Source organism: Pseudomonas sp. PDM31 (assembly GCF_019218965.1).
Classification (GTDB): Bacteria; Pseudomonadota; Gammaproteobacteria; order Pseudomonadales; family Pseudomonadaceae; genus Aquipseudomonas.
Window position 1 is genome coordinate 110,858 of sequence record NZ_JAHUWS010000014.1, and the last position, 55,178, is coordinate 166,035.

The 55,178-nt window shown below is 59.5% G+C and carries 53 protein-coding genes, 2 tRNA genes, 1 pseudogene and 1 riboswitch (1 of these 57 cut by a window edge); of the genes and pseudogenes, 28 read left to right on the plus strand and 28 right to left on the minus strand.

Features of this window, described 5'->3' with window-relative positions:
- From KW839_RS23980 to KW839_RS27780, 5 genes are all read left to right on the plus strand, one after another.
- Window positions 1-296, plus strand: the end of a protein-coding gene (locus tag KW839_RS23980) for an ABC transporter ATP-binding protein (protein ID WP_060540691.1). 430 nt of this gene lie to the left of the window's left edge; 296 of the gene's 726 nt are visible here — the last part of the coding sequence; its start codon lies beyond the left edge, outside the window; it ends in the stop codon at window positions 294-296.
- A gap of 111 nt (window positions 297-407) precedes the next feature.
- Window positions 408-1,346: a hydroxymethylglutaryl-CoA lyase gene (locus tag KW839_RS23985; RefSeq protein WP_060540690.1), complete on the plus strand. Its 939-nt coding sequence runs from the start codon at window positions 408-410 to the stop codon at window positions 1,344-1,346.
- 88 nt (window positions 1,347-1,434) lie between these two features.
- On the plus strand, window positions 1,435-2,664 hold the full coding sequence (locus KW839_RS23990) for an OprD family porin (protein WP_218425682.1): 1,230 nt from the start codon (window positions 1,435-1,437) through the stop codon (window positions 2,662-2,664).
- A 716-nt stretch (window positions 2,665-3,380) separates the two neighbouring features.
- Window positions 3,381-3,533 carry a hypothetical protein gene (locus KW839_RS23995; protein WP_156465480.1) on the plus strand — a complete coding sequence of 51 codons (153 nt, stop codon included), beginning with the start codon at window positions 3,381-3,383 and terminating at the stop codon, window positions 3,531-3,533.
- 70 nt (window positions 3,534-3,603) lie between these two features.
- The gene (locus KW839_RS27780; RefSeq protein WP_256352810.1) at window positions 3,604-3,753 is read left to right on the plus strand and encodes a hypothetical protein; all 150 of its coding nucleotides are present in this window, start codon (window positions 3,604-3,606) and stop codon (window positions 3,751-3,753) included.
- A 149-nt stretch (window positions 3,754-3,902) separates the two neighbouring features.
- Here the strand turns inward: KW839_RS27780 and KW839_RS24005 are convergent, their stop codons facing one another.
- Together KW839_RS24005 and KW839_RS24010 are read right to left on the minus strand one after the other, a co-directional pair.
- Window positions 3,903-4,130 (minus strand): AbrB/MazE/SpoVT family DNA-binding domain-containing protein, encoded by a 228-nt coding sequence (locus KW839_RS24005; protein ID WP_236707785.1) that lies wholly within the window; start codon window positions 4,128-4,130, stop codon window positions 3,903-3,905.
- 72 nt (window positions 4,131-4,202) lie between these two features.
- Window positions 4,203-5,117, minus strand: coding sequence for a LysR family transcriptional regulator (locus tag KW839_RS24010; protein WP_218425684.1), 915 nt, complete (start codon window positions 5,115-5,117; stop codon window positions 4,203-4,205).
- A gap of 188 nt (window positions 5,118-5,305) precedes the next feature.
- Between KW839_RS24010 and KW839_RS24015 the strand changes: the two genes are divergently transcribed.
- From KW839_RS24015 to KW839_RS24030, 4 genes are all read left to right on the plus strand, one after another.
- A complete protein-coding gene (locus tag KW839_RS24015; protein ID WP_218425685.1) occupies window positions 5,306-6,634 on the plus strand; it encodes a dicarboxylate/amino acid:cation symporter in 1,329 nt (442 codons plus the stop codon).
- A 19-nt stretch (window positions 6,635-6,653) separates the two neighbouring features.
- Window positions 6,654-7,553, plus strand: a complete 900-nt coding sequence (gene ttdA / locus KW839_RS24020; RefSeq protein WP_080956980.1) for a L(+)-tartrate dehydratase subunit alpha — start codon at window positions 6,654-6,656, stop codon at window positions 7,551-7,553.
- The gene (gene ttdB / locus KW839_RS24025) at window positions 7,550-8,158 is read left to right on the plus strand and encodes a L(+)-tartrate dehydratase subunit beta (RefSeq protein WP_218425686.1); all 609 of its coding nucleotides are present in this window, start codon (window positions 7,550-7,552) and stop codon (window positions 8,156-8,158) included. Before ttdA ends, ttdB begins: the two co-directional genes overlap by 4 nt.
- Before the next feature lie 134 nt (window positions 8,159-8,292).
- Window positions 8,293-9,159, plus strand: a complete 867-nt coding sequence (locus tag KW839_RS24030; RefSeq protein WP_218425687.1) for an oxaloacetate decarboxylase — start codon at window positions 8,293-8,295, stop codon at window positions 9,157-9,159.
- A 339-nt stretch (window positions 9,160-9,498) separates the two neighbouring features.
- Here KW839_RS24030 and KW839_RS24035 read toward each other — a convergent pair whose 3' ends face one another.
- The 3 genes from KW839_RS24035 to KW839_RS24045 form a co-directional block, all read right to left on the minus strand.
- Window positions 9,499-10,011: a 3'-5' exonuclease gene (locus tag KW839_RS24035; protein WP_256352811.1), complete on the minus strand. Its 513-nt coding sequence runs from the start codon at window positions 10,009-10,011 to the stop codon at window positions 9,499-9,501.
- 708 nt (window positions 10,012-10,719) lie between these two features.
- Window positions 10,720-10,947 carry an AbrB/MazE/SpoVT family DNA-binding domain-containing protein gene (locus KW839_RS24040; RefSeq protein WP_256352812.1) on the minus strand — a complete coding sequence of 76 codons (228 nt, stop codon included), beginning with the start codon at window positions 10,945-10,947 and terminating at the stop codon, window positions 10,720-10,722.
- Between the two features lie 125 nt (window positions 10,948-11,072).
- On the minus strand, window positions 11,073-12,161 hold the full coding sequence (locus tag KW839_RS24045; protein ID WP_060540686.1) for an asparaginase: 1,089 nt from the start codon (window positions 12,159-12,161) through the stop codon (window positions 11,073-11,075).
- Window positions 12,162-12,428: 267 nt separating this feature from the next.
- Here KW839_RS24045 and KW839_RS28180 point away from each other — a divergent pair.
- Window positions 12,429-12,624 (plus strand): annotated as a pseudogene (locus KW839_RS28180) (hypothetical protein); the annotation flags it as partial.
- A 342-nt stretch (window positions 12,625-12,966) separates the two neighbouring features.
- Here KW839_RS28180 and KW839_RS24050 read toward each other — a convergent pair.
- The 12 genes from KW839_RS24050 to KW839_RS24105 form a co-directional block, all read right to left on the minus strand.
- Window positions 12,967-13,040, minus strand: a tRNA-Gly gene (locus KW839_RS24050).
- A 273-nt stretch (window positions 13,041-13,313) separates the two neighbouring features.
- Window positions 13,314-14,198 carry an alpha/beta fold hydrolase gene (locus tag KW839_RS24055; protein WP_218425689.1) on the minus strand — a complete coding sequence of 295 codons (885 nt, stop codon included), beginning with the start codon at window positions 14,196-14,198 and terminating at the stop codon, window positions 13,314-13,316.
- A gap of 311 nt (window positions 14,199-14,509) precedes the next feature.
- Complete coding sequence (locus tag KW839_RS24060) at window positions 14,510-15,202, minus strand: pseudouridine synthase (protein WP_060540684.1); 693 nt, start codon at window positions 15,200-15,202, stop codon at window positions 14,510-14,512.
- Between the two features lie 33 nt (window positions 15,203-15,235).
- Window positions 15,236-15,454, minus strand: coding sequence for a cysteine-rich CWC family protein (locus KW839_RS24065; RefSeq protein WP_218425690.1), 219 nt, complete (start codon window positions 15,452-15,454; stop codon window positions 15,236-15,238).
- Complete coding sequence (locus tag KW839_RS24070; RefSeq protein ID WP_218425691.1) at window positions 15,441-16,934, minus strand: sensor domain-containing diguanylate cyclase; 1,494 nt, start codon at window positions 16,932-16,934, stop codon at window positions 15,441-15,443. The genes KW839_RS24065 and KW839_RS24070 overlap by 14 nt, the downstream gene beginning before the upstream one ends.
- A 721-nt stretch (window positions 16,935-17,655) precedes the next feature.
- Complete coding sequence (atzF, locus tag KW839_RS24075; protein ID WP_218425692.1) at window positions 17,656-19,434, minus strand: allophanate hydrolase; 1,779 nt, start codon at window positions 19,432-19,434, stop codon at window positions 17,656-17,658.
- A 24-nt stretch (window positions 19,435-19,458) separates the two neighbouring features.
- On the minus strand, window positions 19,459-23,103 hold the full coding sequence (uca, locus tag KW839_RS24080; RefSeq protein ID WP_218425693.1) for an urea carboxylase: 3,645 nt from the start codon (window positions 23,101-23,103) through the stop codon (window positions 19,459-19,461).
- A gap of 280 nt (window positions 23,104-23,383) precedes the next feature.
- Window positions 23,384-24,046, minus strand: coding sequence for an urea amidolyase associated protein UAAP2 (locus tag KW839_RS24085; protein WP_218425694.1), 663 nt, complete (start codon window positions 24,044-24,046; stop codon window positions 23,384-23,386).
- 11 nt (window positions 24,047-24,057) lie between these two features.
- Complete coding sequence (locus tag KW839_RS24090; RefSeq protein ID WP_218425695.1) at window positions 24,058-24,783, minus strand: urea amidolyase associated protein UAAP1; 726 nt, start codon at window positions 24,781-24,783, stop codon at window positions 24,058-24,060.
- A gap of 13 nt (window positions 24,784-24,796) precedes the next feature.
- Window positions 24,797-25,585 (minus strand): ABC transporter ATP-binding protein, encoded by a 789-nt coding sequence (locus KW839_RS24095; protein WP_060540677.1) that lies wholly within the window; start codon window positions 25,583-25,585, stop codon window positions 24,797-24,799.
- Window positions 25,582-26,397, minus strand: a complete 816-nt coding sequence (locus tag KW839_RS24100) for an ABC transporter permease (RefSeq protein WP_218425696.1) — start codon at window positions 26,395-26,397, stop codon at window positions 25,582-25,584. Before KW839_RS24100 ends, KW839_RS24095 begins: the two co-directional genes overlap by 4 nt.
- A gap of 15 nt (window positions 26,398-26,412) precedes the next feature.
- Window positions 26,413-27,480: a putative urea ABC transporter substrate-binding protein gene (locus tag KW839_RS24105; protein ID WP_060540675.1), complete on the minus strand. Its 1,068-nt coding sequence runs from the start codon at window positions 27,478-27,480 to the stop codon at window positions 26,413-26,415.
- 60 nt (window positions 27,481-27,540) lie between these two features.
- Window positions 27,541-27,640, minus strand: a riboswitch (guanidine-I (ykkC/yxkD leader).
- A gap of 348 nt (window positions 27,641-27,988) precedes the next feature.
- Between KW839_RS24105 and KW839_RS24110 the strand changes: the two genes are divergently transcribed.
- Window positions 27,989-28,462: a hypothetical protein gene (locus KW839_RS24110; protein WP_218425697.1), complete on the plus strand. Its 474-nt coding sequence runs from the start codon at window positions 27,989-27,991 to the stop codon at window positions 28,460-28,462.
- 118 nt (window positions 28,463-28,580) lie between these two features.
- Here KW839_RS24110 and KW839_RS24115 read toward each other — a convergent pair whose 3' ends face one another.
- Window positions 28,581-29,696, minus strand: a complete 1,116-nt coding sequence (locus tag KW839_RS24115) for an enoyl-CoA hydratase/isomerase family protein (RefSeq protein WP_218425698.1) — start codon at window positions 29,694-29,696, stop codon at window positions 28,581-28,583.
- A gap of 132 nt (window positions 29,697-29,828) precedes the next feature.
- Between KW839_RS24115 and ung the strand changes: the two genes are divergently transcribed.
- Window positions 29,829-30,521 (plus strand): uracil-DNA glycosylase, encoded by a 693-nt coding sequence (gene ung, locus KW839_RS24120; RefSeq protein ID WP_060541224.1) that lies wholly within the window; start codon window positions 29,829-29,831, stop codon window positions 30,519-30,521.
- 113 nt (window positions 30,522-30,634) lie between these two features.
- Here ung and KW839_RS24125 read toward each other — a convergent pair whose 3' ends face one another.
- Genes KW839_RS24125 through KW839_RS24140 form a run of 4 tightly spaced genes read right to left on the minus strand, consistent with a single transcriptional unit; the run spans window position 30,635 to window position 34,678 of the window.
- Entirely contained in the window at window positions 30,635-31,675 is a 1,041-nt protein-coding gene (locus KW839_RS24125) for an AbrB family transcriptional regulator (protein ID WP_218425699.1), read from the minus strand.
- A complete protein-coding gene (locus KW839_RS24130) occupies window positions 31,668-33,182 on the minus strand; it encodes a tripartite tricarboxylate transporter permease (protein WP_218425700.1) in 1,515 nt (504 codons plus the stop codon). The genes KW839_RS24125 and KW839_RS24130 overlap by 8 nt, the downstream gene beginning before the upstream one ends.
- A gap of 1 nt (window position 33,183) precedes the next feature.
- On the minus strand, window positions 33,184-33,642 hold the full coding sequence (locus KW839_RS24135) for a tripartite tricarboxylate transporter TctB family protein (RefSeq protein ID WP_060541227.1): 459 nt from the start codon (window positions 33,640-33,642) through the stop codon (window positions 33,184-33,186).
- Window positions 33,643-33,700: 58 nt separating this feature from the next.
- Window positions 33,701-34,678, minus strand: a complete 978-nt coding sequence (locus KW839_RS24140) for a tripartite tricarboxylate transporter substrate binding protein (protein WP_218425701.1) — start codon at window positions 34,676-34,678, stop codon at window positions 33,701-33,703.
- 441 nt (window positions 34,679-35,119) lie between these two features.
- Between KW839_RS24140 and KW839_RS24145 the strand changes: the two genes are divergently transcribed.
- Together KW839_RS24145 and KW839_RS24150 are read left to right on the plus strand one after the other, a co-directional pair.
- Window positions 35,120-35,791: a response regulator gene (locus tag KW839_RS24145; protein ID WP_060541229.1), complete on the plus strand. Its 672-nt coding sequence runs from the start codon at window positions 35,120-35,122 to the stop codon at window positions 35,789-35,791.
- Window positions 35,784-37,172, plus strand: coding sequence for a sensor histidine kinase (locus tag KW839_RS24150; RefSeq protein WP_060541230.1), 1,389 nt, complete (start codon window positions 35,784-35,786; stop codon window positions 37,170-37,172). Before KW839_RS24145 ends, KW839_RS24150 begins: the two co-directional genes overlap by 8 nt.
- 589 nt (window positions 37,173-37,761) lie before the next feature.
- Here KW839_RS24150 and KW839_RS24155 read toward each other — a convergent pair.
- Together KW839_RS24155 and KW839_RS24160 are read right to left on the minus strand one after the other, a co-directional pair.
- The gene (locus KW839_RS24155) at window positions 37,762-38,583 is read right to left on the minus strand and encodes an HDOD domain-containing protein (RefSeq protein WP_060541231.1); all 822 of its coding nucleotides are present in this window, start codon (window positions 38,581-38,583) and stop codon (window positions 37,762-37,764) included.
- 27 nt (window positions 38,584-38,610) lie between these two features.
- Window positions 38,611-39,552, minus strand: coding sequence for a folate-binding protein YgfZ (locus KW839_RS24160; RefSeq protein WP_060541232.1), 942 nt, complete (start codon window positions 39,550-39,552; stop codon window positions 38,611-38,613).
- 148 nt (window positions 39,553-39,700) lie between these two features.
- Here KW839_RS24160 and KW839_RS24165 point away from each other — a divergent pair, with 148 nt between their 5' ends.
- Entirely contained in the window at window positions 39,701-39,955 is a 255-nt protein-coding gene (locus KW839_RS24165; protein WP_060541233.1) for a succinate dehydrogenase assembly factor 2, read from the plus strand.
- Window positions 39,939-40,391, plus strand: a complete 453-nt coding sequence (locus KW839_RS24170) for a protein YgfX (RefSeq protein ID WP_060541234.1) — start codon at window positions 39,939-39,941, stop codon at window positions 40,389-40,391. The genes KW839_RS24165 and KW839_RS24170 overlap by 17 nt, the downstream gene beginning before the upstream one ends.
- Here KW839_RS24170 and nadB read toward each other — a convergent pair.
- On the minus strand, window positions 40,360-41,976 hold the full coding sequence (gene nadB / locus KW839_RS24175; protein ID WP_218425702.1) for an L-aspartate oxidase: 1,617 nt from the start codon (window positions 41,974-41,976) through the stop codon (window positions 40,360-40,362). The genes KW839_RS24170 and nadB overlap by 32 nt on opposite strands.
- Window positions 41,977-42,526: 550 nt before the next feature.
- On the opposite strand from nadB, the gene rpoE reads away from it, so the two are divergent.
- The 4 genes from rpoE (at window position 42,527) to KW839_RS24195 (ending at window position 46,298) form a co-directional block, all read left to right on the plus strand.
- Complete coding sequence (rpoE, locus tag KW839_RS24180) at window positions 42,527-43,108, plus strand: RNA polymerase sigma factor RpoE (protein WP_003172477.1); 582 nt, start codon at window positions 42,527-42,529, stop codon at window positions 43,106-43,108.
- A 31-nt stretch (window positions 43,109-43,139) separates the two neighbouring features.
- Window positions 43,140-43,727 carry a sigma-E factor negative regulatory protein gene (locus KW839_RS24185; RefSeq protein ID WP_060541236.1) on the plus strand — a complete coding sequence of 196 codons (588 nt, stop codon included), beginning with the start codon at window positions 43,140-43,142 and terminating at the stop codon, window positions 43,725-43,727.
- An 8-nt stretch (window positions 43,728-43,735) separates the two neighbouring features.
- Window positions 43,736-44,695 carry a MucB/RseB C-terminal domain-containing protein gene (locus KW839_RS24190; protein WP_218425703.1) on the plus strand — a complete coding sequence of 320 codons (960 nt, stop codon included), beginning with the start codon at window positions 43,736-43,738 and terminating at the stop codon, window positions 44,693-44,695.
- Window positions 44,696-44,873: 178 nt separating this feature from the next.
- Complete coding sequence (locus tag KW839_RS24195; RefSeq protein ID WP_218425704.1) at window positions 44,874-46,298, plus strand: DegQ family serine endoprotease; 1,425 nt, start codon at window positions 44,874-44,876, stop codon at window positions 46,296-46,298.
- Window positions 46,299-46,370: 72 nt separating this feature from the next.
- Here KW839_RS24195 and KW839_RS24200 read toward each other — a convergent pair whose 3' ends face one another.
- Window positions 46,371-47,804, minus strand: a complete 1,434-nt coding sequence (locus tag KW839_RS24200; RefSeq protein ID WP_060541239.1) for a M48 family metalloprotease — start codon at window positions 47,802-47,804, stop codon at window positions 46,371-46,373.
- A gap of 98 nt (window positions 47,805-47,902) precedes the next feature.
- On the opposite strand from KW839_RS24200, the gene KW839_RS24205 reads away from it, so the two are divergent.
- Entirely contained in the window at window positions 47,903-48,142 is a 240-nt protein-coding gene (locus KW839_RS24205) for a sulfurtransferase TusA family protein (RefSeq protein ID WP_060541240.1), read from the plus strand.
- Between the two features lie 30 nt (window positions 48,143-48,172).
- Window positions 48,173-49,243, plus strand: a complete 1,071-nt coding sequence (locus tag KW839_RS24210) for an AI-2E family transporter (RefSeq protein ID WP_060541241.1) — start codon at window positions 48,173-48,175, stop codon at window positions 49,241-49,243.
- 145 nt (window positions 49,244-49,388) lie between these two features.
- Here the strand turns inward: KW839_RS24210 and KW839_RS24215 are convergent, their stop codons facing one another.
- Both KW839_RS24215 and KW839_RS24220 read right to left on the minus strand, forming a co-directional pair.
- Window positions 49,389-49,862 (minus strand): peroxiredoxin, encoded by a 474-nt coding sequence (locus KW839_RS24215; RefSeq protein ID WP_060541242.1) that lies wholly within the window; start codon window positions 49,860-49,862, stop codon window positions 49,389-49,391.
- Between the two features lie 10 nt (window positions 49,863-49,872).
- Window positions 49,873-50,433 carry a glycine cleavage system protein R gene (locus KW839_RS24220; protein WP_060541243.1) on the minus strand — a complete coding sequence of 187 codons (561 nt, stop codon included), beginning with the start codon at window positions 50,431-50,433 and terminating at the stop codon, window positions 49,873-49,875.
- A gap of 329 nt (window positions 50,434-50,762) precedes the next feature.
- On the opposite strand from KW839_RS24220, the gene dapA reads away from it, so the two are divergent.
- The 6 genes from dapA (at window position 50,763) to KW839_RS27785 (ending at window position 55,085) form a co-directional block, all read left to right on the plus strand.
- Window positions 50,763-51,641 carry a 4-hydroxy-tetrahydrodipicolinate synthase gene (gene dapA, locus KW839_RS24225; RefSeq protein ID WP_060541244.1) on the plus strand — a complete coding sequence of 293 codons (879 nt, stop codon included), beginning with the start codon at window positions 50,763-50,765 and terminating at the stop codon, window positions 51,639-51,641.
- A 17-nt stretch (window positions 51,642-51,658) separates the two neighbouring features.
- On the plus strand, window positions 51,659-52,774 hold the full coding sequence (gene bamC, locus KW839_RS24230) for an outer membrane protein assembly factor BamC (RefSeq protein ID WP_218425705.1): 1,116 nt from the start codon (window positions 51,659-51,661) through the stop codon (window positions 52,772-52,774).
- Between the two features lie 4 nt (window positions 52,775-52,778).
- Window positions 52,779-53,537 carry an MBL fold metallo-hydrolase gene (locus tag KW839_RS24235; protein ID WP_060541246.1) on the plus strand — a complete coding sequence of 253 codons (759 nt, stop codon included), beginning with the start codon at window positions 52,779-52,781 and terminating at the stop codon, window positions 53,535-53,537.
- Window positions 53,538-53,565: 28 nt separating this feature from the next.
- Complete coding sequence (purC, locus tag KW839_RS24240) at window positions 53,566-54,279, plus strand: phosphoribosylaminoimidazolesuccinocarboxamide synthase (RefSeq protein WP_060541247.1); 714 nt, start codon at window positions 53,566-53,568, stop codon at window positions 54,277-54,279.
- Between the two features lie 84 nt (window positions 54,280-54,363).
- A tRNA-Ser gene (locus tag KW839_RS24245) sits at window positions 54,364-54,453 on the plus strand.
- A gap of 284 nt (window positions 54,454-54,737) precedes the next feature.
- Window positions 54,738-55,085: a hypothetical protein gene (locus KW839_RS27785; protein ID WP_256352813.1), complete on the plus strand. Its 348-nt coding sequence runs from the start codon at window positions 54,738-54,740 to the stop codon at window positions 55,083-55,085.
- Window positions 55,086-55,178 lie beyond the last annotated feature (93 nt).

Below are 55,178 nucleotides of genomic sequence, written 5' to 3' on the forward strand. Positions count from 1 at the left end.
TGGCCATCGGCCGCGCGCTGATGTCGAAACCGCGGCTGCTGTTACTCGACGAACCCTTCCTTGGGATCGCGCCCCGGGTGGTCGAAGAGATTCTGCAGTCGTTGGAGGTGTTGCGCGGCGACGGTCTGACTCTGTTGCTGGTGGAGCAGAAGCTGGACATTGCACTGCCCTTCACGCAACGAGCCGTTGTACTGATCAAGGGCCGCATCGCCCTGGAGCAAACCAGTGCTGAGCTGGCGCGCCGCGACAACCTGGAAAGCCTTTACTTCGAGTTGGCCGACGAGGTCATGGCCTGACGCCGGCGCATCTGACCGCGCTGTCAACCGACTCCGAATGATCCGCTGCCCCCGCCGACGCCGACAGGTGTCGGACGGGCCTTTGCAACCTCCTAATGAGGAGCTGACTTCATGGAACGTCTTTTTATCACCGATGTGTGCATGCGCGACGGGCTGCAGAACCAGTGCGCCCAGGTGTCCACCGAGGCCAAGCTGGCGCTTGCGCAGCACCTCGTGGCAGCCGGCGTTGCCAGCGTGGAGGCGACGAGCTTTGTATCGCCCAAGGCTGTTCCCCAGATGGCCGATGCGGCCGACGTCGTTCTGGGTCTTCAGCAGCGCCTGCCGACACTCCGCACATCGGTCCTGGTGCCGAACCTCAAGGGGCTGCACCGAGCGCTGCAGGCGGGTTGCCGGGAAGTCGCGGTCGTCCTGTCGGCGACGGAGGAAATGAATCGCCGCAACATCAACATGAGCCTGACGCAGGCGCGCGAAGAGTCCGCGTTGGTGCTGCGCGAGGCGCGCGCGAGCGGGATCAAGACACGCGCCTATATCGCCGTGGCTTTCGACTGCCCGTTCGAGGGTGCCACGCCGCTTGACCGCGTGAAGGTACTGGCAGCCGAGATGTATGCGGCCGGTGCCGACGAGGTGGTGATCGCGGACACCATCGGGTCCGCGTTCCCCGCAGAGGTGCGTCGGCGCATGACCGAACTGGCGACCGTCGTACCGCTCGATCGCTTGTCGATTCACCTGCACGATACCCGCGGGATGGGCGTGGCCAATGCGTGGGCGGCAATCGAAGCCGGCGTGCGCCGCTTTGATGCCAGCGCCGGCGGCATCGGTGGCTGCCCGTTTGCGCCCGGCGCTGCCGGCAACCTCGCCACGGAGGACCTCGTCTTGCTGGCCGAGAACTCGGGCTTCGACACCGGCATCAACCCAGTCGCGCTGCTGAGCGCGATCGAGTTTGCCGAGTCCTTGCTCGGCCGAACGTTGGGCGGCCATTCGGCGCGCTGGCTGATCCGGCAGCGCGAGCGGGCCGCTCAAACCTCTACGGAGGGTATCGCGCGGGCTTAACGTACAAAATTCTCCGAATTCTGTGAGCTCCACTTAACCCACACAGGCTTGAAAGCTCTTCAACCACACCTTAGAGAACAATAAAAAAATGAACAGGTATCTATCTCTCGCCACCGCGGGACTGGTTTTGTGCGACCTCAATTTCGCCCAGGCAGGCTTCGTCGAAGACAGCAGCGCGACTTTGGCCACCCGTAACTTTTATTTGAATCGGGACTTTCGCCAAAGTGGCGCTCCCCAGGCCAAGGCCGAGGAATGGGCCCAAGGCTTCATCGCCCAATTTCAGTCTGGCTACACCGACGGCGCTGTGGGGTTCGGCTTCGACGCCTTGGGTACACTGGGCATAAAACTCGACTCCAGCCGAGATCGGCGTGGCACAGGCTTGCTAGCTTTCGGCCCGCAAAGCCACGAGCCAGTGGACGAATACAGCGCACTGGGCCCAACCGCAAAAATGCGCCTGTCCCAGACCCAGCTCAAAGTGGGAACCCTGATACCGACCCATCCGCTGGCGTACTACTCCGATACCCGATTGCTGCCCCAGACGTTCACTGGCGCCTACCTGACGTCGAAGGAAATCGACGACTTGACCTTCACCGCGGCGAGATTGACCGAAAGCAAGGACCGCAACTACTCGCACCGAGACGACATCAGCTTTGCCGGCCAGAGCAGCGATCATATGGACTTGCTCGGTGGTGACTATGCGTTTGGCAAAAACCTGACGCTGACTTACCACCACGGTGATCTACAGGACATCTATCGCCAGCAATACGCCGGGCTGGTTCATGTACTGCCGCTAGCAGAGGGAGTGAGCCTGCGTTCCGACCTGCGTTATTTCGACAGCAATGACATCGGCGCCAGCAAAGCCGGAAAAATTGATAACCGCAACTTCAACGGCATGTTCACCCTGTCGGTCGGGGCGCATCGAATCGGCGCCGCATTCCAGAGTCTGTCAGGCGACAGCGCATTCCCCTACATCGACACCAGCATGCCCTATTTGGTAAACCTGGTTACCTACAACTCCTTCTCCAGGGCCAATGAAAAATCGTGGCAACTACGCCATGATTATGACTTCGCAGCCCTCGGAATCCCGGGCCTGACGCTCATGAACCGTTATGTGAAAGGCGACGACATTCGCACCAGTGCGGTACGCGATGGCACTGAGTGGGAGCGCGATACCGACCTCAGCTATGTCTTCCAGAGTGGAATGCTCGAAGGCGTGAACCTGCGCTGGCGCAACGTCACCTTCCGGTCCGGCAATGGCTTGACTCAGAAGATCGATGAGAATCGCCTGATCGCTGGTTACACCTGGAAATTGTGGTGAGTCCGGTGAGCCAGAATCTGCCGGTTTGTGTCTTGTTGTGGGGAGGGCAACTATGACCCAGTCATGCGCAACTGATGTATGCGCCCTGATAGAGGGACGCAAACTGTCGAGATTCCAATTGCGTGATGGTCTGTGTGTCGGTGTTGGCGTGCTCAAGCAAACAATAGTTGCTGGTTACGTGTAAGACAAAAAAAGGGCTTGTATCACTACAAGCCCTTTTTTATGTGGTCCCGGTGTCGGGAGTTGACCCTGTGCGACTCACCGCCAAGCAGGGAGGGCCGCTAAAGAAAAAGCCATTGCGCAGAAAACCCAAGCGACCCTGGTCGAGACGGGCACTGCGCGGGAATTTTTCGTGCTGCGCGACGCAGAGGCCTGGCATCTGAAACTGCACCTCGGCGCCAAGTGGCTGACCATCACTCGGACACCATTGAGATGTAATATTCCTGGCTCGTCGGTTACTTGAAGAAGTCGCTCATATCTGTGGGTGCTGACGCCGAATTAACCCGTTGGCCGAGATGTCACTGACCCAGTTTTATTCTTCGCGAACCATTGCCTATTGCTGGATTTCTGCCTACCTGGGGTGGGGCAGTCTTACGGCGGCACCTAGGTCAATTCGGCGTCAGCGTCTACATCCGTACCTCCTATGGCGCCGACCTGACCATGGACTGCCTGATGAACCCAGCAAGCGCGCGTTTCAACCTTCGCCGGATTCATCCGTGAATCACAGCGTCCTGACCTACGCGCAAGTGCGGATGTTGGAGCGCAAGGCCGGCTCCGCAGCAGGTGGCGTGTCGATGCATTTTCTTAAAGTCGCTGCTTCGGGCCAGCGGGCCCGGCTGATCTTCGTCGATAAGGAGATACCAGCATGATGAACAACTGCTTGTCGCATCCCATTCAAGTAAATATCCAGCAAGAGCCTGTTGATGCGGGGGATTTGAGATGGAATGTACTTTCACCCTGAAGTACCAACTGCCGTCTGACGACAACGATATGGATGCGATTATGGATCGCTTGGCGGTAGAAGGCTGTGATGATGCATTGGTCGGAGTCGGACAGCCAAGCCGCCTGGCGTTGGAATTTGTCCGTTAAGCACCCTCTGCACATGACGCTATAGCGGGCGCCATAGAAGACGTGCGCCGAGCTGTACCTAACGCCCGCTTGATCGAGGCAGCTCTAGCTCCATCACTTATTACAGGCGGCCTTCCGTGAGTGCGTCAAGGAAGGGCATTGCGACTGTCTCATTTCTCCTGGGCGTTACACAGCTGTCCGCTATCCCAGGCTTGAGAGAGCTCGTCTATTCGATCCGCAATCTGAGGCGTTTTTGATAGGACAAGGCAGCGCGTGTTGCCGACAAATTCTTCTATTAAGTACACAGCGTCGCCGACATCCAGTTCGAGCTCCTGTAATGCCTCATCGGGAATTCGAATCGCACCGTCACCATCCCATTCTTCGATCATGATTTTCATAGGTGGCTTTCTCACGTGTAGTCTCCATTGCTCTGAGTCGCCAATCCACCGCGACCGTTACAAAAGATGGCTCTATGGCCATGCCTCTGAACGGTCAGACTTGCTCCGAAAAAACTCGCGCAGGTGCTCGATAAAGAACGACACTTTAGCCGATAGATTGAGCCGCTCCAGATACACCGCATAGATATCCGCAGACGGTGTTTCGTAATCACTCAGCACCTCTACCAAACGCCCAGAGCGCAAGTGTCCCGCGAGGTTCCACTCAGCGCGCATGAGAATGCCATGCCCCTCAAGCGCCCAGTTGAGTGCGACCTCACCATCGTTGGTGCTGAGGCTGCCCCCGACCTTGACTGATTCGGTCAACTTGCCTCGGTTAAACCGCCAACTCCCAAAAGCCGCATCGTTCTGGCGCAGCACAATGCAAGAGTGCTGCGCCAAGTCTTTGGGTTTTTCGGGATAACCGAAGGCTTCCAGATAAGCCGGCGTCGCGCACAGTCGACGCCGATTCGTTGCAATCTTGCGTGCAATCAAGCGCGAATCGGGTAACTCGCCAAACCGGATGGCTACGTCGATGGCGTCATCCGGCAGATGTATCGGGCGGTCGGTCAGGTGCAGTTGTACCTCGATATCCGAATAGCGCTTAGCGAACGAGGAGATTGCCGGCCCGACGTGCGTGCGGCCAAACCCCAGAGGCGCATTGACCCGCAGCAGCCCTTTGGGTTCGGCACGGCTACTGGAGACTTGGCGCTCCATTTCATCGATCTCGCTGAGGATCCGCTGCGCGTTCACCAAATAGAGCTCGCCCTCCGCTGTGAGGCTGATGCTCCGGGTGGTGCGGTTCAGTAAGCGCACGCCAAGTCGGCGCTCCAGGAGGCTCAGTCGTTTGGAGACCGCCGGTGGTGTCAGATTCATCTCGCGGGCGGTGGCTGCCAAGCTTCCGGTTCTCATCAGAAGGGTAAAAAAAGCCAGCTCCGAAATTGGACTCATAATTAACTCAAAGTAAATAATGAAGTGAATTCCAGTGTATTACACCTTTTTTAAAAAACCATTAATTTATATGGGTGATTACCTAAGACACACCTGCGCTCTCTACTGCCCTAGCTACTACTTAGCTATTGATAGAGCCCGCAGATGCCAACAAAAAAATCCGACTCACAAAAATAATGCGGAGATAAATGGCTATGCGATACCTAGGGAAGCTCTACGTCCAGGTTTTGATCGGCGTCACTGTCGGCATCCTGCTCGGTGTTTTCTGGCCCCATATTGGCATCGACCTCAAACCGCTGGGCGATGCCTTCATCAAACTAATCAAAATGGTTTTCGCACCGATCATTTTTGCCACAGTGGTGCTCGGCATCGCAAGAATGGAGAACATGAAGGAGCTCGGCAGGGTTGGGATGCGAGCGCTGATCTACTTCGAAATCCTGTCTACCTTCGCCCTGGTGCTTGGCCTGATTGTGGTAAACCTTGTAAAACCAGGCGAGGGAATGAACGTCGATGCGGCTACGCTCGACATTGCGAGCATTTCTACCTACACCTCGGCGGCAACAAATTCGGGCGGTTTCATCGACTTCCTGATGAATGTAATTCCAGCCAGCATTACTGATGCCTTCGCCAAGAACCAAATATTGCCGATCCTGCTGTTCTCAACACTCTTCGGCATCGCGCTTTCGCACCTTGGCCCACGCGGTAAACCCGTAGTCGATGTGCTTGAAGCCTTTTCCCATGGCATGTTCCACATCGTCGGCATGATCATGCGAGTCGCTCCGTTGGCTGCATGTGGCGCGATGGCCTTCACCGTCGGCAAGTACGGTCTAGGCTCCATCGTTTCGCTCGGTAAATTGATGGCGACCATGTACATCACCTGCTTCCTGTTCGTGGTGATCATTCTCGGTTTCATCTCGCGCTTGTCCGGCTTTAGTCTTTGGAAGTTTCTCAAGTACATAAAGGAAGAACTGTTCACCGTACTGGGCACCAGTTCCTCAGAGTCGGTGGTACCGCAGTTGATGACCAAGCTTGAGAGAGTTGGTGTATCCAAGCCGGTAGTAGGCCTGGTTATCCCGTCCGGCTTGACCTTCAACCCTGATGGTCAGTGCATCTACTACACCATGGCGGCCATTTTCATTGCTCAGGCTACCAACACGCCATTAACTCTAATGGATCAGTTGATCGTTCTGGGCGTCCTGTTGCTGACTTCCAAGGGGTCGGCGGGTGTTACCGGTTCGGGCTTTATCACCCTGGCGGCGACTCTGGCAACAATGGACAACATTCCGGTAGCAGGCATGGTGCTTCTGCTGGGCGTCGACCGCTTCATGTCCGAAGCACGGGCCGTCACCAACACCATCGGTAACGCAGTCGGCACCATGGCAATCGCCAAGTGGGTTGGTGCTCTCGATAAGAAAAGAGTGGACTTCGTATTAGACGGCGGAATCGTGCCTGAGCAGAACCAGGTACAGGAAGCATCGCCGCTTAATATTTCGAGTCCAGTCAAATCAGCCTTGTGATGCAGTTAGGAGAGTAATCGTGGATAAAGAAGCAGCTGTTGAATCGCTAACCGACGTGATGGCGAAGTTCACCGCGTACATCGGCAAGCGCTTGCCAAAGGACGTAAAAGAGAAGACGGCGAAGTTGCGGGCAGCGGAAACTAATCCGTTGGCCATTGCTGTCTACGACTCGATGGCTGACAACCAGGAGTACGCCGACAAGCTGAATCGTCCCAGCTGCCAGGACACTGGTGTGATTCAGTATTTCATCTCTGCTGGAGCCCAGTTCCCACTACTGAGTGACCTGGAGGGCATCCTGGAGAATGCGACAAAGGAGGCGACTATTAAGGGCCCACTGCGTCATAACGCAGTGGAGACCTTTATCGAGAAAAACACCGGTACCAATACTGGTTCGAAGATTCCATGGCTGGACTGGCAAATCATTCCTGACGCCGACCACGCGATCATTGATGTGTACATGGCTGGCGGCGGTTGCACCTTGCCAGGCTCGGCCAAGGTTCTGATGCCCGGCCAAGGCTATGAAGGCGTGACCGAGTTCGTCTTCGATGTGATCACCTCGCGGGGTATCAATGCTTGCCCACCACTTTTGGTCGGCGTGGGCGTGTCCACCTCGGTGGAAACCGCCGCGCGTCTATCTAAACTGGCGATCCTGCGTCCAGTGGACTCCAGCCATCCGAACGAAAGCGCTGCGATGATGGAAAAGCTGCTGGAGGATGGCCTCAATGAAATCGGTATTGGCCCGCAGGGTCTGACCGGCAACAGTAGCGTAATGGGGGTAAACATCGAGTCTTCGGCGCGCCACCCTTCGACCATCGGTGTGGCCGTATCCACCGGATGCTGGGCCCACCGTCGCGGCAAGATCCGAATCAACGCTGACTTGTCCTACGACATCCTCTCCCATGAAGGAGTAGTTCTGTGAAGAAGATACTGAATACGCCAATCAAGGACGAGGATCTGGCTGGCCTGAACGTTGGTGATGTGGTTTACCTGACCGGCCAGTTGGTGACCTGCCGTGACGTCGCGCACCGCCGCTTGATCGAGCTCAAGCGCGAGTTGCCGGTAGATCTGCGTGGTGGGGCGATCTTCCACGCGGGGCCAATTGTTCGCAAAAAAGACGATGGCAGTTTCGAGATGGTCTCCATCGGCCCGACCACCAGCATGCGGATGGAGAAGTTCGAGAAAGAGTTTATTGAGCAAACCGGCGTAAAGTTGATCGTTGGTAAGGGCGGGATGGGGCCGGAAACGACCACAGGCTGCCTGGAGAACAAAGCGGTGCATGCTGTTTTCCCTGGCGGGTGCGCGGTACTGGCGGCGACTCAGGTCGAGGAAATTGTTCGAGCGGAATGGCAAGACCTTGGCATGCCGGAGACACTATGGGTGAACCGAGTACGTGAATTCGGCCCGCTGATCATCTCCATCGATACCAAGGGCAACAATTTGTTTGAGCAAAACAAACTGCGCTTCAACGAACGTAAAGGCGCGGTGATCGAGAGGATCAACAGTCAGGTGCGCTTCATTAAGTGAATCGGTTGCTAGGCCATAGCGATCACGCTATGGCCTAGCACTCGCCCTACAGTTTGCACCGCCGTCGCAACGACGAGCGCATTGCCCTCCAGGTAGTTGCACGGCGCACCTCAATGTAAACTACAGAGATTGCCATGCATAAAACCAGTCCTCACGAACTGCGTAAAATTTTCCGTGCCCTCCTTGCCGGCCAGAAGTCATTCACTACAGCCTCCGTCTTCGATCCTCTGTCAGCCCGTATCGCTGCCGATCTTGGCTTTGAGGTCGGTATCCTTGGCGGTTCGGTTGCCTCGCTGCATGTGCTCGGTGCCCCCGATATCGCGCTGATCACGTTGAGCGAATTTGTGGAGCAGGCAAGGCGTATCGGTCGGGTCGCCCAGCTGCCAGTGATTGCCGATGCCGATCATGGTTACGGCAACGCCCTTAACGTCATGCGTACTGTAACGGAGCTGGAGCGCGTCGGCATTGCTGCATTGACCTTGGAAGATACTCTCCTGCCAGCTCCATTCGGAGGCCCAGCCTTTTCTCTTATTAGCATCGAGGAAGGCATCGGCAAACTGCGAGCCGCTCAGCGAGCTCGTCAAGATGCTGAATTGGCCTTGATCGCTCGTACCCACGCCAGCGCGCAACCGCTCACCGAAGTCATCAAACGTATTGGGGCCTATCAAGATGCGGGTGCTGATGGAATTTGTCTGGTTGGTGTGCGGGACTTCGAGCATCTTGAAGCGATTGCCGACGGTTTGCGGATACCGCTGATGCTGGTTACCTACGGCAATGCCGCATTGCGCGACCAGCAACGCCTCAGCCAACTTGGCGTGCGCATTGTGGTGGACGGGCATGCTGCTTGTTTTGCTGCGATCAAAGCAACCTACGATAGCTTACGGGCACAGCGTGAGATTGCCGACAAGGACAATCTGACTCCCTCGGAGTTGTCCCACCGATACACTTCTCCGAATGAATACATCACTTGGGCAGGAGAATTTATGAGCGTGACGGGATAACCATTCATTCCGTTTGCGTGAGGCTCGTCAAGCTTGGGAAGTGGGAGGAGTGCCTAGTCTGTCGCGCAAAAATTGAATGAATTGCTGAGTCTACGCTGCGAGCAGTCACGCTTCAGCTACAGCATAGACGGGTACACTTTCGTCCTCCCAAGGAGGGTATCCGCCGACAATCCACGATTTAGCGTGCAACTGTTCGAGCAGATCATGTCCCTAAGTACATGGTAGGTCGTGTTCAAATCCATCTGCGCTCGATTCATTGCGTGCCCATAGCTAAGCTGCGGTATGAAGTGGCGTCAACGGGGTGGTCGATCCTTCGGGCCTTAAGGCCCGGCTCATCAATTAGCCAAGCATTTCCTTCACGATGGAAGCCACATTTCTCGCATCGTCTATCCCTCGGTGGTAGGTGCCCTGCCAGGCCAAGCCCATGGCCTCTACTGTTTGCTTCAGTCCCTTCGGCTGATTGTCGTAGAGCCCTTTATGCCATTTCCTCACATTGAAGTGCTGCAGACCGGAGAGCAGGGAAGGGCACGCAGCTAATCCTGCATCGCGCTCCAGCTGCCTTGCATCGTAGTCACCCCAAGATGCCCAAGCAGCATCTGTATGCCGGGCAATAAACGCTGCTAGCTCTTGGCCAACCTCCTGATAGGTTCGGGCGCCGTCCACGTCTGCTTGTTGGATGGAGGTGAGTTTTTTGCAGAAAGCGGTCAGGGTAGGGGTGATCTGAGGCCGAACGAAACGCTGGAACTCATCGACGATCTCAAGCGATTCCAAATCGATTACTACCAGGCCAATTTCAATCGTTTCACATCTGATCGGGAACGACTGCGAGGGGTCTTGGTGATTCCGACTCATCCACCTCGTCACAGGTTGCCTCAAGGTCTACGCAGTAAAGGTAGCGGTAGGGCGCGAGGAGGTTTTGGATGGATTGAAGGTGAAGAAGCTTTGCTTGAATGCTCATGACATGGATGTCCTAGCTTTGATCTGTCCAAGGTACATCGACACGTGCATACAGCCACGCTCTGACGGAGTTGTTAGAGGGCGTGCTGCTTCAGTTCCGGCGCAGGATAGGTGATTTGTTGGGCTTCGGAGCTAAAGCTTCTTTGGCTATCGCTCCTTCGGGCTTAAGCCCGGCTCGACCTCACGTCTTCACGTTAAAGCCTACCGCACCGCTCGGCTATCATTTAAGTGCCCAATCGCGTAGGTATCCTCATGGCTAGTGCCACTGTGAATTCTAAATCCCTGTCCAGGTACGGGCTGCTCTAGGACTGCAACCAGGGGATGAAATCGAATTCATCGACCTAAGGAATGGTCAGTTCGCCATCGTGGCTGCGACTTGCTCCGTTAAGCGACTGAAAGGCTTGATCCGTAAGCCGAAGGTCATCGTGAGCATCGATGACATGAATGCAGTATTTGCGCTGAAGGAGTAAATGCTCGTCGATTGCGGTTCACAAGGAGAAAGGCTTGCTAGGTTTGTCTCACGCTTCCTTCCAACGCAGCTTCTGAGACCGGTTGTTGCTGTCGCGTATTCGTGCTTTAAGCCCGGAACTTCGAGTGACTGCTTTACTTCACCTCGGCGTTACTAGGCTGTCCGCCAGTCCAGGCATCAGTGAGCTCGTCTATTCGATCCGCAATCTGAGGCGTTTTTGATAGGACAAGGCAGCGCGTGTTGCCGACAAATTCTTCTATTAAGTACACAGCGTCGCCGACATCCAGTTCGAGCTCCTGCAATGCCTCATCGGGAATTCGAATCGCACCGTCACCATCCCATTCTTCGATCATGATTTTCATAGGTGGCTTTGTCACGTGTAGTCTCCATTGTTTCTGAGTCAACGTCAGGTGGGCTTACCGGTCGGCTGGTTATTAGTACTGATGCGCAAAGGGGTGCCCGACCTGATCAGGTCGGGCGAGGTGAATCAGTATTCCCAGAACATCCGTTGCAGTTCTTTGCTGTCCTGAGTCTTGGTCAGAGCAACCATCGCCAGGATGCGGGCTTTTTGCGGGTTCAGGTCATGGGCAACGACCCAGTCGTATTTGTCATCAGGCTGCTCTGCGTTACGCAGTACAAAACCACCGGCATTGACGTGGGAAGAACGAATGATCTGTACGCCGTCCTTACGCAACGCCTGCAAGGATGGGACGACGCGCGAAGAGACCGAGCCATTGCCAGTGCCAGCATGGATGATGGCTTTAGCGCCAGATTGAGCCAGGGCCTTGTAAGCGGTGTCGCTGACATTGCCATAGGAGTAAGCAATTTCGACGTCAGGCAGGCTCTTGATGGTTTTGATGTCGAATTCAGAGTCCATGGTGTGACGCTTGGCTGGCAGGCGGAACCAATAGGATTTGCCTTCGACCACCATACCCAGCGGGCCCCAGGCGCTTTTGAAGGCTTCAGTCTTGATGTTGATCATCTTGCTCACATCACGACCCGACTGAATCTCGTCGTTCATGGTGACCAGTACACCTTTGCCATGCGCATCTTTGCTGCTGGCGACCGCAACGGCGTTGTACAGGTTCAGCATACCGTCGGCAGACATGGCGGTGCCTGGGCGCATCGAGCCAACGACCACGATTGGCTTGTCGGTTTTTTCCACCAGGTTAAGGAAGTATGCGGTCTCTTCCAGGGTGTCGGTACCGTGAGTAATCACGATGCCATCGACGTCTTTGCTGTCGGCCAGTTCCGCGACGCGGCGACCCAGTTGCAGCAGGTTTTCGTTGGTGATGCTTTCCGACGCGATTTGCATGACTTGTTCGCCACGCACATTGGCCAATTGACTCAGCTCGGGCACGCCAGCAATCAACTGATCGATACCCACTTTGGCCGCTTGATAAGTGGCGCTGTTGGCGGCGCTGGCCCCAGCCCCGGCGATAGTCCCGCCGGTAGCGAGGATCACAACGTTAGCCAGTTTTTGTTTGGTTTCGACTTCTTTTGCTTGAAGTGCGGTAGGGAGTAGCAGCAGGAGGGCCAAGGCGCCCGGAACAAAGGTATTGAAAGCAGATTTCATTATTTTTCTCTCTAGTTGTAATGACGATGCTGATGCAGGTTCATCTAGAAACACCCCGGGCAGATCTGAATGCCGTGGGAGCTTGGAGGAGAGCAGGATCTGTACCAGCTGCACTTTGTCTGGATAATTATTGTAACTATTTGATATATAACAATTTATTATAAGATTTTGTTTCGCAATACAGATCGACGTCCGGTTTTCCGACGATGTGGAGGCTTTGTGTTCGGCAGTCCGAAAATGATCACGATAAAAACCGCTTGGCCCTACGAAAGTGGGAGAAGGCTGGCAGGGCTCGCCAATGCGCCGGAAGAGGTGCAGAAGGAGCATCAGGCGGCGCTGAAAGCTTTGGAAAAAACGCGCTGGCGAGCTCGATCAGGAGCTTCAGTTCATCGAACGTTGCCTTGCGAGCGATGCCCAGCGCGTGCAGGCCAGGGAGCAATCCAGTCAGGTGCCGCCCCCGTAGGTACCGTTAACGGCTTAACTTGATTTCGAAATCGGACAGCCGAACCCGTCGAGGATTTCACCCGAGTTCTGACCGACCTCACTCCCTCTCCATCATCCAGTCACTCACATGCATGATCAATGGCTAATCTGACCCTGGCTGGCAAGGTGGCACAACGAGTGTGTAGGTATTTATTGAAGGGCTGCTGAGTGAGGCCGGTCTGCCTAGGCGTCAGAGTGGCCGGCATCGCTAGTGCACCAATTTTTTTGGCTTTTGAGGGAGTTGGGCGTGGGGGGATGCGAGTTGATTTGGCGGCTGGAAAGTGGGGGGGGCGGCTGGAAGGCCCGGAAATACTGGGGGAGGTGGAGCGGGTAGAGGGAATCGAACCCTCAACTAAAGCTTGGGAAGCTTTCGTTTTGCCACTAAACTATACCCGCTTTTTGCGTCAGTCTTTACTCACCAAAACGGGCTGTCCAATAAGAACCCTCATCAGCTTGGGAAGCTGGAGTAATGCCATTATACGACACCCGCTCAGAGCGGTGACTTTGTACCAGATGTGCGCGGGGAAATGAAGTTTTTCTTTACGCCAGATAGCTTTAGCGCAGGCGAAACAAGACACGGACCGCGTGGCGGTCGTTCGCGGGCAAGCTTCGCTCCTGCAGCAATGGGTTCATTACTGTAGAGCGAAGCTTGCTCGCGATGAGTCTGTTTCAGAATGCCAGTGCATGTTGGTCCTGGACGTAGTGGTACCGCGGTCGGCTTTCGTGCAGGGCCGGTTTCAGGAAGCCGATCAGTGCGTTGCGGCTGTCTCGGCAGGCGGCTTTATGTTCCATGTCGAGAAAGTGGCCGGTGGCCTCAAGGGTGGTGAAGGTGGCTTGCTGTACGTGGTTGGCGAACAACCGGGCGCCATCGGCGGCGGTGTATTCGTCCCATTCGCCGTTCATGAACAGTACCGGCACGTTGATTTTCTGCGCAGCCTTGAAGAAGCACTGACGATCGCTGTGCAACAGGTCGCTGATGTGGAAATGCATCTGCCCGTATTCATGTTCGGCCAGGGAACTGACGTGCCGATAATTGAAGCGCTTGAACAACGTCGGCAGGTGTTTGCCGATGGTGCTGTTCACCAGATTGCCGACCCGGTCGCCGTCCCGGCTGCCGAGGTAGTCGACGCCGCGTTCGAGGTAGTCGAGCATGTGCGCGTTGATCTCCGGAGAGAACGAGCTGATCACGGCCTTTTCGATGCGTCGTGGCCGTTGCGACAACGCGACCAGTGTCGCGGCGCCGCCCCAGGAAAATGACAGCACGTGTTCGGCCCCGAAGTGGTCGATCAGCTCCAGGAGAATTTGCCCTTCGATTTCCTTGGTGAGCATTTTTTCATGCAGGTTGTGCGCCTTGGACTTGCCCGCGTAGGGCTGGTCGTAGCAGACCACATTGAACTGCGGATGAAGGTTTTTCACGGTTTGTGCAAACGACGCAGTCGTGGCCATCGAGCCGTTGACCAGAATGATGGTCTTCTCTGCGGCGTCTGCGCGATAGAACTCCGTGTAAACCCGATACTGACCTTGTATATCCAGCACAGCGATTTCTGGCCTCATGTCATATGACTCCTGGCAAGCGGGTATGCGCGCAAATGAGATTGCACGAGCTTTGTGACAGGTAGGCATACGCCTGGAATTTGAGGGGCCCATGTCGATCCATTGCAGTCCGGTCGACGGGTATTGTTATTGGCGGGCAGTTTGCCGGTACCACGCGGAACCTTGGGTTCCAACCGACAAAAAGTTTCTTAGAAGTATGGGGTGACTCGTCGGTCACATTTCGGCCGACGTCCTGATTCAAGCAGGGGTCACATCAATGTGCAAGTGCCTTTGGTAAATTGTTGGACAACTTCTGCTCAGCGGTAGGCTGCTTAGATCAATTCGATCTCTTGAGCGGTCAGCGGGCGGTATTCGCCCGGTTTCAACGCATCGTCGAGGACTAGCGGGCCCATGCGTTCGCGGTGCAGGCGCAGCACTTTGTTGTCGAAGTGGCCGAACATTCGCTTCACCTGATGGTAGCGGCCTTCGACGATGCTCAGGCGTGCGGACCTGGCGGCGAGCAACTCCAACTCGGCGGGTTGGGTGGTGAGGTCTTCGAAAGCGAAGTACAACCCTTGGCTGAACGTGATGGCGTATTCGGGGCCGATGTCCTGTTCGGTTTCGACGTAGTAGACCTTGGGCAGCTTGGTCTGGGGTTGGGTCAGGCGGCGTGACCAGCTGCCGTCGTTGGTGATCAGCATCAGGCCGGTGGTGTTGAAGTCCAGGCGACCGGCGATGTGCAGTTCGTGCTTGTCCGGCTCATGGATCAGATCGAGCACGGTCGGGTGCTGCGGGTCGCGGGTGGCGCTGACGCATCCGGCGGGCTTGTGCAGCATGAAGTGGCGCAGGGGCTTGCCGACCTGCAGCACATCGCCGTCGACTTCGACGCGGCTGAACTCGCGGACTTCACTGTGCGGATCGCTGACGATTTCTCCGTCAACCCGCACGCGCTTTTCCACCAGCAACAGGCGCACCTGCTTGCGGTTGAAGCACGGCAGATTGCTGAGGAAGCGGTCAACGCGCATGACTAAGGGCCGGTGAAGAAAGGGCCGCGCATCTTACTTCAATGGCTGGGTCGCTGCTTGCAACTGCGCCTCGACCTCGGCGCAGCGCGGGCACAGGCAGGCCGCGTTGCGCAGTTCGGCGGGCAGCGCCTGGAGCACTGCCGGGTCGATGCTGACGCCGTAGCACCAGCAGGCCCGATCAGCGGTTCGCGGGTCCGCCAGGGCGCAATCGTTGGATGCACCGCAGGCCGGGCAGAGGTCAGGCTGGTTCATAAGTAGTGTGAGGCATTTCCACGCAGGTTCGATTGCGGCCGCTTTGCTTGGCCCGATACATCCCATGATCCGCCCGCGACAGCAGGCTGTGCAAGGTGTCATCGGGCTGCAGGGCGGTGAGGCCGATGCTGACGGTGACTTGCATCATGTGTTCGTTGTACGCATAACGCTGATGCGCCACGTATTGGCGGATTTTCTCGGCGATCTCGTGGCCGGTCTCGGCGTCGGTATCCTTGAGCAGGACGATGAATTCTTCACCGCCCCAGCGGCAGACGATGTCGCAGTGGCGCAGGCAACTCTGCAGGTCGCGGGCAAAACCGCTCAGCACCTGATCACCGGCCAGGTGACCGTAGGTGTCGTTCAGGGCCTTGAAGTGGTCCAGATCGAGCAGCAGCGCGGTCAGTGGGTTCAGTTCACGTTGGGCTTCGTGAATGGCCTGCACGGCCAGCAGGTCGAAACCGCGCCGGTTGGGCAGCTCGGTCAGGCTGTCGAGCGTCGCCTGGGCCTGGATCCTGTCCTGAAAGCGTTTGATCACGCGATTGAGCAAAACCATCACGACCAGCGTGACCACCAGGCAAATCAGCAGGTTGAGGTACAGCGACTGACGAATGTCATTGAGTGCGCCGTCTTCGCGCTTGTCGACGAACAGGTACCAGTTCAGTTCCGGGATGAACCGTACGTTGAGGAAATGCCCTTGACCCTGGACGGAGTATTCATAGCTGCCGATGTGGGGTTTGGGTAACTGGCTGACGAGGTCCTTCATGCTCGACAGTTGGCTGAGTTTCTGGCCGATCTGTGCGCCCTGCGGGCCACCCTCGGCACCGGTGAGTACCAGGCGCGCGAAGTTGTCGACGAAGTACACGCTGCGCTGGTAGCGCTGCTGGTACTTGTCGATCAGCTTGATTACCGCATCGACTGTCAGGCCAACACCCGCCGCACCGATGAAACGGTTGTTGTAGTCGTAGACCTTGTAGTTGATGAAGAAGGTCAGGTTGTCCTTGTTGGCGAGGTCCGGATCGAGGTTGATCTCGTAAGGATCGTTCATGTCTCGCACGCGAAAGTACCAGGCGTCGCGAGGCTCCGTGGCCTTGACCTGCTTGAGCACGCCCTTGGCGTGGTAGTAGGTCAGGCTGGTGTTGGAGACGAAGAACGCGGTGTAGGCGCCGTAGTGGGTCATGACCTCGTTGAGGTAACGGGTCATCTGGTCGGAGTCTTTTTCACCGTTGACAACCCAGTCACGCATGAAGGTGTCGCGGGACATCATCGAGGAAATGAGGATGGGCCTGACGAGGTCTTTCTGGATTTCCGAATAGACCGTGTCCGATGTCAGCGGCAGCTCAGTGTTGACGATGTTGTCGCGGATCGACGCCCGCGAGGCGTAGTAGCTGAGGAGGGAGGTCGCGAGAAACCCGGCGCCCAGCAGCGCGACCAGCGTGAGTACCAACCAGCGTTGAGCATACAGAGGCGAGCGGGGCGGCATGACAATTCCATTGGCAGAGGACCGATGGCTAGCATTCTAGTGGCACTTTGCCGAAATAACTGCTGCATTTGTTGGGGGAATGGGGGGTGATAGAAGGTGATTGACCGAACATTGTGGTGTCAGACAGGGCCAACCCCCTCACCCCAGCCCTCTCCCCAGAGGGGAGAGGGGGAAAGGGAGCCGATCTTTGTTGTTTTCAAGTGATGCGTTCGACGCGTTTTCCGGGATCAATGCAATTCGAAAATCGCCTGGCTCATTCCCCTCTCCCCACGAGGGGAAAGGGAGCCGATCTTTGTTGTTCTCAAGTGATGCGTTCGACGCGTTTTCCGGGATCAATGCAATTCGAAAATCGCCTGGCTCATTCCCCTCTCCCCACGAGGGGAAAGGGAGCCGATCTTTGTTGTTCTCAAGTGATGCGTTCGACGCGTTTTCCGGGATCAATGCAATTCGAAAATCGCCTGGCTCATTCCCCTCTCCCCACGGGGGAAAGGGGGCCGATCTTTGTTGTTCTCAAGTGATGCGTTGGACGCGTTTTCCGGGATCAATGCAATTCGAAATCGCCTGGCTCATTCCCCTCTCCCTACGGGGGAAAGGGGGCCGATCTCTGTTGTCTTCAAGTGATGAGTTCGACCCGGTTTCCGGGATCATTGCGATTCGACAGTCGCCTCGGTCAGTCCCCTCTCCTCCGGGAGAGGGTTAGGGTGAGGGCGGCGATCCCGGATCAGCCCCGAGTTTCCAGATACGCCCGCCACCCTCCCAAATGACTGATATCCACCGCCCCCTCCAACCCGTACGTCTCACAAATGAACCCGCTCTCCCAGCGTCCATCCGCCAGTTGCACCTTGCCCAACCCCAGCGGTGCCGGAATCCCGGTCAGGAATGAACCCAGTTCGCTGCTCGGCAGTTCCCAGACTTCCACCGCAATCGCCACGCCACCTTCCTTGACGCGGACCATGCCCGGCCGAAACGGCGGGCCTCCTGCCAGGGCGTACAGTTGGTAGTCCGGTGAGCTGCACGTTGTTTCAACCAGGCGGGCGCCACGCTGTTTGAGCTGCCAGTTCAAGGCCAGCCCATCCAGATGCGCACCGCAGACCACCAAGCGCGCCCGGTCATTGCGCGCGACGGTGGTCGGGGCGCTCGTGGTCGCGCTTTGCTGGCGCTGCAAGGCATCCGCCACGCCCAACAGATATTGATCGGTAAATGCCCGGCCAAACAGCGTCACACCCCACGGCAAGCCGTTGTCCATGAACCCGCTGGGCACGGCGACGGCGGCGTAGTCGAGCAGGTTCATGAAGTTGGTGTAGTAACCTAGTTGCGAGTTGCGCAGCACCGGTTCGGCTTCCAGTTCAGCCAGGGTGACCGGGCGGCCGATGGTCGGGGTGAGGACGCAATCGAGGCCGTCCAGCGCTTTGTCGCACAGGGCCTTGAGCGCTTGCAGGCGATATTGGGCGCGGAAGGTTTGCACGCCGCTGACCGCCGGGGCCTTGGCCAACACCGCGCGAATCACCGGCAGCACAGCCTCGGGATTTTGCTCCATCAACTCGCCGGCCACGCTGTAGCGCTCGGCCACCCATGGGCCCTCATACAGCAGGCGCGCGGCTTCCAGGAACGGCGACAGATCCAGTTCCACGGCTTCACCGCCCAGGGCCTTGAGTTGATCTTTGGCCTTGGTGAACAACTGCGGTCCTTCGGGACAGCCGAAGAACTGCAGGTCCTCGACACGGGGTATGCCGAAGCGAAACGGACGGATTGCGCCGAACGCCGAGCCGTCATTCCATAGTGGATTGCTGCGGCTGTAGGCGTCCCGTGGGTCCAGGCGCGCGGTGAGCGCCAGCAACTGGCTGGCTTCCCTGGCGGTGGCGGTGAAGGTGGTGACGCAATCGAGCGTGCGACAGGCCGGCACCACACCTGCTGTAGAGATCAAGCCCTTGGTGGCTTTCAAACCGACCAGATTGTTCAATGCCGCTGGTACGCGTCCGGAGCCTGCGGTATCAGTGCCCAGCGCAAAGCTCGCCACACCCAGCGCCACCGCCAAGGACGACCCGGCACTGGAGCCACCCGACGGATATTCCGGCAATACGCTGTTGGGGCAGGCGCCATAGGGCGAGCGGCTGCCATTGAGTCCGGTGGCGAACTGGTCGAGGTTGGTCTTGCCCAGTGGAATCGCTCCGAGGGCCAGCAGTTGCTCGACGATGGTGGCCGAGCGCTCCGGCACATAGGCAAACGCCGGGCACGCTGCCGTGGTTGGAATGCCCGCCAGATCGATGTTGTCCTTGATCGCGAACGGCACGCCATACAGCGGCAGGCTGTCGATGTCGCGTCCATCGAGGTTGGCCAGGTAGGGTTCCAGTTCATCGACGCTGAGCAAGTGGATGAACAGGTGGTAATCCGGGTTCAGCGCGGCCGCTTTATCGCGCAGATTGCGCAGCAGCTGCCGGGGCGTGGTACTGCCGTCGCGGTAAGCGTTGCGCAGGGCGTCGAGTTGCAGATTGATGTTCATGGCATTGGTCCTTTTCAAATGGGTTCAGTCGAGTTCCAGCACCACGACGCGCTGTCCGGCACGCACCGCCGAACCCGGTTGCACGCGAATCTCGCGAACCACGCCGGCCATCGGTGCGAGCAGGGGTATTTCCATCTTCATCGACTCCAGGACCACCAGCACATCGCCGGCCTCGACCCGCTTGCCGCAAGCCACCTGAACCTGCCAGAGGTTGCCGGCGATGTGGCTGTCGACGCTCAGTTCTCCACTGCCCAGCGGTGCGTCTTCGCTGGCTTGCGGGGCCGGTTCCTCGCTGTCGAAATGCGCCTGGCCGCTGGCGATCCAGCGCTCGCGTTCGGCGTTGAACGCGCCTTGTTGCTGCTCGCGAAACGCGGCGATGGTTTCGGCTTCTTTCGCCAGGAACGCCTGGTAATCCGCCAGGTTCAGCTGACTGTGTTCGATGTTCAGATCGAAGCGCCCGAGGGGGAAGTCGCGACGAATGCGCAGCAGTTCATCGGCGCTCACCGGGTAGAAGCGAATCTGATCGAAGAAGCGCAGCAGCCAGGGTTTGCCATCGAACGCGGCGACTTCGCGGTAGCGGTTCCACATCTGCAAGGTACGCCCGACGAACTGGTATCCGCCGGGACCTTCCATGCCGTACACGCACATGTAGGCACCACCGATGCCCACCGAGTTTTCCGCGGTCCAGGTGCGGGCCGGGTTGTACTTGGTGGTCACCAGGCGGTGACGCGGGTCCAGCGGGGTAGCGACCGGGGCGCCGAGGTAAACGTCGCCCAGGCCCATCACCAGATAACTGGCGTCGAACACCGTACGCTGCACTTCATCGAGGTTCGGCAGGTCGTTGATGCGGCGGATGAACTCCAGGTTGCTTGGGCACCAGGGGGCATCCTTGCGCACGGTGGTCATGTATTTTTCGATCGCCAGCTGGCACGCCGGGTCGTCCCAGGACAACGGTAGATGGACGATGCGCGACGGTACTTGCAGGTCCTTGGCGGCGCACACGGCGTCCCATTCGCCGGCGACGATGCCGAGCAGATCCGCCAGCGACAGTTGCTCGGGCTGGTAGTGCACCTGCAGCGAGCGGATGCCCGGCGTCAGGTCGATCACGCCGTGCAGGTTTTTGCTTTCCAGGGCTTGCATCAGGGCGTGGGCGCGAAAGCGCAGGACCAGATCGAGTTCGGGGGCGCCAATCTCAAGGAGAAGGTGCGTATCCCCCGACAACCTTGCGACCAGTCGTGTGTCCCCCTGACCCAGATCCATTACCACCGGCGACACAATCCCCTGTGGGAGCGGGCTTGCTCGCGAAAGCGGTGCTTCAGGCACATCAATGTTGACTGACACACCCTCTTCGCGAGCAAGCCCGCTCCCACAGTGATCCCATTTCAGGGCGAGGGTGCGGGCGGTTTTGAGATCGACGGGATGGAACCGGACTTTGTCCCCGGCATTGAGCTGCCCCAGCTGCCAAAGATCCGCCTCGATCACAGTCACCGGGCAGACGAACCCGCCGAGGCTCGGGCCATCCGGGCCGAGGATCACCGGCATGTCGCCGGTGAAATCCACCGCGCCGATGGCGTACGGATTGTCATGAATGTTCGACGGATGCAGCCCGGCCTCGCCGCCATCGGCGCGTACCCATTCAGGCTTGGGTCCGATCAGGCGCACGCCGGTGCGGCTGGAGTTGAAGTGCACTTCCCACTGCGTGGAGAAGAAAGTGGCGATGTAGTTTTCGGTGAAATACTCCGGCGCACCGTGGGGGCCGTAGATCACCCGGATCTGCCGCACCCCGGGCAACGCGCAGACCTGTTCTTCAGCCAGTTGTTGACCGGCGCTGTGGTCGCCCAGGGCGGGTACATGCAGCACGTCGCCGGTACGCAGGGCGCGACCGCCATGACCGCCGAACTGGCCGAGGGTGAAGGTGCTTTTACTGCCCAGATAATCCGGCACCTGCAGGCCGCCGCGCAGGCACAGATAGCTGCGCGCGCCGGCACCGGCAATCGTGCCCAGGCTCAAGGTGGCACCGGCCGGCACCCGCAGGGCGGTATTCATCGACACCGCTTCACCGTTCAACGTCAGCGGGATCACCGCGCCCGTGACGGCGACAACGGCTGCGCAATTGAAGCGCAGCAGCGGTCCGCTCATGGTGATTTCCAGCGCCGCCGCACCCTCGTCATTGCCCAGCAAGCGGTTACCCAGGCGCAACGCACGACTGTCCATCGGTCCCGACGGCGGCACGCCGACCGCCCAGTACCCGAGGCGACCGGGGTAATCCTGAATGCTGGTCTGGGTGCCGGCGCTGAGCACCTCGAACGTGTTGGCCTGATACACCAGGCCTTCCAGGCAACGGGTCCACGGCTGGCCGCTGGCGAAAGGCGTATCGAGCAGGATCTGCCGCAGGTAATCGCGGTTGGTTTCCACGCCATACAGCAGGCTGGCACCCAGGGCCTGATGCAGATCGGCGCGCGCCTGTTCACGGCTCGGCGCCCAACTGATGACCTTGGCGATCATCGGGTCGAAAAACGGCGGAATCTCGCAGCCGGCTTCGACCCAGGTGTCGATGCGCAGTTGTATGCCATTGGCCGCAGGGAAATCCACGGCGGTGAGCAGGCCGGGGCTCGGTTGAAAATCGCGGCCCGGATCCTCGGCATACAAGCGCGCCTGAATCGCGTGGCCCTCGGGTTGCAGACCCTGACTCAACTCACCCAGCGGCGGCAGGTCACCGGCGGCCAGTTGCACCATCCAGCGCACCAGGTCGACGCCCCACACTTGCTCGGTGACGCCATGCTCGACCTGCAGTCGGGTGTTCACTTCCAGAAAGTAGAAGCGCTGGTCTTCGCTGTCGAAGACAAATTCCACGGTACCGGCGCTGCGGTAGTTCACCGCCTGGGCCAGCTTGATCGCCGCCGCGCAGAGTTCTTCGGCCATGCCCTCGGGCAGGTTCGGCGCCGGGGTTTCTTCGAGCACTTTCTGGTTGCGCCGCTGCACCGAGCAATCGCGCACGCCGAGGGCGATCACTTCGCCTCGGCCATCGCCGAATACCTGCACTTCCAGATGCCGGGCACGCTGGATGTACTTCTCGATGAACACCCCGGCGTCGCTGAAGTTGTTCTGGCCGAGGCGTTTGACCGCCTCGAAGGATTCGTTCAATTCGGCCGCGTTGCGGCATACGCGCATGCCGATGCCGCCACCGCCGGCGGTGCTTTTGAGCATCACCGGGTAGCCGACCTGATTGCCGGCCGCCAAGGCTGCGTCGAGGCTGTCGAGCAGCTCGGTACCTTCGAGCATCGGCACGCCGTGTTGTTTGGCCAGGGCGCGGGCGGTGTGCTTGAGGCCGAATACCCGCAGCTGCTGCGCGGTCGGGCCGATGAAGGCGATGCCGGCGGCTTCGCAGGCTTCGGCGAACGCGGCGTTTTCCGAGAGGAAACCGTAGCCCGGATGGATTGCGCTGGCGCCGCTTGCGCGGGCGATGGCGAGGATCTTGTCGACCGCCAGATAAGTGCCAGCCGCCGCGCCTTCACCGAGGCTGTGGGCCTCGTCGGCTTGCAGGATGTGCAGGCTGGCGGCATCGGCTTCGGAGTACACCGCGACGCCTTGCACATGCAGTTCGCGCAGGGAGCGCAGGATGCGACAGGCAATGGCACCACGGTTGGCAATCAGGACTTTTTCGAACATGGCATAACCCCTGGAGGGGATGCGGGCCGTCCCGCAGTTTTTCTTGAGGCATCCGGGCCGTCCCGGATGAAAAATCAGAGTTCTTCAAACACCGCCGTCCCCTGTGGGAGCGGGCTTGCTCGCGAAAGCGCAGTGTCAGTCGACATCGATGTTGGATGTGACGGCCCCTTCGCGAGCAAGCCCGCTCCCACATTGGAGTTGTGGTGGTTTTACTTTTTGAGGCACTGGCCGGAGCGGGCCTGGCACAGGGCAAAAAACCATTTACGCAACCGAGCTAATTTCAGTTCCATACCAGCAGCTCCGCAGGGGTGGGGTTGTAGGCGTTGCACGGGTTGTTCAGTTGCGGGCAGTTGGAGATCAGCACGATCACGTCCATCTCGGCACGCAGGTCGACGTATTTACCCGGGGCGGATATCCCGTCTTCGAAGGTCAACCCGCCATCAGCGGTGACCGGCACGTTCATGAAGAAGTTGATGTTCGGCCCGATATCGCCCTTGCCCAGGCGACCGTCGTGGACACAGGCACGCAGGTAGTTGTCGCGGCAGCTGTGCATGTAGCGTTTTTCCAGGGCGTAGCGCACGGTGTTGCTCTCTTGCGCGCAGGCACCGCCGAGGGTGTCGTGACGGCCGCAGGTGTCGGCGACTATGGTCAGCATCGGCTTGCCGAGGTTGGAATACAGCACGCTGCCGGTGCTCAGGTACACGCTGTTCTGCCGGCGCAAGGTGCGCTGCACGTCATAGCGTTCCTTCGGGTTGGCGACGCTGTAGAACAGGGTGTCGACGGCCTGGTTGCCCTCCAGGTCGAGGATGCGCAAGGTCTGGCCGGCCTTGACCTCCATCAGCCAGGGTTCGCCGGCGGGGATGGTGGCGCGGTAGATCGCGGTTTCTGGCTGCCTGCTTGCGGCATTTCCATTGGAAGCAGCGGTGGCGATAGCGAGTGACATGGCAGCGATCCTCAGGCGAACAGACGGTCGGTGTTGATGAAGCCGCGCTCGTTTTCCGGGCGCGAAGTGCGGCAGTGTTCGGCGACGCTGGCGTCAGCGTTCATCCAGCTGAGCTTCAAGGGTTTGGGCGCGTATTCAGCTGACGGGTCCATCGGATGTTGCAGGGCGGTGAGCACCACCAGGGTGTCCATCGGCGCGTACAGCTCGATGTAGTCGCCGGCCTTGGAGTTGCCCTCGACGAAGTGAAAACGTCCGGCCTCATCGACGTTTACCCGGCTGAACAGGTTGAGTGTCATCAGCAGGTCGGACAGGCCCAGCCCCCACTTGCCCAGTTCCACCAGCAGGTTGTCGGTGCCGTTGCGGAAGAAGCCGTTGCGCAGTTCCTGATAGCGCCCTGCGCCGTATTTTTGCGCGACTTCTTCAGCGCAGAGCACGCCGCCCAGGCTGTCGCTCCAGCCGCAGGTGTCGGCCGTGATGGCAGCCAGCACGCGGCCCATGTCCGAGTACAGGCAATGGCCTGTCGTCAGCTTGGCGGTGTGTTGGCATTTGAGGCTGTCGGGCAGGTTCAGGCGCTCGGTTTTCTCGTTGGCATTGAGCAGCGTCAGGCTGACGTTGGCACCGCCGCGCAGGTCGGTCAGGCGCAATAGCTGGCCGCGTTTCAACACGAACGAGCGGTGGCCACCGCCGGGCAGCATTTCTTCGGCGAAGGGCGGGAACAGTTGGGTCGAATCAGTCATGGGCAAATTCCTCTCAAGCGATACGAAGCGTGCCCGCCAGCGGTGCCGGCAGGGCGTCGACGGCGGCACGGGTGGTGCGGCGGTCGCTGTTCAAAGGGATGTCGTAGGTGATGCGTGCGCCATAGGCGCCCGGGGCGTGCGGGTCGACGCGGACCTTGTCGAATACCATCAGGCGCGTGCCGAGGCTGAAGCCTTCGGACAGGTCATGGGTGACCATGAACACCGTCAGTCGGGTCTCGCGCCACAGCTCCAGCAGCAGGCTGTGCATGTCTTTGCGGATACCCGGGTCGAGGGCGCCGAACGGCTCGTCGAGCAGCAGTACCCGTGGTTTCATGATCAGCGCCTGGGCGATGGCCAGCCGTTGCTGCATGCCGCCGGAGAGCTGTGCCGGGTACTTGTCCAGCGAGTGGCCGAGGCCGACTTTGTGCAGCAGCACCGAAGCCTGTTCCCGGGCGTCACGTTTGGCGCTGCCGAACAGACGTCCAAGCAGCGGCGAGCGTGGCAGTTCCAGGCCGAGGGCGACGTTGTCCAGCACGCTCAGGTGCGGGAACACCGAATAGCGCTGGAACACCACGCCACGGCTGGCATCCGGTTCACCGGCCAGGGGCTGGCCGTCCAGCAGGATCTCGCCGCGACTGGCGCGCTCCTGCCCCAGCAGCAGGCGCAGAAAGGTCGATTTGCCACAACCGGACGCGCCTACCAGGGTGCAGAACTCACCCTCGCTGACGCTCAGATTCAAGCCTTCTAGCACTACCTGATCGGCGTATTGCTGCCAGACGTTTTTCACGGTGATAAAGCTCATGCCCGTGCTCCTTCGTACCAGGGGAACGCCCGTTGGGTCAGGTGCTTGAGCCCCCAGTCCATCAACCAGGCGAGCAGGGTGATCCACACCACGTAGGGCACAATCACGTCCATCGCCAGGTAGCGACGCACCAGGAAAATCCGGTAGCCGAGGCCGTCGGTTGAGGCAATGGCTTCTGCGGCAATCAGGAACAACCACGCCGAGCCCAGCATCAGCCGCAGCGAGATCAGCAGGCGTGGCAGCAACTGCGGCAAGACCACCCGCAGCATCAGGGTCCAGGTCGACGCGCCGAGGGTCTGGGCCTTGATCAGCAACTCGACGGGAATTTCCCGGGCGCGTTGCTCCAGGTCACGGGCAAGGCACGGGGTGATGCCGATCACGATCAGCATCACTTTCGACAACTCCCCGAGGCCGAAGACGATGAACAGGATCGGCAGAATCGCCAGCGGCGGCACCATCGACAGCACCGTCAGCAACGGCGACAACGGCGCGCCGAATAGCGGCAGCGTGCCGGCGGCCATGCCCAGGCACAGCCCGGCCAAAGCACTGATGCCAAGGCCGATGGCCAGGCGGCGCAGACTGGAGGCGGTGTCCTGCCAGAGCAGGTATTCACCGGTGCGCGCGTCGGCGACGAAGGCCAGGCGTTTCACCGCGTCGGTCATCTGCACTGCACTGGGCAGCAGCTTGTCGTTGGGGTTGTCCGCCAGTCGCTCGGCCGAGCCCAGGAAGTAGGCGAACAGCACGAGGGCGAACGGCAGGATCACCAACAGCAGGCGACTCGGGCGATCCGGGTGGCGATTGATCAGGCGCATGGCCAGGTCCTCTTCTTACAGCTTGGCGTCAGCGGCCATCTGCACGTAAGTCGGATCGAAGCGCAGCTTGAGGTTGCCCTTGTCGCCGCTGGTCACGCCGTTGGCGAAGGCCATGCCGACCGCGCTGGTGTCCTTGGCGCCTTCACCCAGCAAGCCGTGCTGGAAGGAAAATTCGGCAACCTTGCGCATGGTTTCCGGCAGTTGCTTGCTGGTGGAGAACGCGAGGGCTTCCTGGGGGGTGGCGAACAATTTGGTGGTGTCCAGTTGCGCCTGGAAACCCGCGAGGTCGGTGCCCGAGGCTTTGGCCATGTGTTCCAGGGCGGCTTGGCTGGCGGCGTTTTTCGCGTTCATCAACTCGACCACTTCGAACCAGGCGCCGGTCAGGGCTTTGCCCAGGGCCGGGTTGTCTTTGAGGGTGGCGCTGTTGACCACCATCATGTCCATGATTTCGCCGGGGATCTGGCTGGAGTTGAACACCTCGGTCACCGCAGGCTTGGCCTTGATGTCCGAAAGCATCGGGTTCCAGGTGGTGACGGCGTTGACCTGATCGGTGTTGAAGGCGGCCGAGATATCGGCGTCGGAGGTGTTGACCACTTTCAGGTCTTTCTCGGTGAGGTCCACCGAATCCAGGGCCCGGGCCAGCAGGTAATGGGAGACCGACAGCTCGACGAGGTTGACGTCCATGCCCTTGAGGTCGGTGATTTTCTTGCCTTCGCCCTTGAGCACGATGCCGTCGTTGCCGTTGGAGAAGTCGCTGACGATCAGCGCGGTGCTGTCGACGCCGCCGGCTGCGGGGATGGTCAGCGCGTCCATGTTGGTCATGGTGCAGCCATCGAACTGGCCGGCGGTGTACTGGTTGATCGATTCGACGTAGTCGTTGAGCTGCACGACATCGATCTTGATGCCGTACTTTTTCGCCCATTTGTCGACGATGCCCTGGCTGCCGGCATATTCCCAGGGCATCCAGCCGGCATAGATCGTCCAGCAGACGCTGAAGTGATCTTTCTGTGCGGCCTGGGACGAGAAGCTCACGATGGCGGCGAAGGCCGCGGCGAGCAGGGCGGGTAAACGAAGCTGGGACATGGTGGTTCTCCAGTTGATCAAGGGCGGACAGGAAGGCAGCGGCACCGCTAACGGTGGCTTTTCTCCCGGGCTTTTGTCCCGCCGTGTAACCTCAACTGGAGGTCGCCAACTCTCGGACCAGTCACTCGCGAAGCGAGCCGGAACCCTAGTCAGCCATTGCAAATTGTGGTGCCGCGAACCTGTGTGACTCCTGCACTGGCTTTGTTTAAGCGAGAGCCGTGCCAAGTCCGGTGGAGGGCTCTGGGACGGGCGGTGCGGGCATCAACGTGTTTAAGTGCCGGGGCGGCTTGCCTTGTGATGGTGCGTCAGTGCACTGAGATGCGGCGTGGCTGGCCGCTGATCCGAAACCTGCATGGATGAAAAACCTTTCATCGGCGAGGTGTTTCAACTTGTTGCGAGGGCGCACCAGGTCTCGAATTCGATGTCTGATATTTCGACAGTCACAGAACCATTGACTGCCGCCTGCCAGCGTCGCTGGTATGGCTCACTCGCGGTCCAGGAGGCCGCCATGCTCTGTCAAAAAAAGCTGCGCCGAATTCTACTGCTTGCAGTGTTGGGTTTGTCCCTGGGCGGATGCGTGCCTTATTACGATGGAGGAGACGGTTACTACAGGTCAGAGGTCTATACCTCGTCAGCGCCAAGCTATTACGCCGGCGGTAGCTATTACTCCAATGGTGGCGGCTACTACTCGCCGCCTGCCCGGTACTACGCTCCACCTGCACGGTATTACCAGCCCACGCCGCGCTACTACTCGCAGCCACGGGTCTATCAACCGGCTGGGCACTACTACCAGTCGCCGCGTCATACCCAACAGTCGCCGCGTTATTACCAGCAGCCGTCGCGGAGCGACTACCGGGCGCATCAGAACCGTGGGTGGGACGGCCATAACCGGAGTGGCTGGAACAATGATTCCAGAAGTCATGGCGCACGCAATAATCACAGTAGTCGTGGCGGCCGCGAGGGCCGCGGCGGTAACCGCTAACTAACTGTTATAGCGATCCATTTGTGGGAGCGGGCTTGCTCGCGAAGGCGGAGTGTCAGACAACAAGAATGTGGCTGACACTCCGCCTTCGCGAGCAAGCCCGCTCCCACATCGGTTTTCAGTATTCCGACGACAGATCCGCCAACGGGTGCCGACCTTCCCACGCCTTGTGAAAATGCGCCTCCACGACCGCATCCGGCACGTTGTTGACATCCGGCCAGTGCCAGTGGGGCTTCTGATCCTTGTCGATCAACCGCGCGCGCACCCCTTCGCTGAACTCCGGATGACGGCAGCAGTTGAGGCTCAGGGTGTATTCCATCTGAAAAACCTGGGCCAGTGACAGGTGCCGGGCGCGCTGGATCTGCTCCCAGACCAGGTGCGCAGTCAGTGGCGAGCCTGCGCTCATGGTCTTCGCCGCCCGACTGAGCAGCGGGTCGGTGTGATCGGCCAACGCACTGATGGCTTTCCACGCGCAACGCACATCACTGACATCCAGCCATTCGTCGATCTGTCGACGACGTGGCAGCCATTGGGCTTCGGGCATCCCGGCCACGGCTTCCTGCTGCAACGCCTTGAGCAGACTGTTGAGCTGCATGGGTGTCTGTTCCTGCCAGTTCAATTGCAACAGACCTTCGATCAGGTCCTGTTGCTGCTCATCGAGCAGGAAACGGTCCGCCAGGTCCAGATCGATGGCGTCGCGGCCGTTCATGTGGGCACCGGTCAGCCCCAGGAACAACCCGAGCTTGCCCGGCAGTCGCGACAGGAACCAGCTGGCGCCGACGTCCGGGTACAGGCCGATGCTGATCTCGGGCATTGCCAGGCGGCTGCTCGGTGTGACGATGCGGATATTTGCGCCTTGCAACAACCCCATGCCACCGCCGAGCACATAACCATGCCCCCAGCAGATCAGCGGTTTGGGGTAGGTGTGCAGGTTGAAGTCCAGGCGATACTCCGCGGCAAAAAATTGCGCGGCCAATGGCGGCACCTCACCCGGGTGGGCACGACAGGCGTCCACCAGGCTGCGCACTTCGCCGCCGGCGCAAAAAGCCTTTGCGCCATTGCCGCGCAACAGCACGCAGACGATTTGCGCGTCCCTGGCCCAAACGTCCATGCGCTCGCGCAGGGCGTTGATCATCGGCAGGGACAGGGCATTGAGTGACTGTTCGGCGTCCAGGCTGGCGATGCCGATGCGGGCGCCGTCGGTGCCGGTGAGTTCTTCGAAGTGCAGATTCATCGTGACCTCGATCGGGAATTTGAATGTTCAGTATGATCGCTGCGTAGGAAAGTGCTGGATCTGCGTCAGAGCAATTGACAAGCCAGGGAGGGTTTCCTAGGGTTCGCCCCATTGTCTTTACCGGATGTAACCATGACTGCAGATGACCGTATCAAACTCGAACCGAGCTGGAAGGAGGCACTGCGTGCCGAATTCGACCAGCCCTACATGACAGAGTTGCGAAACTTTCTGCAACAGGAGCGCGCGGCCGGCAAAGAGATCTATCCACCGGGGCCGATGATATTCAACGCGCTCAACTCTACCCCGCTGGACAAGGTCAAGGTGGTCATCCTTGGCCAGGACCCGTATCACGGCCCGGGCCAGGCCCATGGCCTGTGCTTTTCAGTGCAGCCCGGGGTGCCGGCGCCACCGTCGCTGGTGAACATCTATAAAGAGCTCAAGCGCGACCTGAACATCGACATCCCCAATCACGGCCACCTGCAGAGCTGGGCCGATCAGGGCGTGTTGATGATCAACACCACCATGACGGTGGAACGCGCCAACGCCAACGCGCACAAGGACAAGGGCTGGCAGTTTTTCACCGACCGGATCATTGAAGTGGTCAGCCAGCATCAGCCACATCTGGTGTTCATGCTGTGGGGCGCGCATGCCCAGAGCAAGCAGAAGCTGATCGATGCGACCAAGCACCTGGTGCTGACCTCGGTGCATCCGTCACCGCTGTCGGCCTATCGTGGCTTCCTCGGTTGCGGGCACTTTGGCCGGACCAACAAGTTTCTCGAACAGAATGGCGAGACGCCGATCGAGTGGCGGTTGCCGCCGGTTTAAGCGGCGATGATGAGGGCCTCTTCGCGAGCAAGCCCGCTCCCACATTGGCTTTGTGGACACCGCAAAAACCCATGTGGGAGCGGGCTTGCTCGCGAAGAAGGCACCTCGGTCTATCAGACTGAATCTGGATTGCGGTTCCAATATCTGAACAAAGGCTCCGCCAGAAACAACACAAACAACAACCGCATCACCTGCATCGCCGTTACCAGCGGCACCGACAGTTGCAGGGTTTGCGCCGTCAGGCTCATCTCGGCAATCCCCCCGGGCATCATGCCCAATGTCAGAGACCGCAGATCCAGATGGGTCAGCGCGCTCAAGGCCAATGCCGCTGCCGTGGCGATCAGCATGGTCAGCACCGTGCCGATCAACGTCCGGCCCATGAACGACGGGGCGCGACGGAAAAACTGCCGGTTGAAGTGACAACCCAGACCACTGCCGATCAGCCATTGGCCGATCTCGCTGCCGCCGTTGGGCAAGGCGATGTGCAGGTCCCAACCGATGCTCACCGCAGCCGTCACCAGCAACGGCCCGAACAGCCAGGGGTTGGGTTGACGCAGACGCTCCCAGATCCAGGCCGCCAAAGCGCCCGCCGGGAATAGAAGTGCCAGCCAGCGCCAGTCCACAATGGTGGCATGGGAGACCGGCGTACCGTCGCCCATCAAATACTTGAATGCCGCCGGTACACAGAGCACCACCACCAGCACCCGCAAACTCTGCCCCGCCGCCACGCGACTGAGCACCGCGCCATTGCGCGCGCCGAGGTTGACCATCTCCCCTGAACCGCCGGGCATGCTGGAGAAAAACGCGGTGGCGCGATCTTCACCGGTGCGCCGCATCAACCAGACCCCGACCACGGCGGACAGGCTGGTGACCAAGGCTCCGAAGAAGATCAAACCGAAATGACTGAGCACCTGTTCCATCACCACCGGGGTGAAGTGCAGGCCGATACCGATACCGATGACCCACTGGCCGCACTTGCGCCCGCCAGGGATTTCCGCCAGTTGCCAGGGAGTCAGGCAGCGCACGAGGATGATCGCCAGCAACGAGCCGACCATCCACGGCAGAGGCCAGCCGACCTGGCTGGCGAGGTACCCGCCGAACAGGCCGACCAGCGGGGTTGCCCACCAGGCTTTGAAGGGTGTTCGATCAGACATCGGCGATAACGCGCCGTGCAACCGAACGTTTGCGCCAGATCCGCAGCAGCGGCACCAACAGCATGACCACGGTCAGCACCCAGACACCGAAGGTGATCGGGCTCGACCAGAGGATCTCCAGCGCACCGTTGGAAATCGACAGCGCGCGACGCAGGTTTTGTTCCATCAGCCCTCCGAGAATGAACCCCAGCAGTACCGGCGACAGCGGGAAGTCCAGTTTACGCAGGATGTAGCCGAAGATGCCGATGCCGACCATCAGGAACAAGTCGAAGGTGGTGGCGTGCACCGCATAGACGCCGATCCCTGTGATGATCGCGATCACCGGCACCAGTGCCCAGTTCGGCACGGCGAGGATGCGGGTGAAGATGCGGATCATCGGAATGTTGAGGATCACCAGCATGATGTTGGCGATGAACAACGAGGCAATCAGGCCCCAGACGATGTCCGGTTGCTGCTGGAACAGCAGGGGGCCGGGAGTGATGTTGTACAGCGACAGGGCGCCGATCATCACCGCCGTCGTACCTGAACCCGGCACGCCGAGGGTCAGCATCGGCACCAGGGCGCCGCAGGCGGATGCACCGATGGCGGTTTCGGGAGCGGCGAGACCGCGCATGTCGCCCTGGCCGAAGGTACCTTTGGCGCCGGCGATACGTTTTTCGGTCATGTAGGCCACGGCGCTGGCCAGGGTTGCACCGGCTCCAGGCAATACACCCATGATGAAACCGAATACACCGCAACGGATGTTCACAACGAACACCGCTGAAGCTTCCTTGAAGTTGAACATCATGCGCCCGGTCGCCTTCACCGCTTCCTGGCCTCTATGGGTTTTTTCCAGCAGCAGGAGGATTTCACTGATGGAGAACAGGCCCAGCACCAGCACGACAAACTGAATGCCGTCAGTGAGGTGGATGTTGTCGCCGGTGAAGCGGTACACACCGCTGTTGGCATCGATGCCAACGGTCGACAGAAACAGGCCGATCAATGCGGCGATAAAGGTTTTCAGTGGTCGGTCACCGGCCATGCCGCCCAGACAGACAATGGCGAACACCATCAGCACGAAGTATTCCGCCGGGCCGAAGGCAATTGCCCATTTCGCCAGCAGCGGGGCAAACAGCACCATGCCGCAGGTGGCGATGAACGCACCGATGAAAGAACTCCAAGCCGACAGAGACAAGGCCACACCAGCCAGGCCTTTGCGGGCCATCGGGTAACCGTCGAGGGTGGTCATCACGGTGGAGGCTTCGCCCGGAATGTTCAGCAGGATCGAGCTGATCCGCCCGCCATATTCGCAGCCCAGGTACACCGCCGCCAGCAGGATCAGCGCAGATTCCGGTGGCAAGCCGAGAGCGAACGCGATCGGGATCAACAACGCCACGCCGTTGATCGGGCCCAGACCCGGCAACAGGCCGACGACGGTGCCGATCAGGGTGCCGCACAGGGCGGTCACCAGGTTGTACGGGCTCAGCGCGACGCCGAAACCCTGACTCAAATAGCCAAGGGTATCCATATCAGTTCTCCAGAACGTCGAGCAGGCCCAGGGGCAGCGGCACGTCCATCAACTTGTCGAACAACAGGTAGAGTCCAACGGCCATCAGCGTGGTGACGACCACGCTGGGCAGCCAGCGACCGCCATACAGGCGCGCCATCGGAATACCGATCAGGATGCTGCTGAGGATGAAGCCCAGAGGTTCGAACAACCCGGCGAAGATCAGCAGCAGCACGATGCAGAGGCCAATCTTGTTCAGGGTTTCACGGTCCAGTTTCGGGTCGTCTTCGCTGTGCACGATAGGTGTCGGTCGAAACGCCATGTACAACAGCGCGCAACCCATCAGGGCGAGCATCAGCAAGGGAAAGGCCCGAGGCCCCACCGGTTCGTAGGAAAAAGCCGCTTGATACGGCCACGCCATCAAGGCCAGGCCGACACAGGCCAGCAACAGCACCGAAGCGAAAATACGTTGTAAGAGCATAAGGAACTCCTGTGCCGCGGCTCCGCAAAACGGAGCCGCAGCCGCTAGACAGAGGCGATCACTGGATCAGGCCGAACTCTTTGGCCAGCACTTTGTAGTCCGCGACTTGCTTCTTCACGTAGGTGTCCAGCTCCGGGCCGGTCATGGCGAACGGGAAGAGTTCGCGCTGATCGCGCAGCTTGGCGAATTCCTCGGACACCAGGAGTTTGTCGAAGGAATCTTTCCACCAGGCGTAGTCTTCATCGCTGACTTTCGGCCCGAGGTAGAAGCCGCGAACCACCGGCCAGACGATGTCGTAGCCTTGCTCTTTGGCGGTAGGGATGTCTTTCATCTCCGGCTCGTCCAGGCGCTTGTCGGAGAACACCGCCAGCAGACGCATGTCCCCGCTCTGGATGTGCGGCATGGAGTCGGAAATGTCCGTGCTGCCGACCTGGATGTGACCGCCGAGCAGGGCGGTGGCGATTTCACCGCCGCCTTCGAGGGCAACGTAGCGCAGGTCCCGCGGGTTGATCCCGGCGGCTTTGGCGATCAGCGCGGTTTGCATCCAGTCCTGGCTGCCGACGGTGCCGCCGGAACCGATCACCACGGAGCTCGGATCTTTCTTCAGGGCCTGCACCAGATCGTCCAGAGTCTTGTAGGGCGAATCGTTTTTCACTGCGATGGCGCCGTAGCTGGTGCCCACCGCTGCCAGCCAGCGCACGTTGGTTTCGTCGAAGCGACCGAACTTGCCCTGGGCCAGGTTCAACAGCGAGCCACTGGACCAGGCCACCAGCGTGCCGGCATCGGCAGGGCGCTGGGCGACCACTGCGTTGTAGGCCACCGCACCGACGCCGCCAGGCATGTAGGTCACGCGCATCGGCTTGCTCAGCAGCTTCTCGTTGACCAGCGCGCTTTGCGCCAGTTTGCAGGTCAGGTCGAAACCACCGCCGGGCGAGGCCGGGGCGATGCATTCCGGGCGTTTTGGCTCGGCCATGAGTGGGCCGGCGAACAGCACACAGCTGGCGGCGAGGGCGAAACGGCGCAGTGATCGATTCATTGTTGTCTCCACGGGAGTTATTGTTTTTGGGGATGATTCAAGCGCGACGATTTCTTACGCTTTGAGTGTGTTCAGTTCGGCGCGGTCTGAACGACGAGCAGCCGGCTTCGGCGCTGGCAAGCGTAAGAACAGGGGATCGATGAAGTGGGCGGGGCGGGCAAGCCTGAAGCTGTGTGGGCAGCATGATGCAATACCTCGTTTATTGTTCTTATTGGCGAAAACGCTTCAAGGCGTTTTTCGGTAGTTACATGGCAAGGCACGTTTCAAACTACGATTCGATGGTCTGCAGTCGAAACCATCCGTGGGCCGACTCTAACGTGCCAACCTTTCGCTAACCTTTCATCGGGCTTTCATGTTTTTTCGGGCTTCACAGCGTCGGTTGCGGCGGTAAACTCCGCGCCAAAGAATGGCGTCGACCATCCCTGAACGAGGTAAAGATCCATGCGTGTCCTGCTCGTCGAAGATCATCTGCAGCTCGCCGATAGTGTCGCCCAGGCACTGAAAAGCACCGGGTTGACCGTGGACGTGCTGCACGATGGCGTGGCTGCCGATCTGGCGCTGGGCAGCGAGGAATACGCCATGGCGATTCTCGATGTCGGCCTGCCGCGCATGGATGGTTTCGAAGTGCTGGCGCGCCTGCGTGCCCGGGGCAAGAATCTGCCGGTGCTGATGCTCACCGCCCGCAGTGACGTCAAGGATCGGGTCCATGGCCTGAACCTGGGTGCCGACGATTACCTGGCCAAGCCTTTCGAGCTGAGCGAGCTCGAAGCCCGGGTCAAAGCCTTGCTGCGCCGCAGCGTGCTGGGCGGTGAGCGCATCCAGCGCTGCGGTGTGCTGGCCTATGACCTGGAAACCCGGCGCTTCACCCTCGGCGAAGAACTGCTGACCCTGACTTCCCGCGAGCAGGCCGTGCTCGAAGCCTTGATTGCCAGGCCTGGCCGAGTGATGAGCAAGGAGCAACTGGCCTCGCAGGTGTTCGGCCTAGACGAAGAAGCCAGCCCCGATGCGATCGAAATCTACGTGCATCGCTTGCGCAAGAAACTCGATGGCCAGCCGGTCGCCATCGTGACCTTCCGCGGCCTCGGCTACTTGCTGGAAAGCCGCGATGCATAAGCCCAACAGCCTGCGCTGGCGGTTGCTATGGAACCTCGCGCTGTTGTTGGTGGTACTGATGCTGGCCAGCGGTCTGAGCGCCTACTGGAACGGTCGCGAGGCCGCCGACACCGCCTATGACCGGACCTTGCTGGCATCGGCGCGGACCATTGCCGCCGGCGTCACCCAGCGCGACGGCACGCTGAGTGCGGACGTACCTTATGTAGCCCTCGATACCTTCGCTTACGACAGCGCCGGGCGGATTTTCTACCTGGTCAACGACATCAATCAGAAGCTGATTTCCGGTTACGAAAACCTTCCACCACCACCTCCCGGTACGCCTCGCACCGACGACTATCCGGCCCTGGCGCGTTTTTACAACGCGACCTATCGAGGGCAGAACGTGCGAGTGGTGAGCCTGCTCAAGCCGGTCAGCGAACCGAACATGAACGGCATGGCGGAAATCCGCGTGGCGGAGACTGATGAGGCGCGCGTCAGCATGGCCCGCAGTCTGGCGGCGGACACTTTGCTGCGTCTGGGCATGCTGGCGATTGGTGCGTTGATGGTGGTGTGGTTTGCGGTCAGTGCCGCGCTGCGTCCGCTGGAGCGCTTGCGCTCGGCGGTGGAAGAGCGTCAGCCGGATGACCTTCGGCCATTGCCGCTGGTGGAAGTGCAACATGAGTTGTGGCCGTTGGTGCGTGCGCTCAATCACTTTACCGAGCGCTTGCGCGGGCAGTTCGAACGCCAGGCGCAGTTCATTGCCGATGCGGCCCATGAACTGCGAACCCCGTTGGCAGCGCTCAAGGCACGCCTGGAGTTGGGCATGCGCTCAAGTGAACCGCAGGCCTGGCGCAGTACCCTGGAAACCGCAGCGCAGAGTACTGACCGCTTGACCCATCTGGCCAATCAGTTGCTGTCCCTGGCTCGGGTCGAAAATGGCGCCAGGGCCATTGCCGAAGGCGGCGCGCAGTTGCTGGATCTAAGTCAGCTGGCACGGGAGCTGGGCATGGCCATGGCACCCTTGGCGCATAAACGCGGTGTCGCACTGGCGCTGGAAGCGGACGAACCGGTGTGGTTGCGCGGTGAACCGACGCTGTTAAACGAACTGCTGAGCAATCTGGTGGATAACGCCCTGGCCCACACGCCGCCGGGTGGCAACGTCATCTTGCGCGTCACGGCCCCGGCGGTGCTTGAGGTGGAGGATGACGGACCGGGGATTCCTCTGGATGAACGTGACCGGGTGTTCGAACGTTTTTACCGGCGTAACCAGCAGGTGGCCGGTTCGGGGTTGGGCTTGGCCATTGTCGGAGAAATCTGCCGCGCGCACCTGGCACAGATCAGTCTGCATGATGGCGAGCAGGCGGGGTTGAAGGTGCGGGTGAGTTTTATCGCCGGGGAGTGATGCTGTTTGTACCGGCCTCATCGCGAGCAGGCTCGCTCCCACATGGAATCAGCAGCGGACACAAAATCTGCGTACGACCACAGATCCACTGTGGGAGCTGGCCTGCCGGCGATGGCGGTGTGTCAGTCACCAGTGATATTGGATGTGCCGGCCTCATCGCGAGCATGCTCGCTCCTACAGTGAATCTGTAGCGGACACAAAATCTGCGTACGACCACAGATCCACTGTGGGAGCTGGCCTGCCGGCGATGGCGGTGTGTCAGTCACCAGTGATATTGGATGTGCCGGCCTCATCGCGAGCATGCTCGCTCCTACAGTGAATCTGTAGCGGACACAAAATCTGCGTACGACCACAGATCCACTGTGGGAGCTGGCCTGCCGGCGATGGCGGTGTGTCAGTCGCCTGAGATGTTGGATGTGCCGGCCTCATCGCGAGCAGGCTCGCTCCTACAGTGAATCTGTAGCGCACACAAAATCTGCGTACGACCACAGATCCACTGTGGGAGCTGGCCTGCCGGCGATGGCGCAGTGTCAGTCACCAGAGATGTTGGATGTGCCGATCTCATCGCGAGGGACGACACGGTCCCTGATCAGTAAAACATCGACCGCGACTCTTCCAGCTCGGTACACATCGCCTTGTTGTCGATGTCGACCCCGAGTTTGCCGAAGGCCGGCACGCTCAAAACATCGACGCGAGCCAGCGGGTGATCGGTGTCTTTGTGGCAGTACAGGCTGGCAACCTGTACCAGATCCACATAATCGACCCGGGCGGACTGGCGTTTCAAATCCAGGTACAACTGCGGCACCTGCACCAGCAGGTCCGGAAAATCCCAGACCTTGAGCAGTTTCTCACCGATCAATGGATGGATCTGATCAATCACATGATTGAGGCTGACCGGGTCGGACAGCAGTTCATAGTGATCTTCGGCATAAGTCAGGATCGGCAGCACGCCAATCTGATGCACCAACCCACCCAGAGCTGCCTGATCGGGCTTGAGGCGGGTATAGGTGCGGCACAGTGCGTAGCTGATGCCGGCGATTTCCAGGCTTTTACGCCAGACTTCGCGCATCTTCTGTTCGACCACATCGGAGCGGGCATTGAAGATCTGCTCCATGACCAGGCCGATTGCGAGGTTGCTGCTGTAGTTGATGCCCAGGCGGGTGATCGCCGTGTGCAGATCAGTCACTTCGTGGGTGGCGCGCAGCAGCGGGCTGTTGACGACTTTGATCAAGCGCGCTGACAGCGCGGCATCGCGGCCAATCACCTTGCTCAGTGTGCTGACGCTGATTTCCGGATCCTCGGCGGCCTTGCGAATCTGCAGGGCCACTTCCGGCAATGTCGGCAGCACCAGATCATCGTTATTGATGGCCGTAACCAAATCCTGTTGGACCCTTTCCGCCAGCTCGCTCATTTAGTCTCTCTAGGCCAGTTGCCGCCGTTATTGCTGTATCTCGCGATCGCGATCCAGTGCATACGGCAAGTCGAGCAGTTGCAGGGATGGCCCTTCGGTCGTTCCCAGGTGGATATCTCCACTTTCTGCTGCCTCGGCTTGCAACACCGCCAGGAGCTCAATGTTCTGTCCAGCACGAGCGGCAAGTACCACCTCGCCGATGGAGCTGCCATGGGTCGGGGCAAACAGCGGCACGCCAGGCTCAGGCAGTTCGCCGCCAGCCAGTTGCAGGCGATACAGGCGGCGCTTGAGTTTGCCCAGGTACTGCATTCGCGCGACGATTTCCTGGCCGGTGTAGCAGCCTTTCTTGAAGCTCACGCCACCGATGGCTTGCAGGTTGAGCATCTGCGGGATGAACAACTCGCGGGTAGCCGGCATGACCTGGCCAATCCCGGCGCGGACCTGGCCCAGCAGCCATTGATTGAGATCGCCCTCGCTCAACGCCGCGGACAGTTTGCCCTTGATGCTGTCGGCCTGGTCGGCGGCGACCCACAATTCGGCACGCTCAGGTGAGATGCGAATGGCGATCAGTGCGTCATTGCGCACGACGCTGTCGGTTTCTGCGGGTAGCTCAAGGCCCAGACCGGCCAGTGCCGCATCGCCGTGATCAACGCCGAAGCGCACCCACGCGGCACTTTCATCGGTCAGCTTCGATTTGGAGAACACTGCGTATTTCTTCAGATCCGCCAATTGCGGTTCCAGCAACTCGGTGGCCATGGCCATTAGAACGCCATCACCTTCGAGCAGGATGCGAAAACTCGATTGCATCCGGCCCTTTTGCGTGCAGCGTGCGCCGAGGCTGGCCCGGGTGTCGCTCAGGTAATTGAGGTTGCAGGTCAACTGGCCTTGCAGGAATTTGCTGGCGTCCGCGCCGCGGACCGCGAGAACGCCTTCATGAGTCAGGGTGCAGAAAAAAGCGGAATCGGCCATGGGTCATCGCAGGGTAAAGAGTCTGGGGCACATCATAAGGGGGCGCCCTTGAAATGGGTAGTTTACAAAGGATCGCCGGTCCCGACCAAAGCCGACTGTTCGCCAGTGCGCGGGCCTGTATACTTGCGGCCTATTTGAGGAGCGCTCCATGGTCGAAGATGTTGAACTGAACCGCCTCTACTGGCACAGCCGCCGCGGCATGCTTGAGCTTGACGTGTTGCTGGTGCCATTCGTAAAAGAGGTTTACCCGCATCTCAATGAGGTTGATCGCGCCTGCTACGTCAGGTTGCTCGAATGCGAAGATCAGGACATGTTCGGCTGGTTCATGGAACGCAACGAATCCGAGGACCCTGAGCTGCAGCGCATGGTTCGCATGATCCTGGATCGTGTCCAGCCCAAGTAATTCGTTCGAATGCCGCTGGCATGCCTCACGGCAGTTGCTGGCGGCGTATCTGTTGGCCCAGCTGTTCGCCCTGGGTTCGCTGTTTTTTCTCTCGATTCCGTACTGGGCCAGGCTGCTCGGCGTTTTACTGTGCCTGGCGCACGGGTTTTGGTCGTTGCCCAGGCAGATATTGCTGACACACCCGCAGGCATTGCGCGGCTTGCGTCGTGATGCCGATGGCTGGCAGTTATGGAATCAGAAGTCGGGTTGGCAGCCTGTGCAATTAAGGCCGGACAGCCTGGCGTTGCCGTTGATCGTGGTGCTGCGTTTTCGTCTGCGTGGCGAGCGCCGGGTCAGGGCCATTTGCGTGCCCCGGGACGCACAGGCGGCGGATGTGCACCGCCGCCTGCGCGTGCGACTCAAGTTCAGTCGGCGTAGGTGGGCGGCACCAGGATAGTGTCCAGGGCGACCGGCAACAGGTTCGGGTAGTCGAGGGTGTAATGCAGGCCCCGGCTTTCCTTGCGTTCCATGGCTGAGAGAATCATCAGTTCGGCAACCTGGGCCAGGTTGCGCAACTCGATCAGGTCGCGGCTGACTTTGTAGTTACTGTAGAACTCGTCAATTTCATCCAGCAGCAGTTGCACGCGGTGTTGTGCGCGCTGCAGGCGCTTGTTGGTGCGCACGATGCCCACGTAGTCCCACATGAACCGGCGCAACTCATCCCAGTTGTGCGCAATGATCACGTCCTCATCGGAGTCGGTGACCTGGCTGGCATCCCAGACGGGCAGGGGGGCAGGCATCGAAACCCGAGGCAGTTGGTCGATAATGTCTGCTGCTGCCGACCGCGCATAAACGAAACATTCCAGCAGCGAGTTGCTGGCCATGCGGTTGGCGCCATGCAGGCCGGTGAAGCTGGTTTCGCCAATGGCATACAGCCCCGGCACGTCGGTACGGCCATGCTGGTCGACCATCACGCCACCGCAGGTGTAATGGGCCGCCGGCACCACCGGAATCGGTTGCTTTGTGATGTCGATGGAAAATTCCAGGCAGCGTTCGTACACCGTCGGGAAGTGCGTCTTGATGAACGCTTCGGGCATGTGGCTGATGTCCAGGTAGACGCAGTCGATGCCCAGGCGCTTCATTTCGTGGTCGATGGCTCGTGCAACGATGTCCCGTGGTGCCAGTTCGGCCCGAGGGTCGAAGCGCTGCATGAATCGTTCGCCGTTGGGCAGTTTCAGGTGTGCACCTTCACCGCGCAGGGCTTCGGTGATCAGAAAACTCTTGGCTTGCGGGTGATACAGGCAAGTGGGGTGGAACTGGTTGAATTCCAGGTTCGCCACCCGGCACCCGGAGCGCCAGGCCATGGCGATGCCATCACCGCAGGCGCCATCGGGGTTGCTGGTATAGAGGTAGACCTTGGCGGCGCCGCCGGAGGCGAGGATCACGAAGCGCGCGCCATAAGTGTCGACTTCTCCTGTGCCGCGATTGAGCACGTAGGCGCCGAGGCAGCGATCACCGGCCAGGCCCAGGCGCTTTTCGGTGATCAGGTCAACGGCGACGCGCTGTTCCAGCAATTCGATGTTGGGACGTTTCCTGGCTTGGTCGAGCAAGGTGCGGAAAATCGCTGCGCCGGTGGCATCGGCTGCATGAATGATACGTCGATGGCTATGGCCGCCTTCGCGGGTCAGGTGGAACTCGAAACCGCCATCCTCGGTGCCGGATTGCTCATCGCGGGTAAAAGGTACCCCCTGGTCGATCAGCCACTGGATCGCTTCCTTGCTGTGCTCGACGGTAAAGCGCACGGCGTCTTCATGACAGAGTCCGCCGCCGGCGTTGAGCGTGTCCTCGACATGGGATTCGACAGTGTCGGTGTCATCGAGAACGGCGGCCACACCGCCCTGGGCCCAGAACGTCGAACCGTTGGCCAGATCGCCCTTGCTCAGTACGGCAATGCGCAAATGACCGGGCAAGGTCAGCGCAAGGCTCAAACCGGCAGCACCGCTGCCAATTACCAGAACATCGTGTTGAAACTGTTGGCTCATTTCAGGATTCCGCTCAAAGCGACCCGGTTCGGGGTTGGCGCACCTCATTTGCGAGTCAAGGCAGCCGCACAGCCCACTAGTATATAGAGGGGGGGAGCGGCACAATACCCGAGCGCGCATGGCATTGTGAAACTACCGTTACGGAAAATTCCGGACGCTTCGTCGGATGTTTTTTTGTCCCTTGGGCGACAAAGGAGCGGTATCGTCGATTTACCGGTCTTTTTCCCTCCACGGTTGCACAATGTCTGTTCGGCACAGCTATAAATATTTGGAACTTTTGTCAAAGTGCCATGATCAATAGACCGTTGCCTGAATCAAGGGACAGTGTCGGTTTCGATGGGGGATTGCGGTTCGATCCCTGCCAGCGGATCCGACGACAAGATTATTCGCGCAGCCGGGTCAACTCGCGCTGCGCTTTTCGTGCGTGCCAATCAGAGCCCGCAGGAAACTTGCCTGGAGGGGGAGAACTTTTGCGAAAAGTCCGAGTCTATGTTTGCAAGTCTGGTCGTTTTGTTCTGCAAGCCTCCTCCATGCTTATTGAGGAGTGTTCATGCTAACCCAGGAAGAGGATCAGCAACTGGTCGAACGCGTTCAGCGCGGCGACAAGCGTGCTTTCGATCTGCTAGTGCTGAAATATCAGCACAAAATTCTCGGGTTGATCGTGCGTTTTGTGCACGACACCCATGAAGCCCAGGACGTCGCACAGGAAGCTTTTATCAAGGCGTACCGTGCACTTGGAAATTTTCGCGGAGACAGCGCGTTTTATACGTGGCTTTACCGCATCGCCATCAACACGGCGAAGAATTATCTGGTTTCACGCGGCCGCCGGCCGCCGGATAGCGATGTTAGTTCCGAGGATGCAGAGTTCTACGATGGCGATCACGGCCTGAAGGATCTCGAATCACCAGAACGGGCTTTGCTGCGGGATGAGATCGAAGGCACCGTCCATCGAACCATTCAGCAACTGCCGGAAGATTTGCGTACGGCGTTAACTTTACGTGAGTTCGACGGTCTGAGTTACGAGGATATTGCGAGCGTCATGCAATGTCCGGTGGGTACCGTGCGCTCCCGGATTTTCCGCGCCCGGGAGGCCATCGATAAAGCCCTGCAACCGTTGTTGCAGGAAAACTAAAGACAGCGGCGACAGCCAAGAGAGGAACGCCATGAGTCGTGAAGCCCTGCAGGAATCGCTGTCCGCAGTGATGGATAACGAAGCGGACGAACTGGAATTGCGTCGGGTATTAAGTGCCTGCGACGATGTTGAAACCCGTGATACATGGGCTCGTTATCAGATCGCTCGGGCAGTGATGCACAAGGATCTGCTGCTCCCGCGTCTGGATATTGCCGCGGCTGTATCCGCAGCGCTTGCTGACGAAGCCGTGCCGGCAAAAGCCTCACGTGGTCCATGGCGCAGCCTGGGTCGCCTGGCGGTCGCCGCTTCGGTCACCCTGGCCGTATTGGCAGGTGTTCGCCTGTACAACCAGGATGAGATCGCCGGCGTCGAACTGGCCCAGCAATCGAACCAGCCTGGTCTGGTTGCCCCTCAAGCAAAAGGCCCGGCTGTACTGGCAGGCTACAATGAGGGTTCAGAGACCACCGGTCCCATGGCCAATGGTGTTTTGCAAGGTCAGCCAGGCTGGCACGATCAGCGTCTGCCCGGGTACCTGCGCCAGCACGCACAGCAGGCTGCATTGAAAGGGACTGAGAGCGCGCTGCCATACGCTCGTGCCGCAAGTCTGGAAAACCAGTAAGGAGGATCATGCGCGCCATACCTTTACTTACGCTTGTGCTCAGTGGCTGGTTTGTTGTTCCAGCCCATGCCGATGAAGCCCAGGACTGGTTGAAACGTCTGGGCCAGGCCGAGCAGCAGCAGAGCTTTCAAGGTACTTTTGTCTACGAGCGTAACGGTAGTTTTTCTACGCACAACATCTGGCACCGCGTCCAGGATGGCAAGGTCCGTGAGCGTTTGCTCCAGCTTGACGGCTCGGCTCAGGAAGTCGTGCGCATTGATGGGCGTACTCAATGCGTCAGCGGCACACTCGTAGCAGGACTTGGGGATAGCCCCAATAACGCGGCTCGTGCACTCGATCCACAAAAGCTCAAGAATTGGTATGACCTTGCTGTCATTGGCAGCTCGCGCGTGGCCGGACGTTCGGCGGTGATCGTCTCGCTCACCCCTCGCGATCAACACCGCTATGGTTTTGAGTTGCACCTGGATAAAGAAACCGGGCTGCCGCTCAAGTCATTGTTGCTTAGCGACAAGGGACAGTTGCTGGAGCGCTTCCAGTTCACACGCCTGGATACTTCAGACATCCCTGCCGACAAGGATCTGCAGGCAGGCGCCGATTGCAAGGCCGTCAATCTTGAAGGCGACAAGGCTTCGGCCATCAAGGCTGCCCAGGTCTGGCACTCTGACTGGTTGCCACCAGGTTTCGAGCTGACCAGCAGCAGTGCGCGCAAGGATTCGGAGACCAAAACCCTGGTCAACAGTCTGATGTATGACGATGGTCTGACTCGTTTTTCGGTATTCCTCGAGCCTTTGAACGGCGCCAAAGTCACCGATACCCGCACGCAGTTGGGCCCGACCGTTGCCGTTTCCCGGCGCCTGACCACGGCTCAGGGCGATATGATGGTGACCGTAGTCGGCGAGATTCCGGTAGGTACCGCAGAGCGGATCGCGCTTTCAATGCGTACCGACGCAGCTGCAACCAAGCAGTGAGCTGAAACCGAAATGTTTCGTGAACATTTCAGTTTGCAAATATCCCTTGAATTTTTTATAGGTCAGAGCCCCTCGGCTCTGGCCTTGTTTGTTGTTCCCGGAACAAAAATACCGGCGTATTGTTCCCGGTGTTCCTTGCTCCATATCGCTTAACCATGCTCGTTGTAACGGGAGCCGTATGTCGATACCACGCTTGAAGTCTTACCTTTCCATTTTTGCTGCCGTGCTGGTGCTCGGTCAGGCGGTCACCGCTCAAGCGGTGGAGTTGCCTGATTTCACGCAACTGGTCGAACAGGCGTCGCCTGCGGTAGTGAACATCAGCACCACGCAAAAGCTGCCCGACCGCAAGGTCAATCAGCAGATGCCTGACCTCGAAGGCTTGCCGCCAATGTTGCGCGAGTTCTTCGAGCGCGGCATGCCGCCACAGTCTCGTTCGCCCCGTGATCGTCAGCGCGAAGCGACCTCCCTGGGTTCGGGTTTCATCATCTCGCCTGACGGCTACATCCTGACCAACAACCACGTGATCGCCGATGCCGACGAGATTCTCGTGCGTCTGGCCGACCGCAGTGAAATGAAGGCCAAGCTGGTCGGCACCGACCCGCGCTCGGACGTGGCCCTGCTGAAAATCGAAGGCAAGGACCTGCCGGTCCTCAAGCTTGGCAAATCCCAGGACCTGAAGGCCGGCCAATGGGTCGTGGCCATCGGCTCGCCGTTCGGCTTCGATCACACGGTGACCCAGGGCATTGTCAGTGCCGTGGGCCGCAGTCTGCCGAACGAAAACTATGTGCCGTTCATTCAGACCGACGTGCCGATCAACCCGGGTAACTCCGGTGGCCCGCTGTTCAACCTGAACGGTGAAGTGGTCGGCATCAACTCGCAGATCTATACCCGCTCCGGTGGTTTCATGGGCGTGTCGTTCGCGATTCCAATCGACGTGGCCATGGACGTTTCCAATCAGCTCAAAAGCGGTGGCAAGGTCAGTCGCGGCTGGTTGGGTGTGGTCATCCAGGAAGTGAGCAAGGATCTGGCCGAGTCGTTCGGCCTGGAGAAACCGGCCGGTGCGCTGGTTGCGCAAATCCAGGACGATGGCCCGGCTGCGAAGGGTGGGTTGCAAGTGGGCGACGTGATCCTGAGCATGAACGGTCAACCTATCGTCATGTCGGCCGACCTGCCACACCTCGTCGGTGCGTTGAAGGCGGGTGCCAAAGCCGATCTGGAAGTGATTCGCGACGGCAAGCGCAAGAACGTCGAACTGATTGTAGGCTCGATTCCGGACGACGATAAGGATGTCGGTGCGCTGCCAGGTACCAGCATCGAGCGCAGCAGCAACCGACTGGGTGTGTCCGTGGTCGAACTGACTGACGAACAGAAGAAGACCTACGACCTCAAGGGGGGTGTGCTGATCAAGGAAGTCCAGGACGGTCCTGCCGCCATGATCGGCCTGCAGCCGGGCGACGTCATCACTCACCTGAACAATCAGGCCATCGGCTCTGCCAAGGAGTTCGCGGACATCGCCAAGGCGTTGCCGAAGAACCGCTCGGTGTCGATGCGGGTCTTGCGTCAAGGTCGCGCCAGTTTCATTACCTTCAAACTGGCTGAATAGTCCGCTGGTTGGCTGAAACACAAACCGCCTCGAAAGAGGCGGTTTTTTTTGTCTGTTTTCCTGCTGGAGGAGTCAGCCCATCATGTCCTTGATCATGCGTTCCTGTTCCATGAGCTCCCGTTGTCGCGCGTCGATTCGCGATGCCAGCGGGAAGTTGCTCCCGGCCTTGCGCTTGGCGAAGTCCAGTTGCTGAATGGCCTGTTTGTAGTCCCCGACCAGCGCGAAATACTCGGCGCGCGCCTGATGCAGGCCGATGATGTTGCCTGACAAGCCGCGAGTCTCGGCCACCTGGTACCACACGTCCGGATCGTCCGGACGCGACTTGAGCAGGCCTTCGAGGGCTTTTTCCGCATCGGCGGTGCGGTTCTGCTTGAGCAGCAGGTCGACGCGCATCTGGTTCAGCGGATAATTGCCGGGGTATTGAGTCAGCAACCGATCCACTCGGGTCTGGGCATCTGCCAGGCGACTGTTGGTGATGTCCAGATCGACCTGCGCCAGATTGTAAATGATCTCGTTCGGCGCCTTGGCCAACAGCAGCTTGAGATTTTCTCTTGCCTCGTTCAGCCGACCGCCCTTGATCTGTGCGATCGCCAGGCCATAGCGTGCCACATCGCTATTGGGATTGCTGTCGAGCTCGGCGCGAAAACGCTTGGCACCAAGCCCTGGGGTTTCTTCGTAGATCAGTTGCACCCGTGCACGAATCAGTTGATAGCGCAGGCTGTCTTCAATGCCGCCGTGTGGAGCCAGTTCGGCGCGGTTTCGGGTGTCGGCGATCCGCGATTCGGTGACCGGGTGAGTCATCAGGAATTCCGGTGGCTTGGCGTCGAAGCGGTATTGGCGCCCCAGACGCTCGAACATGGTCGGCATCGAGCGTGGGTCGTATCCGGCTTTTTCCAGATTGAGGATGCCGATGCGGTCGGCTTCCTGTTCGTTCTGGCGCGAGAATCGCCGTTGTTCCTGAATCGCTGCTGCCTGGGACCCGGCAATGGCCGCGATCCCTGCATCGCCGCCGCCGGCAGCGGCCAGAACGATGCCGGCCAGCAAGGCGGCCATCATCGGCACCTGCATGCGCTGCTGGGCTTCCACGCCGCGGGCGAAGTGGCGTTGCGACAAGTGAGCCAATTCGTGCGCCAGTACCGAGGCGTACTCGCCTTCGGTCTGGGCGTTGAGGAACAGACCGCCGTTGACCCCGATGATCCCGCCCGGCGCTGCAAAGGCGTTGAGTTGAGGGCTGTTGATCAGAATGAATTCAAGGCGTCGGTCGTTGACCTGACTGGTCTCCACCAGCCGGTAAACGCTCGATTCCACGTAGTCCTTGAGTTCAGGATCGTTGAGCTGCGAGACCTGGCTGCGCAACAGCGCCAGCCAGGCACGACCCAACTGATATTCCTGTTGCGGCGAGACGATGGCAGAACTGGCGTCGCCGAGTGACGGCAGGTCGTCGGCGAAGCCTGGAGAGGCGAGCAGGCAAGCGAGCGTCAGCAGGGTGGGGCGCAGAAAAGTCATGCACAAAGCCTTAGTCGACAAAGACCTTACTGTAGCCGGACACCAGCCCTGCGACCAGATATTCTAGGTGACTCAAGCACCTGATCCGGAGTGAAATAATGACCGACGCTGTAGACCATGACGTTGAGCTGGACGCCAGCGGCCTGAATTGCCCCTTGCCGTTGCTCAAGGCCAAGATGGAACTCAATCGGCTGGCCAGCGGCGCGGTCCTCAAGGTCATCGCCACCGATGCGGGATCCCAGCGCGACTTCCGCACCTTTGCCCGATTGGCCGGTCATACCTTGCTTCGCGAAGAAGATGAAGCGGGTGTATACCGCTACTGGTTGAAAAAGGCCTGAAATCGCTGCGCGTTTTCCTAAGGATTATTGATGTTCAAAGTGTTGCGGGACTGGGTTCAGCGGTATTTCTCCGATGAAGAAGCGGTGGTGCTCGCGGTTTTGCTGTTTCTGGCCTTCACCGCCGTGCTTACCCTGGGTGGCATGCTGGCGCCGGTGTTGGCCGGGATGGTGCTGGCGTACCTGATGCAGGGACTGGTGGTAGCCCTTGAGCGCCTGCGAGTGCCCGGTGGGGTAGCGGTAGGGCTGGTCTTTGCCTTGTTCATGGGGATTTTGCTGGTGTTCATCGTGGTGGTGGTGCCGTTGCTCTGGCACCAACTGATCACTTTGTTCAATGAATTGCCCGGCATGCTGGTCAAGTGGCAGTCGGTGTTGTTGTTGCTGCCCGAGCGCTATCCGCATCTGGTGTCCGACGAGCAGGTGTTGCGGGCCATCGAAGTGATGCGCGGTGAAATCGGCAAGTTCGGCCAGTGGGCGCTGACGTTTTCGCTGTCGAGCCTGCCGCTGCTGGTGAACATCATGATCTACCTGGTCCTGGTGCCGATCCTGGTGTTTTTCTTTCTCAAGGACCGGGAAATGATCGGCCAGTGGGTGCGCGGCTACCTGCCCCGGGAGCGGGCACTGCTGACCCGTGTCGCCCGTGACATGAACCGGCAGATCGCCAACTACATTCGCGGCAAGGTCATCGAGATTTTCATTTGCGGGGGAGTGACCTACGTCGCCTTCGTCGTCCTGGGGCTCAACTATGCAGCGCTGCTGGCGATGCTGGTGGGCATTTCGGTGGTGGTGCCCTACGTCGGCGCGGTGGTGGTGACGGTGCCGGTGTTGCTGATTGCGCTGTTCCAGTGGGGCTGGAGCGATCAGTTCATCTATCTGATGGCGGTTTACGGGATCATTCAGACCCTGGACGGCAATGTGCTGGTGCCGTTGCTGTTTTCGGAGGCGGTTAACCTGCACCCGGTGGCGATCATCTGTGCGGTGCTGTTGTTTGGCGGGCTGTGGGGCTTCTGGGGGGTGTTCTTCGCGATTCCCCTGGCGACGCTGTTCAAGGCCGTGCTGGATGCTTGGCCACGTAAAGAGCCGGTGGTTGCGCCGCTGCTGTAACGGGTATTTCAGGTTTTTCAGCGGGGCGGGCGACCCCTTCGCGAGCAAGCCCGCTCCCACATTCAACCCTGTTGCCTGGGCGGACACGGTTTAATGTGGGAGCGGGCTTGCTCGCGAAGGCGTTCGAATGGACGCCAGATATGGCTCAGGCCTTGTTCAATGCCTGGGCAGCCGCCAGAACGGCATCAACATGCCCCGGCACCTTCACGCCACGCCACTCCTGGCGCAGCACACCATCCTTGTCGATCAGGAACGTGCTGCGATCCACGCCCATGTATTCCTTGCCATACAGCTTTTTCAGCTTGATCACATCGAACAGCTGGCAGAGCGCTTCTTCCTTGTCGCTGATCAGCTCGAAGGTGAAGGCTTGCTTGGCCTTGAAGTTTTCATGGGATTTGAGGCTATCGCGCGACACGCCAAACACTTCGGTGTTGGCCGCTTTGAACGCTTCCAGCTGATCGCGAAAGCCCTGTCCCTGGGTAGTGCAACCCGGGGTGCTGTCCTTGGGGTAGAAGTAGATCACTACTTGCTTGCCCTTCAGGCCCGAGAGGCTGACGGTCTGCCCGCTGGTGGCGGGGGCTTCGAAATCGGCAACCGGTTGGTCGATGGCAACGGCCATGAAAGCTTCCTTACATTGGGTTCTGTGGGCGCCACGGTTCGATCAGGGCGTCCAGGTTCAACGCATCGGCGAAGTCCAGGAACTGATCACGCAACCAGCTGATCTGCACGCCGGCCGGCAAGGTCACGGTGAACGTGGCGTTGAGCATGGTGCCGCCGGTCTGCGGAGCCTGATAGGTGTCGCAGGTCAGGTTCTCCAGCTCGACGTTGTGGTCCATGAAGAACTGACACAGCTCATTGACGATGTCCGAGCGGTAGGCCGAGCTGACGTACGCGACGTATGGCAGGGCCTGGGGGCGGTTTTCCAGGGCGGCGCTGCGTACCACGTTGACGGTGAACGCATGCCGTTTGGCCAGTACCGGCAGGCTGCCTTCGAGGCGTGCCAGGGCATCCCAGCTGCCGGTGACTTCCAGCACCAGCGCACTGCATTCGCCGTGACGGGTCAGACGAGAGGTAACCACGGCGCAGCGATTTTCATGGCTGGCGCGGCACAGGACGTTGGTCAGCTCCATGGGGTTGGCGCCGAGGGCACTGATTACAAGGAATTGTTCGCGAACTGTGGGGGTGGACATGCAGCATTCCTAAAGCGATGAGCGGTCGATATAGCCAAGGGCTGTCTTGTCGGATGCAAGCCTGCGGATGCGAATTCAGAAAACCCGGCGCATTCAGGTTGCAACGTGCTCCAGTGTGGCAGGAGCGAGGGCTGGCAACGCTGGCTCGGGGCTTGTGATGTCGAAAAGGGAGGCGCAAACCCGACGTACAAGCTTGTCAGTATCGATCAAAGTCTGAAGGGTAGCGAAAACCGGCGCCAAGGGGAATGGCGGCAGCGCAGTACTTTGCTTGTGCAAGCATCTTGGCGCCAGTACCATTACGGCTCTCTTTTTCCGGCAGGAGCGGTTTCATGATTGCGGGCAGTATGGTGGCACTGGTCACACCCATGGATGCACAAGGGCGTCTTGACTGGGACAGCCTCAGCAAACTCGTGGACTTCCACCTTGAAAACGGCACCCATGCCATTGTCGCGGTCGGTACTACCGGCGAGTCGGCAACCCTCGATGTAGATGAGCACATCGCGGTCATCAAGGCCGTGGTCAAGCAGGTCAATGGCCGTGTTCCGGTGATCGCCGGTACCGGTGCCAACTCGACTCGCGAAGCCGTCGAATTGACCCGCAACGCCAAGGAAGCCGGCGCCGACGCCTGCCTGCTGGTAGTGCCGTATTACAACAAGCCGACTCAGGAAGGCTTGTACCAGCACTTCAAGCACATCGCTGAAGCGGTCGACATTCCACAGATCCTCTACAACGTTCCTGGCCGCACCTCCTGCGACATGCAGGCCGAGACCGTGATTCGCCTGTCCACCGTGCCGAACATCATCGGTATCAAGGAAGCGACCGGCGACCTCAAGCGCGCCAAGGCCATCCTCGATGGCGTGAGCAAGGACTTCATCGTGCTGTCCGGCGATGATCCGACCGCTGTCGAGCTGATTCTGCTGGGCGGCAAGGGCAATATCTCCGTCACCGCCAACGTCGCCCCGCGCGAAATGGCCGACCTGTGCGAGGCCGCGCTCAAGGGCGACGCCGAGACTGCACGGGCAATCAACGAAAAATTGATGCCGCTGCACAAGGACCTGTTCATCGAAGCCAACCCGATTCCGGTGAAGTGGGCTTTGGTCGAAATGGGCCTGATGCATGAAGGCATTCGCCTGCCGCTGACCTGGCTGAGCACACCTTGTCATGAAACGCTACGCACGGCCCTGCGCCAGTGCGGCGTCCTGGTTTAATTGAGGAAATACAACGCATGAAGCGAATGGCCGGACTTTCCGCACTTGCCTTGATTATCTCCAGCACCAGTGGCTGCGGATGGGTCTGGGGCCCGGAAGGTTATTTCCGTGACCGTGGTAGCGACTACCTGGTAGCGCAACAGACTGCACCGATGCAATTGCCGCCGGATATCACCACGGCCAAGCGCCTGGATCCGCTGTTGCCGATCCCGCGCAACGTGGCCGATGACACCGCCACGGGCGAATACATCGTTCCGCGGCCGCAGCCATTGACCGCTGCTGCCGATGCCAGCCCCTACACCCTGCAGAAGAGCGGCGACTCGCGCTCGATCCTGGCGCAGAGCCCGCCGGCCGAAGTCTGGCCCGTGGCCGTGCAGTTCTTCCAGGACAACGGTTTCCGCCTGGATGAACAGCGTCCGCAAACCGGTGAGTTCACCACCACCTGGCAGCACTCCGACGAACTGTCCGCAGCCATGGCCAAGCGCCTGAGCGCGGCCGGCGTCAGCGCCGACAGCCAAACCCGTGTACGGGTTCGCATCGAGCCGGGCGTGCAACGCAACACCAGTGAAGTGTACGTGGTCAGCGCCGAGCGTCCTGCCGGCAGCAGCGCCGACGTGGACTTCACCAATCGTTCGGTCAACACCGGCCTGGACGCGGCACTGGTCGACGACATGCTCGCGAGCATGAGCCGCATCTCGGAGAAGGGCGGTTCGGTCTCGATGCTGGCTTCGCGTGATTTCGACGCGCCTAGCCGTATCAGCCTGAGCGAAGACGGTAGCGGCAACCCTGTGCTGAACGTCGGCACCGATCTGGATCGTGCCTGGTCGAGTGTCGGTCGCGCGCTGGAACAGGGCGAATGGCGTGTTGAAGACATCAACCGCAGCCTGGGCCTGTACTACCTCAATCTGGCCGAAAAAGCCGAGAGCAAGGACGACAAGCCTGGCTTCTTCAGCAGCCTGTTCGGCACCGCGCCGAGCAAGGAAGAAGTTGAAGCCCGTGCCGAGCGTTATCAGGTTCGCCTGAGCAAGGTTGGCGATAACGTCCAGGTCACCGTCGAGAAAAACATCAACACCGTGGCGCCGGCAGACGTGGCGCGTAAAGTGTTGAGCGTTATTCAGGACAACCTGGGCTGATCACATGCGTTTTGCCGTTCTCGGCAGCGGTAGCCAAGGGAACGGCACGCTGATAGCCAGCGCTGACACGTATGTGCTGGTGGATTGTGGTTTCTCCCTGCGGGAAACCGAAAAACGCCTGCTGCGCCTGGGGGTGAACCCTGCGCAGCTGAGCGCGATACTCGTGACCCACGAACATGCCGACCACGTGCATGGCGTGGGTTTGCTGTCTCGGCGCTACAATCTGCCTGTCTACCTCAGTCGCGGGACCCTGCGCGGGATGCGCAAACCGATAGAACCCGCAGGCCTGCTGGCCGGCGGCGAGCAACTGCAAATCGGCGACTTGAGCATCGGTGTCATTGCCGTGGCCCACGATGCGCAGGAGCCGACGCAGTACGTATTCAGTGATGGTGAGCGGCGCTTCGGCCTGCTGACCGACCTGGGCTCGTATTGCGACAAGGTGCTGGACGGCTATCGTGACCTCGATGCATTGATGATCGAGTCCAACCATTGCCGGGACATGCTGGCTCGCGGTCATTACCCGTACTTTCTCAAGCAACGGGTGGGCGGTGAACTGGGGCATTTGAACAACCATCAGGCGGCATTCCTGGTGTCCGAGTTGGGCTGGCAAGGCCTGCAACACCTGGTCCTGGCCCATCTGAGCAGCAAGAACAACCTGCCGCAGCTGGCCCGGCAATGTTTCGTCGACACCCTCGGGTGCGACCCGGACTGGCTGCAACTGGCCGATCAAGATTCAGGGCTCGACTGGCGCCACATCGCCTAGCCCACCTACTTAGCAAGCGGAGCCCATCATGGAAAAACGTGAAGAACTCTACCGCGGCAAAGCCAAATCGGTTTACAAGACCGACGACGCTGACCGCTTGATCCTGCTGTTTCGCAACGACACCTCGGCGTTCGACGGCAAGCGTATCGAGCAGCTCGACCGCAAAGGCATGGTGAACAACAAGTTCAATGCCTTCATCATGCAAAAACTCGAAGCGGCCGGCGTACCGACCCAGTTCGACAAGCTGCTGGGCGACAACGAGTGCCTGGTGAAGAAGTTGGACATGATCCCGGTCGAGTGCGTCGTGCGTAACTACGCCGCCGGCAGCCTGGTCAAGCGCCTGGGTGTCGAGGAGGGCATGAAGCTCAACCCTTACACCTTCGAACTGTTCCTCAAGGACGACGCCAAGGGCGACCCGTTCATCAACGAATCCCACGTCGTGGCGTTCGGTTGGGGCACCGCCGAGCAACTGGTTCGCATGAAAGAACTGTCGCTCAAGGTCAACGAAATCCTCAGCAAGCTGTTCGACGACGCCGGCCTCTTGCTGGTGGACTTCAAGCTTGAGTTCGGCGTATTCAGTGACGGCTCCATCGTCCTGGGCGACGAGTTCAGCCCGGACGGCTGCCGCCTCTGGGACAAGGACACCAAGAAGAAGATGGACAAAGACCGCTTCCGCCAGGGCCTCGGTGACGTCATCGAAGCCTACGAAGAAGTCGCCAATCGTCTGGGCGTACCGCTTTAATCGACGCAAGCATCTGAAAGCACAGAAAATATTTCGCCTGGGGGGTTCGCTTTAGGCGAAAGTGTTGTTATGATGCGCGCCGTTGGAGAGATGCCAGAGTGGCCGAATGGGACGGATTCGAAATCCGTTGTACCTTCACCGGTACCTAGGGTTCGAATCCCTATCTCTCCGCCATTATTGAATAAGACTAAGCCCCTGTAATCGTTAGCGATTACAGGGGCTTTTTCGTTTCCGTCGTATTATTTAGGGTGTTTTTAGGGCATAAACCTCGCCGTGTTGCCGCTCTAGCCCGCTCTAAACCCCAACGTTTCGACACGACGATAAGGGCGTGTTCTGTGAGGGACTAAGGATGATCTGCATTAAACGTCATCTCATGGTGCCTTACACCGCCGACGTGAGCGATTTCCGCTACTGGAATTCTCCAGAGCTTTAGCAGGCATCGGGCTTTTTTCGAATAAATGAAGGAGAGCTTTGAGGTCCTTTATGTGGAGTTGGCTGAAGGGCCACGTATGATGTTGATCGGACTGCACCCACGTATGGCGGGCCGTCCCGGGCGGGTAAGGGCGATCAAGCAATTTATCGCGTTTGCCAAGCAATATGGAGATGTGTGGTTTCCTGCGCGCGAAGAAATCGCCCGTGCCTGGCTGAACGAACTTGAGGGACTGCCGAACGACCACCTATGGCCGATTGCATTCTGTCCCGGTGGGCTGCAAGCGACCCTTATCTTCAACAAAATCGCCCGATTCGCCTTGAGTTTGTTCAATTGTCACGACTGTCCCGTCCTGAATAAGGTTTACACCTTCTGACCTATTTTCAGGAGGGAGCAATGGATTCGGGGAAAAGGCGCAGTCAGCGCGATTACACGCTGGCTTTTAAATTGTCGGTGGTCGATCAGGTCG

Bases quoted from the DNA above. Each gene is read 5' to 3' on its own strand.
- KW839_RS23985 (WP_060540690.1), top strand. From the start codon at position 408: ATGGAACGTCTTTTTATCACCGATGTGTGCATGCGCGACGGGCTGCAG.
- KW839_RS23990 (WP_218425682.1), top strand. From the start codon at position 1,435: ATGAACAGGTATCTATCTCTCGCCACCGCGGGACTGGTTTTGTGCGAC.
- KW839_RS27780 (WP_256352810.1), top strand. From the start codon at position 3,604: ATGGAATGTACTTTCACCCTGAAGTACCAACTGCCGTCTGACGACAAC.
- KW839_RS24005 (WP_236707785.1), bottom strand. From the start codon at position 4,130: ATGAAAATCATGATCGAAGAATGGGATGGTGACGGTGCGATTCGAATT.
- KW839_RS24010 (WP_218425684.1), bottom strand. From the start codon at position 5,117: ATGAGTCCAATTTCGGAGCTGGCTTTTTTTACCCTTCTGATGAGAACC.
- KW839_RS24015 (WP_218425685.1), top strand. From the start codon at position 5,306: ATGGCTATGCGATACCTAGGGAAGCTCTACGTCCAGGTTTTGATCGGC.
- KW839_RS24030 (WP_218425687.1), top strand. From the start codon at position 8,293: ATGCATAAAACCAGTCCTCACGAACTGCGTAAAATTTTCCGTGCCCTC.
- KW839_RS24035 (WP_256352811.1), bottom strand. From the start codon at position 10,011: ATGAGTCGGAATCACCAAGACCCCTCGCAGTCGTTCCCGATCAGATGT.
- KW839_RS24040 (WP_256352812.1), bottom strand. From the start codon at position 10,947: ATGAAAATCATGATCGAAGAATGGGATGGTGACGGTGCGATTCGAATT.
- KW839_RS24045 (WP_060540686.1), bottom strand. From the start codon at position 12,161: ATGAAATCTGCTTTCAATACCTTTGTTCCGGGCGCCTTGGCCCTCCTG.
- KW839_RS24055 (WP_218425689.1), bottom strand. From the start codon at position 14,198: ATGAGGCCAGAAATCGCTGTGCTGGATATACAAGGTCAGTATCGGGTT.
- KW839_RS24060 (WP_060540684.1), bottom strand. From the start codon at position 15,202: ATGCGCGTTGACCGCTTCCTCAGCAATCTGCCGTGCTTCAACCGCAAG.
- KW839_RS24065 (WP_218425690.1), bottom strand. From the start codon at position 15,454: ATGAACCAGCCTGACCTCTGCCCGGCCTGCGGTGCATCCAACGATTGC.
- KW839_RS24070 (WP_218425691.1), bottom strand. From the start codon at position 16,934: ATGCCGCCCCGCTCGCCTCTGTATGCTCAACGCTGGTTGGTACTCACG.
- atzF (WP_218425692.1), bottom strand. From the start codon at position 19,434: ATGAACATCAATCTGCAACTCGACGCCCTGCGCAACGCTTACCGCGAC.
- uca (WP_218425693.1), bottom strand. From the start codon at position 23,103: ATGTTCGAAAAAGTCCTGATTGCCAACCGTGGTGCCATTGCCTGTCGC.
- KW839_RS24085 (WP_218425694.1), bottom strand. From the start codon at position 24,046: ATGTCACTCGCTATCGCCACCGCTGCTTCCAATGGAAATGCCGCAAGC.
- KW839_RS24090 (WP_218425695.1), bottom strand. From the start codon at position 24,783: ATGACTGATTCGACCCAACTGTTCCCGCCCTTCGCCGAAGAAATGCTG.
- KW839_RS24095 (WP_060540677.1), bottom strand. From the start codon at position 25,585: ATGAGCTTTATCACCGTGAAAAACGTCTGGCAGCAATACGCCGATCAG.
- KW839_RS24100 (WP_218425696.1), bottom strand. From the start codon at position 26,397: ATGCGCCTGATCAATCGCCACCCGGATCGCCCGAGTCGCCTGCTGTTG.
- KW839_RS24105 (WP_060540675.1), bottom strand. From the start codon at position 27,480: ATGTCCCAGCTTCGTTTACCCGCCCTGCTCGCCGCGGCCTTCGCCGCC.
- KW839_RS24110 (WP_218425697.1), top strand. From the start codon at position 27,989: ATGCTCTGTCAAAAAAAGCTGCGCCGAATTCTACTGCTTGCAGTGTTG.
- KW839_RS24115 (WP_218425698.1), bottom strand. From the start codon at position 29,696: ATGAATCTGCACTTCGAAGAACTCACCGGCACCGACGGCGCCCGCATC.
- ung (WP_060541224.1), top strand. From the start codon at position 29,829: ATGACTGCAGATGACCGTATCAAACTCGAACCGAGCTGGAAGGAGGCA.
- KW839_RS24125 (WP_218425699.1), bottom strand. From the start codon at position 31,675: ATGTCTGATCGAACACCCTTCAAAGCCTGGTGGGCAACCCCGCTGGTC.
- KW839_RS24130 (WP_218425700.1), bottom strand. From the start codon at position 33,182: ATGGATACCCTTGGCTATTTGAGTCAGGGTTTCGGCGTCGCGCTGAGC.
- KW839_RS24135 (WP_060541227.1), bottom strand. From the start codon at position 33,642: ATGCTCTTACAACGTATTTTCGCTTCGGTGCTGTTGCTGGCCTGTGTC.
- KW839_RS24140 (WP_218425701.1), bottom strand. From the start codon at position 34,678: ATGAATCGATCACTGCGCCGTTTCGCCCTCGCCGCCAGCTGTGTGCTG.
- KW839_RS24145 (WP_060541229.1), top strand. From the start codon at position 35,120: ATGCGTGTCCTGCTCGTCGAAGATCATCTGCAGCTCGCCGATAGTGTC.
- KW839_RS24150 (WP_060541230.1), top strand. From the start codon at position 35,784: ATGCATAAGCCCAACAGCCTGCGCTGGCGGTTGCTATGGAACCTCGCG.
- KW839_RS24155 (WP_060541231.1), bottom strand. From the start codon at position 38,583: ATGAGCGAGCTGGCGGAAAGGGTCCAACAGGATTTGGTTACGGCCATC.
- KW839_RS24160 (WP_060541232.1), bottom strand. From the start codon at position 39,552: ATGGCCGATTCCGCTTTTTTCTGCACCCTGACTCATGAAGGCGTTCTC.
- KW839_RS24165 (WP_060541233.1), top strand. From the start codon at position 39,701: ATGGTCGAAGATGTTGAACTGAACCGCCTCTACTGGCACAGCCGCCGC.
- nadB (WP_218425702.1), bottom strand. From the start codon at position 41,976: ATGAGCCAACAGTTTCAACACGATGTTCTGGTAATTGGCAGCGGTGCT.
- rpoE (WP_003172477.1), top strand. From the start codon at position 42,527: ATGCTAACCCAGGAAGAGGATCAGCAACTGGTCGAACGCGTTCAGCGC.
- KW839_RS24185 (WP_060541236.1), top strand. From the start codon at position 43,140: ATGAGTCGTGAAGCCCTGCAGGAATCGCTGTCCGCAGTGATGGATAAC.
- KW839_RS24190 (WP_218425703.1), top strand. From the start codon at position 43,736: ATGCGCGCCATACCTTTACTTACGCTTGTGCTCAGTGGCTGGTTTGTT.
- KW839_RS24195 (WP_218425704.1), top strand. From the start codon at position 44,874: ATGTCGATACCACGCTTGAAGTCTTACCTTTCCATTTTTGCTGCCGTG.
- KW839_RS24200 (WP_060541239.1), bottom strand. From the start codon at position 47,804: ATGACTTTTCTGCGCCCCACCCTGCTGACGCTCGCTTGCCTGCTCGCC.
- KW839_RS24205 (WP_060541240.1), top strand. From the start codon at position 47,903: ATGACCGACGCTGTAGACCATGACGTTGAGCTGGACGCCAGCGGCCTG.
- KW839_RS24210 (WP_060541241.1), top strand. From the start codon at position 48,173: ATGTTCAAAGTGTTGCGGGACTGGGTTCAGCGGTATTTCTCCGATGAA.
- KW839_RS24215 (WP_060541242.1), bottom strand. From the start codon at position 49,862: ATGGCCGTTGCCATCGACCAACCGGTTGCCGATTTCGAAGCCCCCGCC.
- KW839_RS24220 (WP_060541243.1), bottom strand. From the start codon at position 50,433: ATGTCCACCCCCACAGTTCGCGAACAATTCCTTGTAATCAGTGCCCTC.
- dapA (WP_060541244.1), top strand. From the start codon at position 50,763: ATGATTGCGGGCAGTATGGTGGCACTGGTCACACCCATGGATGCACAA.
- bamC (WP_218425705.1), top strand. From the start codon at position 51,659: ATGAAGCGAATGGCCGGACTTTCCGCACTTGCCTTGATTATCTCCAGC.
- KW839_RS24235 (WP_060541246.1), top strand. From the start codon at position 52,779: ATGCGTTTTGCCGTTCTCGGCAGCGGTAGCCAAGGGAACGGCACGCTG.
- purC (WP_060541247.1), top strand. From the start codon at position 53,566: ATGGAAAAACGTGAAGAACTCTACCGCGGCAAAGCCAAATCGGTTTAC.
- KW839_RS27785 (WP_256352813.1), top strand. From the start codon at position 54,738: ATGAAGGAGAGCTTTGAGGTCCTTTATGTGGAGTTGGCTGAAGGGCCA.